The organism is Pedobacter sp. B4419 (genome assembly GCF_059693725.1).
This window is the reverse complement of record NZ_JCASSL010000001.1, coordinates 346,030-403,700: the sequence shown is the minus strand read 5'-3', so window position 1 is coordinate 403,700 and position 57,671 is coordinate 346,030. Positions and strand designations below refer to the sequence as shown.

Annotated in this window: 47 protein-coding genes (2 of these 47 only partly in view); 18 read left to right on the top strand and 29 right to left on the bottom strand. The window is 41.5% G+C overall.

Going from position 1 to position 57,671, the window contains the following annotated elements:
* The 6 genes from AC570H_RS01570 to AC570H_RS01545 all read right to left on the bottom strand — a co-directional run.
* Positions 1–1,291: the 5' portion of an MFS transporter gene (locus AC570H_RS01570; RefSeq protein WP_497351007.1), read on the bottom strand. It extends 83 nt beyond the left edge of the window; the window shows 1,291 of its 1,374 coding nt (coding positions 1–1,291); the start codon lies at positions 1,289–1,291; the stop codon falls past the left edge of the window.
* Positions 1,292–1,419: 128 nt separating this feature from the next.
* Complete coding sequence (locus AC570H_RS01565; protein ID WP_497351005.1) at positions 1,420–3,165, bottom strand: alpha-amylase family glycosyl hydrolase; 1,746 nt, start codon at positions 3,163–3,165, stop codon at positions 1,420–1,422.
* A gap of 91 nt (positions 3,166–3,256) precedes the next feature.
* Positions 3,257–5,566 (bottom strand): glycoside hydrolase family 65 protein, encoded by a 2,310-nt coding sequence (locus AC570H_RS01560; protein WP_497351003.1) that lies wholly within the window; start codon positions 5,564–5,566, stop codon positions 3,257–3,259.
* Between the two features lie 3 nt (positions 5,567–5,569).
* Positions 5,570–6,220 (bottom strand): beta-phosphoglucomutase, encoded by a 651-nt coding sequence (gene pgmB, locus AC570H_RS01555; protein ID WP_497351001.1) that lies wholly within the window; start codon positions 6,218–6,220, stop codon positions 5,570–5,572.
* A 45-nt stretch (positions 6,221–6,265) separates the two neighbouring features.
* Positions 6,266–8,110, bottom strand: a complete 1,845-nt coding sequence (locus tag AC570H_RS01550) for a glycoside hydrolase family 13 protein (RefSeq protein ID WP_497350999.1) — start codon at positions 8,108–8,110, stop codon at positions 6,266–6,268.
* A gap of 132 nt (positions 8,111–8,242) precedes the next feature.
* Positions 8,243–11,161: a TonB-dependent receptor gene (locus AC570H_RS01545; RefSeq protein ID WP_497350997.1), complete on the bottom strand. Its 2,919-nt coding sequence runs from the start codon at positions 11,159–11,161 to the stop codon at positions 8,243–8,245.
* Positions 11,162–11,353: 192 nt separating this feature from the next.
* Between AC570H_RS01545 and AC570H_RS01540 the strand changes: the two genes are divergently transcribed.
* Genes AC570H_RS01540 through AC570H_RS01530 form a run of 3 tightly spaced genes read left to right on the top strand, consistent with a single transcriptional unit; the run spans position 11,354 to position 15,153 of the window.
* Positions 11,354–13,786 carry a penicillin acylase family protein gene (locus AC570H_RS01540; RefSeq protein WP_497350995.1) on the top strand — a complete coding sequence of 811 codons (2,433 nt, stop codon included), beginning with the start codon at positions 11,354–11,356 and terminating at the stop codon, positions 13,784–13,786.
* Positions 13,787–13,789: 3 nt separating this feature from the next.
* Positions 13,790–14,140 (top strand): hypothetical protein, encoded by a 351-nt coding sequence (locus tag AC570H_RS01535; RefSeq protein WP_497350993.1) that lies wholly within the window; start codon positions 13,790–13,792, stop codon positions 14,138–14,140.
* A gap of 11 nt (positions 14,141–14,151) precedes the next feature.
* A complete protein-coding gene (locus tag AC570H_RS01530) occupies positions 14,152–15,153 on the top strand; it encodes a LuxE/PaaK family acyltransferase (protein ID WP_497350991.1) in 1,002 nt (333 codons plus the stop codon).
* Positions 15,154–15,201: 48 nt separating this feature from the next.
* On the opposite strand, the gene tyrS is transcribed toward AC570H_RS01530, so the two are convergent.
* Entirely contained in the window at positions 15,202–16,488 is a 1,287-nt protein-coding gene (gene tyrS / locus AC570H_RS01525; RefSeq protein WP_497354889.1) for a tyrosine--tRNA ligase, read from the bottom strand.
* Between the two features lie 58 nt (positions 16,489–16,546).
* Between tyrS and AC570H_RS01520 the strand changes: the two genes are divergently transcribed.
* The 3 genes from AC570H_RS01520 to dapA all read left to right on the top strand — a co-directional run bounded on the left by AC570H_RS01520 (position 16,547) and on the right by dapA (position 20,321).
* Positions 16,547–17,284 carry an ACP phosphodiesterase gene (locus tag AC570H_RS01520; RefSeq protein ID WP_497350989.1) on the top strand — a complete coding sequence of 246 codons (738 nt, stop codon included), beginning with the start codon at positions 16,547–16,549 and terminating at the stop codon, positions 17,282–17,284.
* A gap of 80 nt (positions 17,285–17,364) precedes the next feature.
* Positions 17,365–19,371, top strand: coding sequence for an NAD-dependent DNA ligase LigA (ligA, locus tag AC570H_RS01515; RefSeq protein WP_497350987.1), 2,007 nt, complete (start codon positions 17,365–17,367; stop codon positions 19,369–19,371).
* Positions 19,372–19,433: 62 nt separating this feature from the next.
* Positions 19,434–20,321, top strand: coding sequence for a 4-hydroxy-tetrahydrodipicolinate synthase (gene dapA / locus AC570H_RS01510; RefSeq protein WP_497350985.1), 888 nt, complete (start codon positions 19,434–19,436; stop codon positions 20,319–20,321).
* Positions 20,322–20,634: 313 nt separating this feature from the next.
* Here the strand turns inward: dapA and AC570H_RS01505 are convergent, their stop codons facing one another.
* The 22 genes from AC570H_RS01505 to AC570H_RS01400 all read right to left on the bottom strand — a co-directional run bounded on the left by AC570H_RS01505 (position 20,635) and on the right by AC570H_RS01400 (position 44,641).
* The gene (locus tag AC570H_RS01505; RefSeq protein WP_497350983.1) at positions 20,635–20,811 is read right to left on the bottom strand and encodes a BF3379 family histone-like protein; all 177 of its coding nucleotides are present in this window, start codon (positions 20,809–20,811) and stop codon (positions 20,635–20,637) included.
* A 250-nt stretch (positions 20,812–21,061) separates the two neighbouring features.
* Complete coding sequence (locus AC570H_RS01500) at positions 21,062–22,306, bottom strand: aminotransferase class I/II-fold pyridoxal phosphate-dependent enzyme (protein ID WP_497350981.1); 1,245 nt, start codon at positions 22,304–22,306, stop codon at positions 21,062–21,064.
* Between the two features lie 152 nt (positions 22,307–22,458).
* The gene (ftsZ, locus tag AC570H_RS01495; protein WP_497350979.1) at positions 22,459–24,108 is read right to left on the bottom strand and encodes a cell division protein FtsZ; all 1,650 of its coding nucleotides are present in this window, start codon (positions 24,106–24,108) and stop codon (positions 22,459–22,461) included.
* Positions 24,109–24,236: 128 nt separating this feature from the next.
* A complete protein-coding gene (ftsA, locus tag AC570H_RS01490) occupies positions 24,237–25,592 on the bottom strand; it encodes a cell division protein FtsA (protein ID WP_497350977.1) in 1,356 nt (451 codons plus the stop codon).
* 29 nt (positions 25,593–25,621) lie between these two features.
* The gene (locus AC570H_RS01485; RefSeq protein ID WP_497350975.1) at positions 25,622–26,743 is read right to left on the bottom strand and encodes a cell division protein FtsQ/DivIB; all 1,122 of its coding nucleotides are present in this window, start codon (positions 26,741–26,743) and stop codon (positions 25,622–25,624) included.
* Entirely contained in the window at positions 26,736–28,088 is a 1,353-nt protein-coding gene (gene murC / locus AC570H_RS01480; RefSeq protein ID WP_497350973.1) for a UDP-N-acetylmuramate--L-alanine ligase, read from the bottom strand. The genes AC570H_RS01485 and murC overlap by 8 nt, the downstream gene beginning before the upstream one ends.
* A gap of 85 nt (positions 28,089–28,173) precedes the next feature.
* Complete coding sequence (gene murG, locus AC570H_RS01475) at positions 28,174–29,280, bottom strand: undecaprenyldiphospho-muramoylpentapeptide beta-N-acetylglucosaminyltransferase (RefSeq protein WP_497350971.1); 1,107 nt, start codon at positions 29,278–29,280, stop codon at positions 28,174–28,176.
* Positions 29,281–29,392: 112 nt separating this feature from the next.
* Positions 29,393–30,568: an FtsW/RodA/SpoVE family cell cycle protein gene (locus tag AC570H_RS01470; RefSeq protein ID WP_497350969.1), complete on the bottom strand. Its 1,176-nt coding sequence runs from the start codon at positions 30,566–30,568 to the stop codon at positions 29,393–29,395.
* A gap of 2 nt (positions 30,569–30,570) precedes the next feature.
* Positions 30,571–31,914 (bottom strand): UDP-N-acetylmuramoyl-L-alanine--D-glutamate ligase, encoded by a 1,344-nt coding sequence (gene murD / locus AC570H_RS01465; protein ID WP_497350967.1) that lies wholly within the window; start codon positions 31,912–31,914, stop codon positions 30,571–30,573.
* A complete protein-coding gene (gene mraY, locus AC570H_RS01460; RefSeq protein WP_497350965.1) occupies positions 31,914–33,161 on the bottom strand; it encodes a phospho-N-acetylmuramoyl-pentapeptide-transferase in 1,248 nt (415 codons plus the stop codon). Before mraY ends, murD begins: the two co-directional genes overlap by 1 nt.
* Positions 33,161–34,618 (bottom strand): UDP-N-acetylmuramoyl-L-alanyl-D-glutamate--2,6-diaminopimelate ligase, encoded by a 1,458-nt coding sequence (locus tag AC570H_RS01455; RefSeq protein ID WP_497350963.1) that lies wholly within the window; start codon positions 34,616–34,618, stop codon positions 33,161–33,163. The genes mraY and AC570H_RS01455 overlap by 1 nt, the downstream gene beginning before the upstream one ends.
* Before the next feature lie 100 nt (positions 34,619–34,718).
* The gene (locus AC570H_RS01450) at positions 34,719–36,821 is read right to left on the bottom strand and encodes a penicillin-binding protein (RefSeq protein ID WP_497350961.1); all 2,103 of its coding nucleotides are present in this window, start codon (positions 36,819–36,821) and stop codon (positions 34,719–34,721) included.
* Positions 36,811–37,230 (bottom strand): FtsL-like putative cell division protein, encoded by a 420-nt coding sequence (locus tag AC570H_RS01445; RefSeq protein WP_497350959.1) that lies wholly within the window; start codon positions 37,228–37,230, stop codon positions 36,811–36,813. Before AC570H_RS01445 ends, AC570H_RS01450 begins: the two co-directional genes overlap by 11 nt.
* Entirely contained in the window at positions 37,227–38,132 is a 906-nt protein-coding gene (gene rsmH / locus AC570H_RS01440; RefSeq protein WP_497354887.1) for a 16S rRNA (cytosine(1402)-N(4))-methyltransferase RsmH, read from the bottom strand. Before rsmH ends, AC570H_RS01445 begins: the two co-directional genes overlap by 4 nt.
* Positions 38,122–38,589 (bottom strand): division/cell wall cluster transcriptional repressor MraZ, encoded by a 468-nt coding sequence (gene mraZ / locus AC570H_RS01435; RefSeq protein WP_497350957.1) that lies wholly within the window; start codon positions 38,587–38,589, stop codon positions 38,122–38,124. The genes rsmH and mraZ overlap by 11 nt, the downstream gene beginning before the upstream one ends.
* A 230-nt stretch (positions 38,590–38,819) precedes the next feature.
* Positions 38,820–40,010 carry a phosphoglycerate kinase gene (locus AC570H_RS01430; RefSeq protein WP_497350955.1) on the bottom strand — a complete coding sequence of 397 codons (1,191 nt, stop codon included), beginning with the start codon at positions 40,008–40,010 and terminating at the stop codon, positions 38,820–38,822.
* 5 nt (positions 40,011–40,015) lie between these two features.
* Positions 40,016–40,447: a GNAT family N-acetyltransferase gene (locus tag AC570H_RS01425; protein WP_497350953.1), complete on the bottom strand. Its 432-nt coding sequence runs from the start codon at positions 40,445–40,447 to the stop codon at positions 40,016–40,018.
* Between the two features lie 85 nt (positions 40,448–40,532).
* Positions 40,533–41,546 carry a type I glyceraldehyde-3-phosphate dehydrogenase gene (gene gap / locus AC570H_RS01420; protein WP_497350951.1) on the bottom strand — a complete coding sequence of 338 codons (1,014 nt, stop codon included), beginning with the start codon at positions 41,544–41,546 and terminating at the stop codon, positions 40,533–40,535.
* Between the two features lie 121 nt (positions 41,547–41,667).
* Positions 41,668–42,795: an MraY family glycosyltransferase gene (locus AC570H_RS01415; RefSeq protein WP_497350949.1), complete on the bottom strand. Its 1,128-nt coding sequence runs from the start codon at positions 42,793–42,795 to the stop codon at positions 41,668–41,670.
* Positions 42,796–42,856: 61 nt separating this feature from the next.
* Positions 42,857–43,603, bottom strand: a complete 747-nt coding sequence (locus tag AC570H_RS01410; RefSeq protein WP_497350947.1) for a glycosyltransferase family 2 protein — start codon at positions 43,601–43,603, stop codon at positions 42,857–42,859.
* An 87-nt stretch (positions 43,604–43,690) separates the two neighbouring features.
* Complete coding sequence (locus AC570H_RS01405; protein ID WP_497350945.1) at positions 43,691–44,074, bottom strand: hypothetical protein; 384 nt, start codon at positions 44,072–44,074, stop codon at positions 43,691–43,693.
* Positions 44,075–44,260: 186 nt separating this feature from the next.
* Entirely contained in the window at positions 44,261–44,641 is a 381-nt protein-coding gene (locus tag AC570H_RS01400; RefSeq protein WP_497350943.1) for a hypothetical protein, read from the bottom strand.
* A 405-nt stretch (positions 44,642–45,046) separates the two neighbouring features.
* Between AC570H_RS01400 and AC570H_RS01395 the strand changes: the two genes are divergently transcribed.
* The 12 genes from AC570H_RS01395 to AC570H_RS01340 all read left to right on the top strand — a co-directional run.
* A complete protein-coding gene (locus AC570H_RS01395) occupies positions 45,047–45,865 on the top strand; it encodes a polysaccharide biosynthesis/export family protein (RefSeq protein ID WP_497350941.1) in 819 nt (272 codons plus the stop codon).
* On the top strand, positions 45,865–48,267 hold the full coding sequence (locus AC570H_RS01390; protein ID WP_497350939.1) for a GumC family protein: 2,403 nt from the start codon (positions 45,865–45,867) through the stop codon (positions 48,265–48,267). The genes AC570H_RS01395 and AC570H_RS01390 overlap by 1 nt, the downstream gene beginning before the upstream one ends.
* Before the next feature lie 27 nt (positions 48,268–48,294).
* A complete protein-coding gene (locus AC570H_RS01385; RefSeq protein ID WP_497350937.1) occupies positions 48,295–48,801 on the top strand; it encodes a UpxY family transcription antiterminator in 507 nt (168 codons plus the stop codon).
* 123 nt (positions 48,802–48,924) lie between these two features.
* Positions 48,925–50,715 (top strand): asparagine synthase (glutamine-hydrolyzing), encoded by a 1,791-nt coding sequence (asnB, locus tag AC570H_RS01380; protein WP_497350935.1) that lies wholly within the window; start codon positions 48,925–48,927, stop codon positions 50,713–50,715.
* Positions 50,705–51,847, top strand: coding sequence for a glycosyltransferase family 4 protein (locus AC570H_RS01375; RefSeq protein ID WP_497350933.1), 1,143 nt, complete (start codon positions 50,705–50,707; stop codon positions 51,845–51,847). Before asnB ends, AC570H_RS01375 begins: the two co-directional genes overlap by 11 nt.
* Positions 51,847–52,701, top strand: a complete 855-nt coding sequence (locus tag AC570H_RS01370; protein WP_497350931.1) for an ABC transporter permease — start codon at positions 51,847–51,849, stop codon at positions 52,699–52,701. The genes AC570H_RS01375 and AC570H_RS01370 overlap by 1 nt, the downstream gene beginning before the upstream one ends.
* 6 nt (positions 52,702–52,707) lie before the next feature.
* On the top strand, positions 52,708–53,949 hold the full coding sequence (locus AC570H_RS01365; RefSeq protein ID WP_497350929.1) for an ABC transporter ATP-binding protein: 1,242 nt from the start codon (positions 52,708–52,710) through the stop codon (positions 53,947–53,949).
* A gap of 9 nt (positions 53,950–53,958) precedes the next feature.
* The gene (locus tag AC570H_RS01360; RefSeq protein WP_497350927.1) at positions 53,959–54,759 is read left to right on the top strand and encodes a methyltransferase, TIGR04325 family; all 801 of its coding nucleotides are present in this window, start codon (positions 53,959–53,961) and stop codon (positions 54,757–54,759) included.
* Complete coding sequence (locus AC570H_RS01355; protein ID WP_497350925.1) at positions 54,756–55,583, top strand: class I SAM-dependent methyltransferase; 828 nt, start codon at positions 54,756–54,758, stop codon at positions 55,581–55,583. Before AC570H_RS01360 ends, AC570H_RS01355 begins: the two co-directional genes overlap by 4 nt.
* Positions 55,583–56,617 carry a hypothetical protein gene (locus tag AC570H_RS01350; protein WP_497350923.1) on the top strand — a complete coding sequence of 345 codons (1,035 nt, stop codon included), beginning with the start codon at positions 55,583–55,585 and terminating at the stop codon, positions 56,615–56,617. The genes AC570H_RS01355 and AC570H_RS01350 overlap by 1 nt, the downstream gene beginning before the upstream one ends.
* Positions 56,610–56,975 (top strand): sugar 3,4-ketoisomerase, encoded by a 366-nt coding sequence (locus AC570H_RS01345; protein ID WP_497350921.1) that lies wholly within the window; start codon positions 56,610–56,612, stop codon positions 56,973–56,975. The genes AC570H_RS01350 and AC570H_RS01345 overlap by 8 nt, the downstream gene beginning before the upstream one ends.
* Positions 56,972–57,671 carry the 5' portion of a DegT/DnrJ/EryC1/StrS family aminotransferase gene (locus AC570H_RS01340; protein ID WP_497350919.1) on the top strand. 389 nt of this gene lie beyond the right edge of the window, so only the first 700 of its 1,089 coding nucleotides appear in the window; the start codon lies at positions 56,972–56,974; its stop codon lies beyond the right edge, outside the window. Before AC570H_RS01345 ends, AC570H_RS01340 begins: the two co-directional genes overlap by 4 nt.

Here is a 57,671-nt window from a genome sequence, read left to right as displayed (position 1 = left end):
AGATTACAGCTGCGATAATCATCAAAGCTCCTCCTAATTGAACAGCCAATAACCTATCATTGTTGAGCACGTTTTTCATCAGCCAGCCGAAGCCCAAAGAAGCTATAATCTCGGGCAACACAATAAAGAAATTGAAGATGCCCATGTAAATACCCACTTTACCTTTAGGCAAAGAACCGCTTAGCATGGCATAAGGCATAGATAAAATACTAGCCCAGGCAATGCCAACGCCGGTCATACAGAGGTAAAGCATATTTTTATCGTGTACCCAAGCTACGCTGATCAAACCCAGGGCACCACAAATCAGGCACAGGGCGTGGGTGGTTTTACGTCCCAGCAAATCAGCAATTTTTGGCAATACCAGTGCGAATAAAAAGGTGATCACACTGTAATAGGCTAAGGTTAAGCTGCCAAAATCGGCACCTTGGGCATAAACAGGATCGCTGGCATCTTTGCCGCCAAATACATTTACCGCAACAGCCGTGGTGTAGTAAAACCACATCAAAAACAAGCCCGGCCAAGTAAAAAACTGCACCAGGGATACAATGCGCATTCTTTTAGGCATATTGCTTAAGGCATGGAATATTTCTCTAACGCCTGAGCCAAAGCCCTTGCCTTCCGATTCTTTTTCTTTAGCAGCAAGGTCTGATGGTGGATACTCCTTCGTGGTTAACACTGTATACAAAACCGCAGCGAAGAAGAAAAATGCCCCTAAATAGAAAGAGAATTTTACGTTTTCTGGAATGTTGCCTTGTGTTGCCGTATTGGTCAAATGAAAAACATTGTTCATTACCCATGGCAATGACGAAGCCACGCTCCCGCCCAAACCGATCATTAAGCTCTGCATGATAAAACCACGATTGACCTGGCTGTCTGGCAGTTTATCGGTCACAAATGCACGGAATGGTTCCATCGCGATATTGCCGAATACATCTAAAACCCACAACAAACCCGCAGCCATCCATAAGGCGCTGCTGTGTGGCATAAAAATGAGGGCAATGCTACTGATCAAAGCCCCAATAAAAAAGTATGGCCTTCTTCTGCCCCATTGCGGATGCCAGGTTCGATCACTCAAATAACCAATAACTGGCTGTACAAGCAATCCGGTTAAAGGCGCCGCCAAAAACAACAAGGGCACCTGATCGGCATTAGCCCCCAAGTTTTCGTAAATACGACCCATATTGGCCCGTTGCAGGTCCCAGCCGAACTGGATCCCAAAAAAGCCAACGCTCATATTGATGATCTGCGTGAGGGACAATTTGGGGTTTTCAGGTAAAATTTTGTGGTTCATTTGGTTGGTTTATTTGGTTAGGTTGGTTTTGTCATTCAGAACGACTTATCTGTCATTCCGAGCAACGTGAGGAATCTATCTTAGGAATAATACTCATAGATTCTTCACTTCGCTCAGAATGACAAAAATCAAAATTCTAAAATCGCAGCACTTGTTGCCGGCATTTTAAGCTGCAGGCCATTGTCTATATTGGCAGTTTTAAATTCAGTATCGGATAGCAAGTCTTTAAAACTAACCGATTTTCCATTGAGGTGAAATGCATCCGATACATCTTTCGGTAATTTAAGCAATAATTGGCTTTCGCTTCTGTTAAAGTTAGCCACAATCAACACCTGCTTGCTTTCGGTATAGCGCAAATAGGCATAAACCTTATTATTAAATCCGGGAGCGTTTTTATTAGCTTCCAATAATTCGTAGAAACTGCCCTTGTTAATCGCTTCGTTTTGTTGCGCCAGGTTAAGGAGCTTGTTATAAAACTGACGCAGATTCTTTTCGTCTTCATTTAATTTTCCACCATCAAACAATCCATTGTTCATCCATTTTTGGTGTTGTGGCAAACCCCAATAATCGAATATGGTTGAGCGGCCATCATCGCCACCAAAACCCTCTGCACCATTGGCTGGTTCTCCAACTTCTTGTCCGTTGTAAATCATTACTGGTCCAGACGACAAAGTAGCGGTCACCACCATGCCCGGCACGGCGTACCAAGGATTTGTAGCAAAAGCCTTTGAAGCAATACGTGTTTCATCATGGTTTTCTAAAAAACGAAGCATGTGCTGACTAAAGCCATTGCTTTCTTGTTGCCAAACAAAGCTGATGTCTTTTACCGAAGCTTTATCATCGTTCATGATCAATCGCTTTAAACCATCGTACAAACCAACCTTATCATACAGGTAATCGAATTTACCGTTGACCAAAAAGTTTTTGTACTCGTTTCTATCATAAGCTTCGCCGATGAACAACAAATCAGGATATTTCTTTTTCAAATCTGAAATTGCCCAGTTCCAAAACTCAACCGGTACCATTTCAGCTACATCGCACCTGAAACCATCCACACCTTTTGAAGCCCAGAAAGCCAAAATATCGCGCATTTTTTTCCAAACTGGCGGATGTGGCATGAAGTGTTTTGTATTGTGCTGCTGTACATCAACGCCATAGTTAAGTTTGATGGTTTCGAACCAATCGTCGAGCTTAGGATTCGCACTGAACACGTTATTTCCTGTAGCTTTTGCCGGAAACTCGTCGAACTGACCATCTTTCAACGGGTTTTCATAACCACCTCCACCCGGCTGATAGCCAGAAGGTACCACAAAACGCTGATTGGGGATATAATAGAAGTCGTTGTTGATGTCGAAACTTTTGCTTTTGTTGTCGTTGGCCCCTAAATCTACCACATTGGCAGGTTTGGCATCCGAATGATAGGTTCTGGCTACATGGTTAGGGATAAAATCCATCAAGACTTTTAAGCCCTGATCGTGAGTACGTTTGATCAAGCTTTCATACTCGGCCATCCTGTTGCCCACCTCAACGGCCAAATCTGGATCTACATCATAATAATCCTTGATGGCGTAGGGCGAACCAGCCTTCCCTTTCACGATATCTGGATCATCATTCTTAATCCCATCTTTCGAGTAATCCGACATCGTAGCGTGTTCGATTACGCCTGTGTACCAAACATAGTTTACACCTAGCTTTTTTAGTTCTTTTAATGCCCGTTCGTTGATGTCATTAAATTTTCCAGTTCCGTTTTCAGCCAATGAACCATAAAATTTATTGGTGGTATTTTGGTTGCCGAAATAGCGAACCAAGGTTTGGTAAATGACTATTTTTCTGTTTTCGATCTTCTCTGAAGTGCTTTGGCTGGAATCTAACATCTGCAAATTATTTTTACGTACACAGGCAAACAATGTCCCCATAAGGACAAATGATGCGACTATTTTGACAACGTTTTTCAAGTGACTTGGTTTAAGTATTCAATTCTAAATTGCCGTTGGCCTCCAATTGATAAGCTTGGCCAAAAACATGAATGTTCAAGCCTGTATTGCTCTCATTTAGAAGCGTTATTTTTTTAGCGGCTACTTTTACGGTAACTACAGCCTGTCTGAAACCTATTTTAAAAGCATAGAAAGTCCATTTGTGGGGTAAAATCGGGTGCAGGTGCAATTGTCCTTCTCTAATGCGCATGCCACCGAAACCTTCTACCACACTTAGCCAGGTACCGGCCATAGAGGTAATGTGCAGGCCATCTTCGGTATCGTTGTTGTAGTCGTCTAAATCTAGGCGCGAGGTACGGAGGTAAAACTCATACGCGCGATCTAAATCACCTAGTTTAGCTGCAATAATGGCGTGTACGCAGGGCGACAAAGAACTCTCATGCACGGTACGGGGCTCGTAGAAATCATAGTTTCTTTTGATGGTTTCCAGGTCATAGTCTTCTTCAAAAAAGTAAATGCCTTGCAAAACATCGGCCTGCTTAATGAAACAAGACCTCAAAATCCTGTCCCAGCTCCATTTCTGGTTCAGTGGCCTATCGCTTGCCGGCAAGTCTTTTACCAGCACTTGTTCTTTATCTAAATATCCATCTTGTTGCAGGAAAATTCCCAGCTGCTCATCTACCGGATAAAACATTTGGTCGATGATTTCTTGCCAATGACTGGTTTCTTCCTGCTCCTTGAAATTGGTACTGGCAAATATTTCGGTTAGCCTAACAGGTTCAGTATTTTTTACCTCTTGGATGGCCTCAATGGTATATTTTAGGCACCATGTAGCAATCGTGCTGGTATACCAATTGTTGTTCACATTGTTTTCGTACTCGTTTGGTCCGGTTACGCCCAACATTACGTAGCGCTCTTTTTCAATGCTCCAGTTTACACGTTGGGCCCAGAAACGGGCAATGCCGATTAATACCTCCAAGCCATATTTGGCCAAGTATTTTTGCGCTCCGGTATAACGGATGTAATTAAAAATGGCGAAAGCAATGGCTCCGTTCCGGTGGATTTCTTCGAAGGTAATTTCCCATTCGTTATGGCATTCTTCCCCGTTCATGGTCACCATTGGATATAAGGCCGCACCATTTTTAAAGCCAAGCTTTGCTGCATTTTCAATGGCCTTGCCCAATTGCTTATGACGATAGATCAATAAATTTTCGGCCACCTGTTGTGGCGCAGTAGCCAAATAGAAAGGCAAACAATAGGCTTCGGTATCCCAATAAGTTGAACCGCCGTATTTTTCTCCGGTAAATCCTTTCGGACCAATATTCAAACGGGCATCTTCACCGGTATAGGTTTGGTGCAACTGAAAAATATTGAACCTGATGGCTTGTTGTGCAGCCACATCACCTTCAATTACCACGTCGCCATTTTGCCATTTAGTGGCCCAAGCTTCGGCTTGTTCCGTCTGCATCTGATCGAAGCCTTTAGCTGTTACTCTTTTCAACGTGGCAATAGCCGATTGTTCCAATTCGTCTTTGGCATAATTCTCTGAAGAAAGGTTAACCGCATACTTGTAAATCGTTGTGGTTTCACCCTTCTTAACCTCAACTATAAACTGTTGGGCTATGTGTTTTTCTTTGCTGATCAATTTTGGCTTTATGGCCAAAGCCTTCCCATTTTGATGGATTTCGGTATAAACTCCTGAACTTACCCAAAATTCGGTTTTCTTGGTTTCGAGGGTAAGCAGGGCAAAATCGCCAGCTTCGGTCTTGCTGATTTCGTTCCAGAACTTTTCATCATAGTTCGAATCCTGGTTCTTTACATCGCCATCCAAACTAGAGTCGATGGTAATTTTCCCATCAAAATTCTGTGGCGTGATGCTGTACCTGATGGCGCCTGCCTCGTCGTCAACAAGGCTACAGAAACGAACGGATTCAACTCCGAGAACGTTCCCGCTCTTGAGTTCGACAATAAATTTTCGGGTTAATGTACCCAATTGCATATCGAGTACGCGACTGAATTCCAGCACTTTTGCGGTATTCAAATCCAACTCTTCACCATTAACATTAATGCGGATGCCTATCCAATTGGTTGCATTCAAAACTTTGGCAAAATATTCTGGATAACCGTTTTTCCACCAGCCCACGCGGGTTTTATCGGGATAATAAACACCAGCAACATAATTGCCCTGCAGCGTTTCTCCGGTGTAGGTTTCTTCAAAATTGGCGCGTTGGCCCATGCGGCCGTTTCCTATGCTAAAAATACTTTCAGAAATCTTATTCAAATGAGGGTCAAACCCCTCCTCAATGATCTGCCATTCCTGATGTTTGATATAATTCTTCATAGATTATAAATTCTCTAATTTTTCTAAAGTCATCTCAAATAAACCTGCCACTACTACATCCGCTTCTTTTAGTACATCGGCCTGGCCAATGCCCACAGCCTTCATTCCTCCAGCTTTTGCGGCTTGCACACCTGCAATGGCATCTTCAAAAACCACACATTCGTTAGGTAGCACCTTTAGCTCTTCGGCACCCATCAGAAAAACTTCCGGATCTGGTTTCGATTTGCTTACCTTATTGCCATCAACCAAAACATCAAAAAGATCGGTAATGCCAACCTGACGCAAAATGGTTTCAGAGTTTTTGCTAGCCGATCCCAGCGCCGTTAAATACTGATTGGCTTTCACCAGTTCTAAAAACTCTTTAGCACCGGGCAGAATCTCTTGAGGCGTCATTTTGGTGATCATCTCCACATACCATTCATTTTTTAGCGTGGCCAGTTCCTGCATTTCTGCATCGCTTTTGCTTATGCCACCCCAATTTAGTATTATTTTTAAAGAGTCTATCCTACTAATTCCTTTTAGCTCTTCATTTTGTGTTTCTGTAAAATCGAAGCCCAACTGATTAGCCAATCGGCGCCAAGCTTTATAATGGTACACGGCGGTATCAACAATTACCCCATCGAGGTCGAAAATACAGGCTTTTAGTTTAGGCATATTTTTCAGTATATGATTGTTTTTAGCGGTTATAAAGCGATGGTTTTATTGGAGTTCAAATATATAAGTTGTTTTGGCAGGTAGCTGTATTTTATCAATCGGATTTTTTTGTCCGGTAATAATGTTCAACAAATTTTGATGCGTGCCTATGCGTTCGGCGAAACGTGCAGTCGCTAGGGTTTCTGCCTGTTCGTTGCTATTCATGACCACCATTACCGTTTTTTGGCTATCATACCTGAAATAAACATAAATGCCTTTTTCAGGCACAAATTGCATCAATTTACCTGTTTGCAACACCGAATTGTTCTTCCGGTAATTGGCCAGTTTCTTTACAAAATCAAAAGCTTCGTTTTCTTTTTCGTTCCTGCCCGAAGCCACAAACTTATTCACTTTATCTGTTGGCCAGCCTCCCGGGAAATCTTCGCGTACCAAGCCATCGGGATTTGAAAAATTCTTCATCAGAATTTCTGTTCCATAATACATTTGGGGGATTCCGCGGAGTGACAGCAACAAAATAATACCCGATTTAAACTTGTCAAAATCTTCACCTATTACAGAATAAAACCTGCTGATGTCATGGTTGTCTAAAAACAAAACATTTCGCGTAGGGTCCTTGTACTGATAATCACTCGCCAATGCTGTGTATAGCCTATTCACGCCGTCAGTCCACCCAAATTTACCGTTTAAAGCTTCATTGATGGCGAAATACACCTGAAAATCGGTTACGCCCTGCAAGCCCGTATCAAAATGCTGATTAACCGTACTGCCTTCGGTAAAAAACACCTGATTAGGGATTCCGTTTACCCAAGTCTCCCCGAAGAAAGTAAATTTTGGAAATTCTCTGGTAATGGCTTTTGCCCATTCGGCCATAAAAACCTTATCGTTATAGGCATAAGTATCGAGCCTAAAACCATCAAGCCCTGCATATTCGATCCACCAGATATGGCTTTGGGTAATGTAGGTCTTAACCAAGGGGTTTTGCTGATCTACGTCAGGCATATGGCGATCAAACCAGCCATCGGTCATTAATTTGCGATCGGCCTTTGAGGCATAGGGATCGAACAAGGTTTGGTCTTTGTAGGTCGTTCCGGTATATTTTGGCCATTGGTGAAACCAGTTTTTGGCCGGTGGATCTAAAAATAGGAAATGCTGGTCGCCAATATGGTTGTGCACCAAATCTTTGATCATTTTCATTCCCCTTTGGTGGCACTCATCTGCCAGTTTTTTATAAAGCTGATTGGTACCGAACCTGCGGTCTACCCTATAGTTTTCGGTAGCGGCATAACCATGATACGAGGTTCTGTATTCATCGTTTTCCAATACGGGATTAAGCCAAAGCGCAGTTACACCTAAATCCTGCAGGTAAGGCAAGCGATTTATAATACCCTGTAAATCGCCACCATGCCTGTAATATATCGAATCGCGACTAAAGCGTTGATCTTTCATCCCCTTGATCTCATCGTTGTTGGCATCGCCATTGGCAAAGCGATCTGGCATAATGAGGTAGATGAAATCCTTGCTGCTAACGCCTGAAGTCTGATTAGTCCTTGCTTGCAGTTCATAGCTATATTTCAGCGCAGTTTTTCCTTTTTCGTTAAAGCTGATTTCGAATTTTCCAGGTTTTGTATTGGGGGCAATAGACAGGTTAACAAAGAGATAGTTTGGGTTGTCTACCTTTTGTATCCCAACCAGTTTAACGCCAGCATAAGCACTCAGGCTAACCGTCTTTTTGCCAATTTGCTCTCCTCTTACCAGTAATTGCAAGGACGGATTTTTAAATCCTACCCACCAGTTGGCAGGTTCTATGCGCTCCAGGGCCGGAAGCTGTGCGAATACCGATACAGCCGGTACGAGCAACAAAAGCAAAAAGAAGACAGACTTTTTAATCATTAGTACAAGCTATGGTTAACGCAACTAAAGTGTTAATTTTTATATTAAAACCAAAGTATTTTACAAAATAATATATGGCAAACAAAAAAGCCTCCCGAAAATCGGAAGGCTTTTCTAATCAAATATAATCTACTATGGATTAAACGTAAATGATAAATAGTACAAAGCTCCAACTTCTGGATTACCAAAAGAAGTGGTGTAATATTTATTCAAGATGTTTGAACCGCCTAGTTTAACCATAGATTTTACCGAAGGTATTTTCAGGTTAACCTGTGCATCGAAAGTAGAATAGGCTGGCACTTCTCCTGTGGCAAAAGTAGAATTCCACAAGAACTTATCTTGCCAACGATATTGTACGTTGAAACCAAAGTTTTTAACGATTTCCCTGCTGCCTAAGCCCAAGTTAAATCTCCACTCTGGCGTATTGAAGTTGTTATCAAAATTAGCTGGCAAATCGCTCAGTTTGTTATACGAAGTATTACCGTTGAAATTGAATTTACCTACTTGGTAATCTAAACCAATAGCAGCGCCCCAAGCTTTCACTTCTTCAGCTACGTTTACAGGAACACTGAATTTCACAGCGGTTGTAGTTGGGTTTTGATAAAGGTTAACACCACTGATAAAATCTTTATAGATGTTATAGTAAACGTAAGTATCAATCAACAAGCTCTTGGTAGCCAATCCTTTATAACCTATCTCGAAAGATTTAACACTCTCTGGGCGTAAGCCTTCGGCATCGAAAGTATAAGCTTGCAGCAATGCAGGATTTGGTGTACCACCGGCTACTGAGGCCAAGAAAGCTCTATAGCTGGCTTCGGTTACTCCTTTATTGGTATTCAAACCGTATTTGTTGATTGACTCTGGCAAACCACCGATTAAACGGGTTGAGCCACCACCTACTGCCAAGTCAATGTATTGATCTTGAGTAGTTGGATTACGGTAACCAGTTTGGAACGAAGCCCTGATGTTATTGTTAGGCGCTACAGTCCACACTCCAGTTACACGAGGGGTTAACCTGCCTTCAAAGTTTTTGCTCTTGTCATAACGACCGGCAACGGTTACTTTAAATTTTTCGCCGAATTTCTTGCCTAACTGAGCAAATGCACCATACTCATCGATGGTAATATCGCGGGTAGCATCATCGAAAATGGTACCGTCAGAATGCAAGAAGTAATCACGGTAAGAAGCGCCAACCTGCAATTCTACCACGTTGTTGAACAAGCTAGAGAAGTTGTACATACCTTCATAGTGATACAAATTGGTTTTATCGTTAAACTTGGCGCCGTTAGCTGGGCCAATGGTTTTAGAGGTGATGGCTGCTTTAGCAGTTTCGTAACCTGGGGTACCTGGCACCAAACGGCCAATATCTGCCTGCGATCTAGCAAAAGCTTGAGCTGCAGCATCAGGCTGGCCAGCTTGGCGAGCTGCAGAATAATTGCCAATGTATTGTGCGTACCAGCCAGAAAGGCCTCCAGAAGGCTTCCAAGCTTCGTTGATGAAAGTACCTAGAATAGTAGCATTGTAGGCATCTCCAGAGCGCTCTTGTGTAGTATAAGCTCTCACAAAGAAATCTTGGCCTTTCAATTCTAATTTATACTGACCAATTTTGAAATTCCTTAAAGAATAACGGTCTGTACCGGTATAAACCGAAGTACCTGTTCCCCAATTGGCTTGCGCAATGGCTTCGATGGTATTGGTAAATTTGTAATGCAACGAAGTTGATGTTTTTAAAGATTTAGTATCATAATCCACCAAATCGCTCTCGGCATAACCCGTTCTCGACACAAATTGGTTAGGCAATAAGCCTGGTACCCTTAAACCTACATAAAATGGCAAATAGCTTTGTATGGTTGGCCTCAAAGCTGCTGGGAAGAAACCTAAAACGGCAGCTTGTTGGGCTGCAGACGGAGCTGTACCTGGCGCAACGCCCATTAAACCAAATGCACCATTCAATGAAGTCTGGATATTCGGAATAGCGCCACCGCTTGCCGCATTCACTCCGGCAATAATTCCGGCATTTAATGATTGTGTAACGTTGATCATGTTTTGGCTGATCTCATCGCCATAAACGTTTACGCCGTCATAGTTAGGATCAGTACTTCTATTGCCACCTTTTAACTGGCGAGCAACGCGATCAAAGTTTCTGGTATCTGTCGCAGCCCAATCTTTAGCCTGCAAGAACGAGAATGAGGTTTTGAAACCAAATTTATTGTTCCATGATTTGGCCATGCGTACATCTAATTGTTTAAATTCTTGAACGCCTTGAGAAGTTTGGTCATCATTCACATGGTTGATCCCTGTTTTATACTGGAAACTGGCACCTTGATACTGATAAGGATTTTTAGAAGTCATTAACAAAGTACCATTGGTACCACCGGCACCATATAAGGCCGAAGCTGCACCTGGCAAAAGTTCTACATTGTCTACGTCCAGTTCAGAAAGCCCCACGATATTACCTACCGAGAAGTTAAGGCCTGGCGCCTGGTTGTCCATTCCATCAATATATTGATTGAAACGCACGTTGCCATTGGCATTGAAACCACGTGTATTAACCGATTTGAAGGTTAAACTCTGTGTGCTCATCTCTACGCCTTTGAGGTTATTGATGGCATCATAAAATGAAGGAGCAGGAATCTCTTTTAAAGCAGCCGAACTGATACGCTCTACCGATACCGGAGATTCTAAAATTCTTTCTGGCGTTCTAGATGCAGAAATAACTACCTCTTGGCCCAATATTACGCCACTTTCCAATTCGAAAGAAAGGTTGGCAGTATTACCGGCCACTTCTCTTTCAACAGAAGCAAAGCCTACATAAGAAACTAAAAGCGTAAAAGGAGGCTTTTCAGTGGTGGTAAAAGAAAATTGGCCTTTTGCATCGGTAGAAGAACCAACTGTTTTTCCCTTAATCGTAACACTAACACCAGGGATCGGCTCTTTGGTGGCCTTGTCTGTAACTGTGCCACTGACCACTATGCTTTGTGCATATGCTCCAACTCCAGTTGCCAGCAATATGAAAAGCATCAAAATGATTTTTGTAGAGAGTTTATTCATACTTAAGTAGTTTATATTTGTTTATCACATAAACTTAATACAAATTTTCTTACTAACAAATTCTATTCTGTAGAAAATTTACTTCGCAAAATCTAATTTGATTGCAATCGAATTTATTTTTATATGTAAATTGCAGGCTAAGTTTCTACCGATGAAACACAAACAAACCAAATAACCCCTTAGCCCACAGCAATGAAGAAAGTAAAAGCCCTTATCTGTGTCATTATACCCATTTTATTAGCCTACGTTTTTAATACCAAATTTGGCGATACCCCTCCAGTTCTTAAATTTTTAAATCCATTTACAGGTTTTTGGCAAAATGCCGAAAGCAATATCGTAACGGCCAATAAAAAAATTGCACTCAAGGGCGCTAAGGATAAGATAGACATCCTTTTCGACGACCGCATGATCCCCCACGTATTTGCGCAAAACGACCATGACTTATATTATGCACAAGGCTATGTAACCGCTATGCATCGCCTGTGGCAAATGGATTTCCAAACCAGGTTTGCTGCCGGACGCATCTCTGAAGTAGTGGGCAAAAAAGCCATAGAGGTTGACCGCTACCAGCGCCGGATGGGGATGGTATATGGCGCCGAAAACTCTTTAAAAGGAATGATGGCCGATCCGAAAGCCAAAGAAATGATCTTGGCTTATACCGAAGGTATTAATGCCTATATCCACTCTTTATCTAGAGCAAACCTGCCACTCGAATATAAACTGCTTGATTTTAAGCCCGAAGATTGGACACCGATCAAATGCGCCCTGTTGCTCAAACAAATGTCGGCCGTATTGGCCATGGGCTCAGACGAATTTTACATGACCAATATCCTTAAAAAGTTTGGTCCCGAAGTAACCAAGGATTTGTTTCCAGATTATCCGTTCAAAGAAGACCCTATCATTCCGGTAGGCACCAAATGGGATTTTACGCCATTGCCAATCCCAAAAACGCCCAACGCCTTTACCGAAATGATGAGCAGCAATATCAAAACCAAGCAAAAGGAAGAAGGCATTGGCAGCAATAACTGGGCAGTTTCTGGCGCTAAAACAGCATCGGGCTATCCTATTTTAGCTAACGATCCACACTTAGACCTTACTTTGCCTTCTATCTGGTACCAAATTCAATTGCATGCCCCTGGCGTAAATGCCTATGGTGTTTCCTTGCCGGGAGCTCCTGGAATTATCATTGGCTTTAATAAGAACATTGCTTGGGGAGTAACCAATGTGGCGGCAGATGTGCTCGATTTCTATCAAGTTAAATTTCAAGACAACACCCACAAAAACTATTGGTACAACAATGCCTGGAAAGCAACCAAGCCAAGATACGAACAAATAAAAATCAAAGGTTCGCCCACCGAAATAGACACGGTTTACTATACCCACCATGGTCCTGTAGTTTATTTCAGCAAACCTAACTATAGCAAGGCCGCTAACGTTCCTGTAGGAAGTGCGCTTCGCTGGATAGCACATGAAGAATCAAACGAGCTCATGACTTTCTATTACCTCAACCGAGGCAAAAATTATGCTGATTATAGAAAAGCACTTACTTTTTATACTGCGCCGGCACAAAATTTTGTATTTGCCAGTGCAGACAACGATATCGCAATTACGCCAAATGGCAAATTTCCATTGAAATGGAAAGACCAGGGCAAGTTTATCTTAGATGGATCCGATCCCTCAAACGATTGGCAGGGCTGGATACCTGCAAATCAAAACCCTACAGTTAAAAATCCACCAAGAAATTTTGTAAGCTCGGCTAACCAGTCTTCTACAGATCCGTCTTATCCTTATTACATCAATTGGGAATTTTCGCCCTATGAACGTGGCAAGCGCATCAACGATAGGCTGACCGTAATGACCAAAGCTACGGTTGACAGCATGCGCAACCTGCAAAGCGATTCCTACAGCATTACTGCACAAAACCTATTGCCATCGGTACTGCCGTTGATCAATGTGGGCCAGCTCAATGCTACACAAAAAGAAGCTTTCAACTACATTGGCAAATGGAACAAGTTTTTCGAAGCCAAATCGGTCGCGGCCAGCGTGTTTGATCTTTGGCTAAAGCGATTGGATTACGACATCTGGGATGATGAATTTACCATTGCCGATATGCCAATGCGCCATCCATCGAGAGACCGCACCATTGAACTGATCCAAAAAGATCCTAATTCTAAATGGTTCGACAATATCAAAACCAGTCAAAAGGAAACCTTGGCCGATTTAGTGAACGAATCGTTCAAATTTGCCTGCGACAGCTTGGAAAGAAAATACGGTCCGATTGGCAAGAACTGGGCCTGGGCCAACGTTAAAGGCTCTAACGTGCCTCATTTGGCTAAAATTCCGGGCTTTGGTTCTAAAAAACTATTGATCGGTGGTGCCAAAAGTACAGTGAATGCCTTAAGTGAAACCAATGGCCCGTCATGGCGCATGGTGATCGAATTGGGCAAAATGCCTAAAGGCCATGGTGTTTATCCTGGCGGACAATCGGGCAATCCTGGCAGTCCGTTCTACGATAACATGATCGATACTTGGGCACAAGGCAAACTCTATGATCTTTTCTTTATGCAAAGTACCGATGATCGTTCTGGCAAAATAATTTCACACTACAAAATCTCTAAAAAATAAGACATGGTTTTTATCGTCATCATTATAGTTTCTTTCCTATTGCAAATGGTAATGCCTTGGTGGGTGATTATCGTTATTTCGTTCGCTACCTGTGGCTTGATCGGCAAAACAGGAAGAATATCCTTCTGGCAGCCTTTTTTGGCCATTTTAGTATTATGGACAGGCATGGCCTTGCTCAAAAGCTTCCCTAACCACCATGTATTGGCCACACGCGTTGCCGAAATGATTGGGGTAAAGCTTTGGCCCATTGTATTAGCCGTAACGGCTCTGTTGGGTGGTTTAGTGGCTGGAATTAGTGGCTATTGCGGCCACCATTTCAGAAAAACGCTCATCAGCATGAAAACCAAGGCATAGATTTAAATTCTTTGTACTTTTGCGAAGTGAATACTCCTCATCCTGCGCAAATATTTGCTATTGATAACGAAACAGCATTTGAGCAAAATGCTTTGGCCGTTTTCAGGCACCAAGCTGAGCATTGTGCCGTGTATCGTGATTATATCCGTTACCTAAACATTGTTCCTACGGCCATCAACAGTTACCTGCAAATTCCGTTTTTGCCCATCAGCTTTTTTAAGAGCCATGAGGTGTTGAGCACAAACGCTACGCCTGAAATTGTATTTAGCAGCTCTGGCACCACTGGACAAACTACAAGCAAGCATTTGGTAAGCGATGTAAAGATTTACGAACAAAGCTTTAACCTGGCTTTTCAGCAGTTTTATGGCAAGCCGAAAGACATTTGTATTTTGGCATTGCTTCCATCCTACCTAGAGCGGGAAGGTTCATCACTGATCTACATGGTTGATGACCTGTTGCAACAAAGCCAACATCCTAAAAGTGGCTATTTCTTGCATGACCTGGAAACGCTTTACAACACTTTATTAGCAGTTAAAGCCAGCAGGCAAAAAACCATTTTGATTGGTGTTACCTATGCCCTACTCGATTTTGTAGAAAGTTTTCAATTGGATTTTCCTGAACTCATCGTGATGGAAACCGGAGGCATGAAGGGCAAGCGAAAAGAGATGGTGAGGGAAGAACTTCACCAGATTTTAACTGCAGGCTTTGGAGTAAGTCATATCCACAGCGAATATGGCATGACCGAATTGCTATCTCAAGGCTACTCTTATGGTAACGGTATTTTTAACTGTCCGCCTTGGATGAAGATTTTGCTGAGAGATACCCTAGATCCCTTAAGCCTGTTGGTCAACAAGCAAAGCGGTGGTATAAATGTAATCGATTTGGCCAATATCAATTCCTGTTCTTTTATTGCTACGCAAGATTTAGGCAGGATCTATCCAGATGGAAGCTTTGAGGTATTAGGCCGTTTTGACAATGCTGATATCCGAGGATGCAATTTGTTGGTACAATAAAAATCCCATGTTTTTTCAAACACGGGATCGCTCAATATATTTTAAAAACTAGCCTGCAATAATCAAGAAGTAGTTTCTTTTGCCTTTTTGAACAATGATAAATTGATCGTTGATTAAATCTGCAGTGGTATATTGTGTCGATGGCTCAGCTATTTTAACCTTGTTGATGCTCAATCCGCCACCCTGAACCGTTTTTTTCACTTCGCCTTTCGATGGGAAAATAGTGGTTTTCTCGGCCAATAAACTTGCGGCGTCAATACCTTCGGCCAGTTCGGCTTTCGAAATATTAAATTGGGGAACACCTTCGAACATTTCCAATACGCTTTTTGCATCCAAGGTTTGCAGGAAAGCCAAATCGCCATTGCCAAACAAGAATTCAGAAGTTTTGATAGCTGCTTCTAAGGCTTCAACAGAATGGGCCCTCACGGTAATATCTTCGGCCAAAGCTTTTTGCAAAATGCGCAAATGTGGCGCAGCATCATGTTCCTGTTCTAGCTTTTCAATTTCTTCTTGATTTTTCAGCGTAAAGATCCTGATCCAAGATTTCACATCGCTATCAGAAGAATTTAACCAGAATTGGTAGAATTTATAAGGTGATGTTTTCTCTGCATCCAACCATACCGCACCACTTTCGGTCTTGCCAAATTTGGTTCCATCTGCTTTTTTGATCAGTTGGGTAGTAATGGCATAAGCTGTACCGCCATCTTTCCTTCTGATCAGTTCGGTGCCGGTAACAATATTGCCCCATTGGTCTGAACCGCCCATTTGTAGCGTACAGTTATGGTTTTTCCATAAATAGTAAAAATCATAGCCTTGCACCAACTGGTAGCTAAATTCGGTGAATGACATTCCTGTATCGCCTTCTAACCTCTTTTTCACGCTGTCTTTGGCCATCATGTAGTTGACGGTGATGTGCTTGCCTACATCGCGAATAAAATCGAGGAAGCTGATGTTTTGGAACCAATCTCCGTTGTTTACCATTTGGGCAGCATTTGAGCCTTCACCAAATTCCAAAAAGCGACCCAATTGTATTTTCAGTTGGGTAAGGTTGTGGTTTAAAACTTCAGGGGTCAACAAATTTCGCTCTGCCGATTTGCCAGAAGGATCGCCCACCATGCCTGTAGCGCCACCAACCAATGCAAAAGGCTTATGGCCTGCGCGCTGAAAGTGGATCAGGGTCATGATTTGGGTCAAGTGCCCTACATGCAATGAATCTGCAGTTGGATCAAAGCCAATATATCCGGCACACATGCCTTCGTTTAACTTTTCCTCGGTATTGGGCATGATATCATGCAACATTCCTCTCCAGCGTAATTCATCAACAAAATTTGTCATCATCTACTATTTTAGCCTGCAAAGATAATTTTTTAAGCCTAATTTTCTTTGGCAAAAAATGACATTTGTTCAGTTAGATGCGATTTCGCTTTCTGCCCAGAAAAACTATCTTTACGAGATGAACTTTCTTTCGCATTACTATTTCGACCGAAACAGCTCCAGCGAAAACCTGGTGCTAGGCACGGTATTGCCCGATTTGGTAAAGAATGCGCATAAAGATTGGAACTTCTATCCCCAGAAAAAAGAAGAGCTATTCATTAGCGACGAACAATTGAACGAACTACTGAAAGGCTGGAAAAAACACCTGGCCGTCGACGCCATTTTTCATTCTTCCGAGTTTTTCCAAACAGAAACCGCTAAGCTCAAACAGCTGCTGCTGCCCATACTTGATGACAGCCCAGTACGTCCTTCTTTTTTGGCACACATCGGCCTGGAACTTTTGCTCGATCACCTGCTGGTCGACAATCGAACCATCGATATCAACTCGTTTTACGATCATTTGGAAAAGGTAAAAGATGAGGTACTGCTCCATTTCCTCCAACAATGTGGCTGTACAGATACCGACAGATTTTTTAGCTTTTTCAACAGCTTTAAATCGAGCAGATATTTGTTGAGCTATCAGAAATTGGAAAACATCAGCTATGCCCTGCAAAGGATCTGCATGCGCTTATGGGCCCATCCATTTACTGAGGAGACTGTTGCCTTGCTCACCAAGCAATTGGAAATTTACAAGGTGATGCTCGAAAAAAACTACCTTTCTATATTTGAGGATATTGAAAAGAGGCTGAAAGTGTAAAGCGACTTGCACTTAGCGTTTTGCAAGATGCCCACAAATCTCATTTCTTACATCTCAATACTAATAATTATATTTGTTTCATGTCGATTTTTGCGGTAAAAGAACAAATGGATGCCTTGGCAGCAGAGCTGAACCAGCATACCTACAATTATTATGTACTGGCCATGCCTACCATAGCCGATTACGAGTTTGACAAGAAACTAGAAGAATTGGCCAAGCTGGAGAAAGAATACCCTGAATATGCCGACCCCAACTCTCCTACGCAGAAAGTGGGTGGCGATATTACCAAGAACTTCGTTACCGTACAGCATCGCTGGCCGATGCTCTCTTTGGGCAATACCTATAATGAGCAAGACCTGCGCGATTTTGATGAGCGCGTAAGAAAAGCCATTGGCGATAACTTTCAATATGTTTGCGAGCTCAAATTTGATGGACTTTCGATGAGCCTCACTTATGAAAATGGCGTTTTGGCCAGAGCCGTTACCCGTGGCGACGGTACGCAGGGCGACGATGTAACCACCAATATCAAAACCATCCATACCATTCCACACCGTTTAAGCGGAGCAGATGTTCCTGCGGTTTTTGAGATCAGAGGCGAAGTTTTTATGCACCGCGCCGCTTTTGAGCGCTTGAATAGAGAACGTGAAGAACTGGGCGAAGTAACTTATGCCAATCCGCGGAACTTTGCAGCCGGCACCGTAAAAATGCAGGATTCGAAAGAAGTACGCAAACGTCCGCTAGACTGTTTCCTTTATGCTTTTTATAGCGATAAACAATTATTCAAAACGCACTGGGAAAGTTTGGAAACCGTAAAGAAATGGGGCTTCCATGTTTCGGAGCACAGCCGTTTGGTATCGAATATTGATGACGTGCTTGCTTTTATCTCCCATTGGGAAAACGAGCGCTTTAAACTCAGCTATGATATCGATGGCATTGTAATCAAGGTAAACAGCTATGCCCAGCAACAGGAATTAGGTTTCACTTCTAAATCACCCCGTTGGGCCATTTCTTATAAATACAAAGCAGCCGAAGTACAAACCGTCCTCGAGAAAGTAACCTATCAGGTAGGCCGAACCGGAGCGGTAACCCCTGTAGCCAACCTTAAGCCGGTTGTGTTGGCGGGCACTACGGTAAAAAGGGCAACCCTGCACAATGCAGATGAAATCAAGAGGCTTGACCTGCACGAACAAGATACCGTATATGTTGAAAAAGGTGGCGAGATCATTCCGAAAATCATTAAGGTTAACCTAGAAAAAAGAGTTTCAGCAGTTCCAATCGAATATACTACTACTTGCCCAGAATGCGGAACCGAATTGATCAGAAAAGAAGGCGAAGTGGCTTTCTACTGTCCGAATGATGAGGGCTGTCCGCCACAAATTGTAGGCAAGATCCAGCATTTTATTGGCCGCAAGGCGATGAATATTGATGGTTTGGGCGACGAGACCATCGAAACCTTTTATCAAAGAGGATTAGTTTCCCACATCAGTGATCTGTATACTTTGCACGAAAAAGCAACCGAACTAAAAGCCATTGAACGCTTTGGTGAAAAATCTATAGACAACATGCTTAAAGGTATTGAAGCTTCTAAACAGATGCCCTTCGAAAAGCTGTTGTTTGGTTTGGGCATTCGCTATGTAGGCGAAACGGTAGCTAGGAAATTGGCACGTGGCGTAAAGAATATAGATACCTTGGCCCAGGCTTCTGTAGAAGAACTAACTGCAATTGACGAAATTGGCCAGCGTATTGCCGAAAGCATTCAGGAATACTTCAGCAATGCCGAACATTTACAGCAAATAGCGCTTTTAAAAGCCGCTGGACTACAGTTTGAGGTGCAAGAAATTACAATAACACTCCAAAGTGACAAATTAAATGGAAAAACATTCGTAATTTCGGGTGTTTTTGAAAAACATAGTCGAGAAGAGCTCAAAGCGATCATAGAAGAGAACGGAGGAAAGATCTTGAGTGGCATTTCTGCCAAATTAGATTACCTGGTTGCCGGCGATAACATGGGACCGTCAAAACTCGAAAAGGCCAAAAAATTAAATGTGCCATTGATCAGCGATGATGAATTGTTGGCTATGCTTTAAAATTAAGCTATTAACGTGTCAGGTTCAATCTTGATACTAAATACTTTTATACTAATTAAATAATGAACAAATTTCACGGAACTGGTGTGGCCTTGGTTACACCTTTTAACACAGACGGAACGGTTGATTATCAGGGTTTAAAAAAACTGATCAATCACTTGGTTGATGGAGGTATAGACTACCTTGTATCATTAGGTACAACAGGCGAAACAGCCACATTGAGCAAGGACGAGAAGAAGAAGGTGTGGGATTTTACCGCTGAAATTAACGATGGCCGTTTGCCACTGGTCGCAGGCATTGGTGGCAACGATACGCAGACCATAGCCGAAGCCATTAAATCTTTTGAAAACAACCAATACAGTGCCGTACTTTCGGTAAGTCCTTACTATAACAAACCGACACAAGAAGGCATTTATCAGCACTACAAATATTTGAGCGAGCTCAGCGCATTGCCAATCATGCTCTACAATGTACCTGGCCGTACGGGAAGCAATATGAGTCCTGAAACCACTTGTAGGCTGGCTCACGATTTTAAAAACATCATAGCAACCAAAGAGGCATCAGGCAGTTTTGACCAGTTCAACCAGATCATGCGCGATAAGCCTGCAGATTTTCTTTTGATTTCTGGAGACGACCCTATCGCCTTACCTATGATTTCGATCGGAGCAGTAGGCGTAATCTCTGTAGTGGGAAATGCCTTGCCTCAACAATTGTCGAGCATGACCAGACTAGCCTTGCAGGGCGATTACAAAGCAGCTTTGCCCATCCACTTGAGCTTGTTGGAAATCACCAGACTAATGTTTGCAGAAGGCAATCCTGCTGGTGTTAAAGCAGTTTTAAAACAGTTAAACATCTGTGGCGACGATGTGCGCCTGCCATTGGTTAGAGCTACAGATGGGCTAAATAAAAGCCTTGCACAACAGGTAGAAAACTTACTTAGTTTAGCCTAAATTGTTGACGTCTCGGCCAACAATCGAACCATGAAAAAAGAGAAGTTTCTTCATAAGGAGCTTCTCTTTTTTTTATGATAGGACCTTACAGTATGGTCCTGGTTGGTGTATCACCAAGCAGTAGATAATAACTACAACTATTTTCGCAGATTGCAAATCCGCAGCTGCCAAGGTCGAGATGGCACATCCCGACCAACAGAGGTTAAAACCGGTCCCGCTATCGCACCTGGGTCATTGCTGCTATTTGAAAAGTTATTGCACAAAAAAAGCGCCTTGGTTATGGGCGCTTTTCCTTTTCGACAAATGCTTAAAATTAAGCTTTGTTTTTAGTGTCTTGGATCTCTAAACGAATGCTTTGAGCTAAGTTTTTAAGATCTTGCATACCTTTACGTACACGAGTACCAGCAGCACTGTTAGATTTGTTGTAGAATTTGTCAGCATCAGCTTCTAAAGCTGCAACTAGTGCTTTTACTTCGTTAAATTTTTTCATTTTTAAATTACTCCTTTTAGTTTTTTTTAAGGTTTTGATTAATACTCTCTTACTAAAGTAAGATGTTTATTCTAATAAAAAAACTTTTGCAACAATAAAAAAAGGCTTTCAGAGCGGTTTTTTTCCACATTTCGAAGGGTTATGAACAAAGCCACAGTCCTTAAAAATAGCTATCGCATTGATTCACAGATAATTAAATAAATATGTAAAAAAAATGCCCTCTAATGTGCATTGAGGGCATTTTTTGTTTTTATTCAGTTGCCGAGAACTTATTTTCTTTATAGTAGCCTTTTTTCAGCTTTTCAGCTACCTCGCTAAAGGCATCCAAGGTTCTTTGTACATCTTCCATCGTATGTACGGCTGTTGGGATCAGCCTCAGCTCGATCATCCCTTTGGGTATTACCGGATAAACCACGATTGAACAGAAAATTCCGTAGTTTTCGCGCAAATCCATAGTTAAAGCAGTGGCTTCTAATAGCTCACCTTTTAAAAACACCGGAGTAACTACCGTATTGGTCACGCCAATATCGAAACCACGATCCTTCAAGCCTTGCTGCAAGGTTGTAGCTACCTTCCATAGCTTCTCTCTCAGCTCCGGGTTGTTTTTTAACAGCTCTAAACGTTTCAACAAACCAATTACCATTGGCATTGGCAATGCTTTGGCAAATGTTTGAGAACGCATGTTATACCTGAAATAGTTGGTCAATTCTTCTGTAGAAGCCACAAATGCACCGATACCCGCCATAGATTTGGCGAAGGTTGCAAAGTAAACATCTACTCCATCAATACAATTTTGGGCTTCGTGTGTACCTGCGCCGGTCTCTCCCATGGTGCCAAAACCATGCGCATCGTCGATGAGCAAACGGAAATTGAACTCTTTTTTCAAATCGATCAATTCTTTTAGTTTGCCTTGTGCGCCCGACATGCCGAAAACGCCTTCGGTAATTACCAAAATACCGCCACCAGTTTGTTCAACCAATTTGCTCGCTCTTTCTAATTGTTTGCGGGCATCTTCAATATTATTGTGTTTGTAAACAAAACGCTTACCCATGTGCAGCCTCAAGCCATCTACGATACAAGCATGAGATTCGCCATCATAAACTACAACATCGTTTCTATCTAATAAGGCATCGATAATTGATACCATGCCTTGGTAACCAAAGTTCAACAAAAAAGCATCGGGCTTGCCCACAAACGCGGCTAACTCCTGCTCTAATTGTTCGTGGTATTTAGAGTTTCCCGACATCATACGGGCTCCCATTGGGTAGGCCATACCAAAATCAGTTGCACCTTGCTCGTCAGCTTTCCTTACTTCTGGGTGGTTAGCCAAGCCTAAATAATTGTTTAAGCTCCAAACCAAATGTTCTTTTCCCCTGAAATTCATATGTGGTGCAATTTCTCCTTCTAGTTTTGGGAAAGAGAAATATCCGTGAGACCATTTCTGGTGTTGCCCGATTGGGCCCATCCGCTTCGCTACTTTTTCAAAAATATCCAATGTAATATATTTTAATGTGATAGAGTTTTTAATAATTCGGCAAATTTACGCTTAAAATACCTATTTAACAACGGGTTAAGCCTAATTAAAAGGCAAAAAAAAGCCTTAGCAATAATTATTTGCTAAGGCCGATCTATTATGATTTTGGTCTATTAGTCAACGTTATCGTGTAGAAAAGAGTTGTTAGGCCTAATTTCAGTCGTTCCATCTTCGTCATTGCTCAAGGTAAACCTCGATACTTGCGATTCTGACGAATGTTGGATTTGTTGCAATTGCATCTGTTTGCGTTTGTAGGCAGGTTCGTTTTCCAGTTCCTGCAAACCATTAGTGGTACGCAATTTCATGCTCAAATCTTTTAGCCTTAAGATTCTCTCTTTCGATTTTCTTAACTGCTCTTCGATAGAGTCATCATTTTTATCGTCGTCTGCTCCTACTACCGGTTCTGGTGCAATAGGCTCAGGTGCAACAATTTCTTCTTGCTCTAATTGAGCCACCGGCGTTTCGAAAACAAAATCAGTCTCCGCCAATTTTACTTCAAATTCAAAGCCTGGCTCTTGTGGCTGGGCTTCGGCCACTGGCGCTTTTTCTTCTTCTACCAATTGGTGGATGATGGTTACATCTTCAACTTCATTGGTAACGGTTGGTCTGTTCATGTTAAACAAATCGCCAAACAGATCAGATTGCTTAGGCTCGTCCTGAACTTTCAATACTGGCTCATCGCTTACTGGAGCAGGTTTCGCCTCAATAAAAGAGTTCACAGGCTCAACTGGTCTTACCAAAGGCGCTTCTTCAGGCGTTAATAAAGAAATCTTTTTAACGTTCTGTCTGTCTTTAGCCCTTTGCTCTGTAGTTTGGAAACCAGTAGCAATAATAGTTACGGAAAGCTTGTCTTCCAGGTTTTCGTCGATACAGTTACCCCAGATCAAATCGGCAGATAAACCTGCTTTATCCTGAATGTAATCCGTAATGATCGTTACTTCGTCCATGGTTACTTCACGCACACCAGAACTGATATTCAATAAGATGTATCTTGCACCTTCAATTTCGTTGTCTTTTAACAATGGTGAGGCCAAAGCACCTTCTACAGCTGCCAAAGCGCGATTTTCGCCCTCGGCTGCATGGCTACCCATGATAGATACGCCACTGTCTTTCATCACCGTGCGCACATCTTTAAAATCCACGTTGATATAGCCTGGTACCGTAATGATCTCTGCAATTCCTTTGGCCGCGGTAGTTAAAATGTCATCTGCCTGCGCAAAAGCCGAGCCTAAGGTTAAGTTGCCGAATATTTCGCGCAACCTGTCATTAGAGATCACCAAATATGAATCTACATACTTTTTCAATTCGTCCAAACCATCGTCTGCCTGCATTTTACGTCTCTTGCCTTCGAAGGCGAAAGGCGTAGTAATGATAGCTACAGTAAGGATATCGAGTTCTTTAGCTGCTTGGGCAATAATCGGACTGGCACCTGTTCCGGTACCACCGCCCATACCCGCAGTAATGAAAAGCATTTTAGTGGTGCTGCCCAACATGGCCTTGATGTCGTCTATGTTTTCGATAGCCGAATTTTTGCCTACTTCTGGAATAGAGCCAGCTCCCATACCTTCTGTCAGGCTAGAGCCTAACTGTACTTTATTGGGGATTGGACTAAATTCTAAAGCTTGTGCATCGGTGTTACAGATAATAAAGTCTACACCCGTAATTCCTTGACGGTACATATGGTTTACCGCATTACCTCCACCGCCACCAACACCAATAACTTTGATAATTGATGACTTATCTTTTAACATTTCGAACTTCATATCGTTATGAATCAGTTGTTTAAAAAATTATATTCTCTGTTCATCTCTTTTGTAATATTAACACTTTTTTAACAGTCGTTTTCCACAACTGTTAACTATGTGGAAAAATCCCGAATTGTGGAAAAATATTACGGCTTAATGTAATCTTCGTCGCTCACGTTCATGTCGTCTTTGATAAATTCTGTCGTTTTCCTCAACAATTTATCAAATAAGCCGCCACTGCGCTTCGCTTTTTCTTTAGTTACCGGCTGTTCTACATAAACGCCTGGCTGCTTCATTTCTTCTAATAATTCTTCTGCTTTTTGAATTCCTTTGATCAGCAAGCCCACACTGGTTGCATACATTGGGCTCTTCAAATCATCGTAAATGGTTTTTGGCATTTCTTCATATTTAGACAAGTGCTCGTTAGGATAACCCACACGGCAATCTAAACCAGTCACATACTCAACCAATTGGTTCAAGTGCTTTAACAAGGCGCCACCACCGGTAATTACTACGCCACCGATCAGTTTTTTCTCGTAGCCAGAAGATTTGATTTCATAGTAAACGTGCTCAACGATTTCTTCCATACGGGCCTGGATTACATACGCCAAGTTTTTTACCGAAATTTCTTTAGGCTCCCTGCCACGTAGGCCAGGTACACAAATGATTTCGTTCTCTTTATTTTCTTCTGCCAATGCCGAGCCAAAGCGGGTTTTTAACAACTCTGCCTGGTTGCGCATTACAGAACAGCCTTCTCTGATGTCTTCGGTAACGCTGTTGCCCCCAAATGGGATTACAGCCGTGTGGCGAATAATGCCTTCGTGGAAAATAGCGATATCTGTAGTACCGCCACCAATATCTACCAAGCAAACGCCTGCTTCTTTCTCTTCGTCGCTCAACACCGACTCTGAGGAAGCCAAAGGCTCTAAAATAAGCTCTTGGGTTTGCAAACCTGCATTGGTTACGCAACGCATGATATTTTTAACGGCAGTCACCTGACCTGAAATGATATGGAAATTGGCTTCTAGGCGTACGCCGGCCATACCAATCGGATCTTTAATACCCGGTTCGTTATCAATAGTAAACTCTTGAGGCAATACATGGATAATCTCTTCGCCAGGGGGCATTACCAGCTTGAACATATCATCTATTAACTTATCAATATCTTTTTTGCTGATTTCGCTGTTCAGTTCCCTGCGGGTTAAAATACCGCGATGCTGCAAACTCTTGATGTGCTGCCCCGCAATACCCACGTTAACCACCCTGATTTCGACATTCGATTGGCTGCTGGCCAACTCTGTAGCCGCGGCAATGCCCTGTACCGTTTTTTGGATGTTGGAAACCACACCACGGGTAACTCCCGCCGATTCGGCTTTGCCAATGCCCAAAACCTCAATTTTATCGTGCTGCGTCCTGCGTCCTACAATAGCACAAATTTTCGTTGTACCAATATCTAATCCTACTACGATTGGAGATTGAATGGTAGATTTATCTTTGCCCATAACTATATGATTTTGTTGAGTTTACTTACTTATTTATTCTTCTTGGTATCCGTCTTCTCTTTTGTTGTTGTGCCCTGCTTTGGCTTTTCTTTGGCTGTTGTTGCCGTATTTATTTTGGCAGGCACAGTACTTGTTTTTGCTTTCTCTGTTGTCGGCTTCTCTTTTTCTTTAGTTGCCGTTGCAGGTTTGTTTGCTGCAGCTGCAACTGGTTTTGGCACAGTCGGCTTTGGCGTAACCGGTTTTGCCGTTTGTTCTTCCGCCGTGGCTTTTTTAATTTCTTCCTGTATAGAATTTCTCAACAGGGAATCGCTGGCTTTGCTAGTTGCAGTTACTGTACTGTCTGCTACTACAGGTTTTGCCTTTTTGATCGCCAGCGAATCATATTTTTCACATACGATCTGATTGGTATATTTAAGGTTGATCGTTTTATACACGTTCCATCCTACGGTAGGCATAGCCTGTTTGTAAAATGCCAACAGGTTATTCATTTTGGTTTCTAGCGAATCGGCATTGCCCAAAATAATCCGCTGGTTGCCTACCCGAGGCACTAATTCGATGTCGCTCTTATCGTTTACGAATATTTGTTCAACTTGTGCATCCCACAGCGTATCTTTTTTCATGTACAATGCGGTTTTGTACAGATCTTTACCCATTGGAGTGAGCAAAGTATCTACCTTGCCGCTAAATCCTTCTAAAATATTACCAGAAGCCACCAAAACGTTGGCCGTAAAATTTGGCGACATTGGCATTTTCAAGCCGTTGCTGTCAATATAATAATCCTGGCCACCGGCATTCAGCACTCTCAATACAGGCTGGCGTTGTTTAATGGCTACCTGCAACACCCCATCCATATCTACAAAAACCTTGGCAAATGCGATATAGGGATTGGCTTTTAGGGCTTCTTCTATATCGTGGATATTGATCTGCTCGAGGTTACGTCCTACCAGCTGGCCTTGTCCTAGTTTTAAAATGGCGTCTATCTCTTCTCGCTCGATGAAATTATCAGCGCCAGGGATCAATATTTCGACTTTGGAGCATTTTACCTCGCGTTTTTTGATCGTAATAAAACTCATGAGCACCACCACGCCTGCCAGGCAAACTAGCCAGGCAAACCCCTTAAATATCGCTTTCCAATTTATATTGCTAAGCATGGCTCAAGGCATTTTTTAATGGTTCTACCAAAGTATCAATGTCGCCTGCACCTACTGTCAAAAGTAGTTCAGGTTTTTTATTCTTTATCTGTTGCACCGCCAAATCTTTTCCACAGATCTCTTTTACCGGAGCGGTGATTTTATCTAGCAATAACTGCGAATTCACTCCAGCAATTGGCAATTCCCGTGCCGGATAAATTTCAAGGAGCATTACTTCATCGGCAGTGCTTAAAACTTTTGCAAATTCATCGGCAAAATCGCGTGTGCGACTAAACAGATGGGGTTGAAACATTACCGTTAGCTTCTTGTTGGGATGCAATTGCCTTACGGCATCAAAGCAAGCCCTTAACTCTTCAGGGTGATGCGCATAATCATCTATATAAATATGCGCCGGTGTATTTACAATGGTTTCGAACCTGCGTTTTACGCCTTTAAATGTTCCAACTGCTTTTTTTACCGATTTTGGACTAATACCCAAGCTCAATGCCACACCGATTGCCACCGTTGCGTTTTCTACGTTATGTTTACCCGGCATAGCCAAACTGATGTCTATAATGGTATTATAGCCATCCTCGAAATCGAACACAAAGTTTCCGTTTTCTACACGGATATTTGTTGCCCTGATTGCCGAATCTGTTGTTGCGCTATAGGTAATGCCTTCTAAAGGCAAACCGTCTTTAACAAAAAGCTTACCGTTTTCTTTCAATTGCTGCGCAAACAGGCGAAAAGATTCCTGCAGGTGGCTTTCATCACCGTAAATATCCAAATGGTCGGCATCCATCGAAGTAATTACAGATATGTCTGGATGCAAGGTGAGGAAAGAACGATCGTATTCGTCTGCCTCTACCACTACCACATTGTTTTTGCCAAAAAGCACGTTGCTGTTGTAGTTGGTGGTAATTCCACCCAAAAATGCAGTACAGCCAAAGCCTGTATCAGTTAAGATATGCGCCACCATAGACGAGGTAGTGGTTTTGCCATGCGTACCTGCCACGGCTACACAGAACATGCCTTCGCTGATGATACCTAGTACTTCTGAGCGTTTCTTCAAGCTAAACCCTTTGGCTTTAAAGTACTGGAGGATATTCGAATCTTTTGGTATGGCTGGCGTATACACGATTAGCGTATCGTCATGCTTGTCGTGAAAACAAACCGATACCGACGATTCTTCGTCGAGATAAGAAATCAGGATACCCTCGTGTTCTAGGGCAATGGTGAGATTGGTACGGGTTTTATCATAGCCACAAACCACCACGCCACGTTTGGCAAAATAACGTGCAAGTGCACTCATACCGATCCCGCCGATACCCACAAAATACACCCTATTTATATTTGCCAATTCCATTTTCTTTGTTGGTTAGTTATGAGTTGGTTAGTTATTTCGTTTTTCGCGCAACCAACTCTACTTTTTACTTTCTACTTTTCACTTTCTACTTCCCCGCTAATCTCAATACCTCTTCAGCTATCACCGTGTCTGCTTCGGGCAATCCCATTTTTCCAATATTTTCGCTCAACGTTTCGCAACGTACGCTGTCTTTCAATAGCTTCAATGCTTCGGCCACTAACGTATCCTCAGCCGAGCGATCGTTTACCATAATCGCGGCGTCTTTCTTTACCAAAGCCAATGCATTTTTGGTTTGGTGATCTTCGGCCACATTAGGCGATGGCACCAAAATAACCGGTTTCTCAATCAGGCAAAGTTCTGCGATCGTTCCCGCACCCGCCCTTGAGATAATGACATCAGCTGCCGCATAAGCCAAATCCATTTTATTCAAAAATTCCAAAATGCACACATTTGGATGATAGGCTGCAGTTAAGCGCTCTATAATTCCATTGTAATAGAATTTACCAGTTTGCCACACCACCTGCACATCTGCTGCAATGATTTCGGGCAAATGCTTTTCTATGCTTTTGTTCAATGTTCCGGCACCCAAACTTCCGCCAGTTACCAAAATGGTTTTCTTTAGGGGATCGAGTTTTAACAATTCTGCACCTGCATGATGTTTGCCTTCTATATCAACAATATTTTTCCTTACCGGATTTCCTGTTTTCAGGATTTTATCGGCCGGAAAAAACTCTTCCATCCCATCAAAAGCCACACAGATTTTTGCTGCGCCTTTGCCTAACAATTTATTGGTTATACCCGCATAAGAATTTTGTTCTTGAATGAGGTATGGTATTTTCTTCAGTTTCGCAACATACAACAAGGGACCAGATGCATAACCGCCAACGCCAACTACGGCATCGGGTTTAAAATCTGCAATGAGGTTCATTGCCTTGCGCACGCTAGAAAGTACTTTAAATGGCAGGGCAAGGTTTTTTAAAATCGACCCCCGCTTGATGCCACTAATATTTAAACCCACAATTTTATATCCGGCAGCAGGAACTTTCTCCATCTCCATCCTGCCCTCTGCCCCCACAAAAAGGATCTCGCAATTGGGCGAAATGCTTTTGAGCGCATTGGCAATGGCAATGGCGGGGAATATATGCCCGCCTGTGCCACCTCCAGATATGATAATTTTTGGGAAATTATTCATGTTATATTCTTTATTTAACTGCAAAGTGCACAAAGGGCACTCAGCGTATTACTTATATTTCAGGCTCAGTCATTAACATTACAACCTTAAACCTTCCAACTTTTAACTTTTTTTAGGCCATCGCCGGTATTTCTCCAATGATGACTTTCTTTTCTTTTTGTGTACTGTTTTCTTCTACATCTTTGCTCACGCTCAGGATGATTCCAAAGGCAATACTGGTAAATATCATCGACGTACCCCCCATACTTACCAATGGCAAAGGCACACCCGTTACCGGCCCCAGACCAACGGCTACGGCCATGTTGGCAAAAGCCTGAATAGTGAGGCTGAAACTCAGCCCCGCCGCCAGCAAGGCCCCAAAGGCCTTCGGACTTCGCGTCACAATCCGCACACATCGATAAAGCAGCACTAGGTAAAGTACTGCGATAGCTAATCCGCCCACAGTTCCATATTCCTCAATAATAATGGCGAAAATAAAATCGGAATATGGATGTGGCAGAAAATTACGTTCGGTGCTGTTTCCTGGTCCTTTACCAAAAAAGCCACCCGTAGCCAAAGCAATTTTAGAGTGATTGGCCTGAAAATTCTTATCTGAGGTCTGTTGTTCAGGGTGCATAAACGCATCTATACGCGAATGCCATGTTTTAGCCCTTTCTGTTGTAAAAAACAATATAACCATCATTACTATGCCAGCCCCACAGGTTATCGCAATCTGTTTAATACTTACCCTTCCTACAATCAGCAATAAAATACTTACTCCAAACAACATTAATCCAGTAGATAGATTTGCTTTGGCAATTAAACCAAAAACAATCACTACAGAACCCATGATTGGAAGAAAGGATTCTTTTACATTCTTAATATTTTCCTGCTTTTTAGTCAGCATTCGAGCCAAAAAGGTGATCAATGAAAGTTTGGCCAAATCGGAGGTCTGAAACGTTAATCCGATTACTGGCACCTGCACCCAACGGGCCGCACCGTTGATCTGTCCAGCAAAAATCAAAGTGTACAATAACAACGGGATAGTGATGATCATCAATATTTTAGAGATTCCCGCGTAATATTTATAATCCAATAAATGCGAGACATAAATCATTACAATCCCCAAAAGCACAAAAATAACGTGTTTAAAAAGCAAATACCTTTCTACACTAACCCCTTTGTTGTAAGCAATTGTACCCGTAGCACTATACACTACCATAATAGAGATCATAGACAACATGATGATGATCAACCAGATCCACCTGTCGCCTTTCGTTCTTGCCAGAAGTGCTTTAATGTCAAACATCTTTATAATTCTTTTACGGCAGCCTTAAACTGGTTGCCCCTGTCTTCGTAATTTTTAAATAAATCAAAGCTTGCACAGGCTGGCGACAACAACACGGTATCGCCTTTTTTAGCCAAATGGTAAGCCACCTGAACTGCTTCATCAGCTGAGAAAGTGTTAACGATCACGTCAACATCGTCTTCAAAAGCTTCGTGAATGCGCTTGTTATCCTTGCCCATACATACGATCGCCTTTACCTTGCTGCGTACCAAATCTTTAAGCATGCTGTAGTCGTTGCCCTTATCAACACCACCCATAATGAGCACTACCTGTGTTCCTACACTTTCTAAAGCATACCAGGTAGAATTTACGTTGGTCGCCTTCGAATCGTTGATGTAGGTAACATCAGAAATTTTGGCCACGAACTCCAAGCGATGCTCGATGTTCTTGAAATTGCCCATGCTTTCGCGAATGGTCTCATTACGCAGCTCTAAAACCTTGGCCACAATGCCAGATGCCATAGAGTTGTAAATGTTGTGCTTTCCTTGTAAGGCTAAATCTGAAATTGACATGGCTAGTTCTTGGTTTAAGTGTGTGTTGATATGTATGGTATTATTTTCGAGGTAAGCGCCGTTTTCTACTTTCTTTCTGATAGAAAAAGGATATTGCCGTGCCTTGATTTTGGTTCTTTTTAATATTTTTTGAGTTTCCTCGTCGTCTTCACAATAGATGAATACATCTTTGTCGCTCTGGTTCTGTACAATCCGCATCTTTGAAGCGGCATAATTATCTAGCTTGTAATCGTAGCGATCTAAATGGTCTGGCGTAATGTTCAGCAAAACCGCGATATCGGCCTTAAACTCGAACATATCATCCAGCATAAAGCTCGAAATCTCCAACACATACCAGTCAACATCTTCGGTAGCTACCTGTGCGGCAAAGCTCTGTCCGATGTTACCACCCAAGCCTACGTTTAGCCCTGCATTTTTCAGGATATGGTAAGTCAACATGGTAGTAGTCGATTTGCCATTGGAGCCCGTAATGCATACGGTTTTAGCTTTTGTATATCTTTTGGCAAACTCGATTTCCGAAACTACCGGAATGCCTTTTTGCCTTAATGCTTTTACAATAGGAGCAGTAGCCGGTATACCAGGGCTTTTCACTACTTCTGTTGCGTTTAAAATCAATTCGTTGGTATGCTGGTTCTCTTCGAAAGAAACATTCAGTTCTTTTAAGGCAGTTTTATAGCGATCGGCAATGCCACCAAAATCCGATACAAAAACATCAAAACCATGCTTCTGTGCCAGCATTGCTGCACCTACTCCGCTTTCTCCTGCGCCTAAAACAACTAATCTCTTTCCTTCCATTAGCGTAGTTTTAAGGTTACAAATGTGATTACCGCCAGTATAATGCCCACAATCCAAAAACGGGTTACGATTTTAGCTTCGTGGTATCCTTTTTTCTGATAGTGGTGATGCAAAGGCGACATCAGGAAAATCCTTCTGCCCTCGCCAAAGCGTTTTTTGGTGTATTTGAAATAGCTTACCTGTAGCGTAACGGATAAAACTTCAACCAAGAACACTCCACATAAAATTGGGATCAACAATTCCTTGCGGATCATGATGGCAAATACAGCGATGATGCCCCCAATGGTCAAACTGCCTGTATCGCCCATAAAAATCTGGGCTGGATAAGAATTGTACCATAGGAAACCAATACACGCCCCTACAAAAGCGCCCGCAAAAATGATGAGCTCTCCAGAGTTAGGGATATACATGATATTGAGGTAATCGGCAATCACTGTGTTACCTGATACATAGGCCAAAATACCCAAGGTAATCCCGATTATGGCCGAAGTACCTGTTGCCAGTCCATCAATGCCATCAGTCAGGTTGGCACCGTTTGATACAGCTGTTACAATGGTAATCACAAAGAACAAAAACACGATCAATGCGTATTTCTCGTAATCCTTGCCCAAGAACTTCAATACTTTAGCGTAATCAAACTCGTTATTTTTGTAGAAAGGCACATTGGTTTTGGTGGATTTTACATCTTGCGTATAGTAAAAGCTTTCCCCTTTTTGCCTTAATACCATTGGCGCCGCATTTGTGGTTTTGTTGGCCTCGTCAACAGTTTGTCTGACCAAAATATTTGGACTGAAGTACATGGTAAGACCTACAATTGTTGCCAAACCTATTTGGCCAACCACTTTGAACTTGCCCGCCAAGCCTTCTTTGTTCTTTTTAAATACTTTGATATAATCGTCGAGGAAACCAATGGCACCCATCCAAATGGTAGTAACCACCATTAAGATTACATATACGTTGGTAATATTGGCGAATAACAAGGTTGGGATCAAAATACCTAGCAAAATCATGATTCCACCCATGGTTGGCGTACCTTGTTTTTGCATCTGGCCTTCTAAACCTAAATTTCTTACGGTTTCACCAACTTGTTTACGGTGTAAAAAATCAATAATCCTACGGCCATAAACCGTGGTAATAATCAACGACAAAATAATAGATAGCGAAGCCCTGAACGTAAGGTACTGGAACAACCTCAACCCTGGAAAGTCATAATGCTTATGCAGATATTCGAATAATAAATATAACATTAGTTAATGAGGTTTAGTTGTTCGGTTAATACTTCTTTATCGTCAAAATGATGTCTTACACCATTAATTTCTTGGTATTTCTCATGTCCTTTTCCAGCTACCAGTATGATATCGCCAGGCTTGGCCAAATGGCAAGCGGTTTTAATGGCTTCTTTTCTGTCGGTAATGCTCATGGTTTTGCGCTGGTTGGTTGGCGAAATGCCTTTTTCCATCTCCGCAATAATGACCTGAGGATCTTCTGTGCGAGGATTATCCGAGGTTAAAATCACTTTATTGCTCCAATCGCAAGCCACTTGCGCCATAATTGGGCGCTTGGTACGGTCTCTATCGCCACCACAACCAATTACGGTGATGACCTGCTCTGTTCCTTTTCTGATATTGGCAATAGTGCTCAATACGTTCTGCACTGCATCTGGTGTATGGGCGTAATCTACAATTCCGATAATTCCCTGTTGAGATACGATGTAATCAAAACGGCCTTCAGCTCCTTGCAAACTGCTCAATACGGTTAATACTTTAAGCTTATCCTGCTCTAACAAGATCGCCGTGGCATAAGCGGCCAATAGGTTATAGGCATTGAAAGAACCTACCATCTTGAAATAAACATCCATGTCATCTACGTTCAAATTCAGTCCGCTGAATTTGTTTTCGATGATTTTGGCTTTAAAATCAGCCATTTGTTTCAAGGCATAGGTTTTCTTGTGCGCCTTGGTATTTTGCAACATCACCATTCCGTTTTTATCATCGGCATTGGTTAGGGCAAAGGCCGATTTTGGCAAGCCATCAAAAAACTCTTTCTTCGCTTTGAGGTAATTATCAAAAGTTTGGTGAAAATCTAAATGATCATGCGTAATATTTGAGAAAATGCCACCGGCAAAGGTTAATCCCGCAATGCGATGCTGTACTACAGCATGCGAACTCACTTCCATGAAACAGTATTCGCAATCGGCTTCTACCATGTCTTGCAACAGCTTGTTTAAGGCAATTGGATTAGGCGTGGTATGTGTTGCCGGAATAATAGTTTCGTTAATGTGGTTCTGAACGGTAGAAATCAATCCTACTTTATAGCCTAATGAACGAAATAACTGATAAAGCAAGGTAGCGATGGTGGTTTTACCATTGGTGCCTGTAACGCCTACCAGTTTTAATTGGGCAGATGGATTGCCATAAAAATTGCTAGCAATAATCCCTAAAGCAACCGATGAGCTTTCTACTTCTACATAAGTAACCTGCTGATTCAATGTTTCAGGAATAGTTTCGCATACAATCACAGTGGCGCCTGCCTCCACAGTTTGCGCAATGTATTGGTGCCCATCAACCACAGTTCCCTTCACGGCAAAGAACAAGGTATTGGCTTTTACCGCCCTCGAATCAAAAGCTAAAGCTTCTACTTCTTGATTGGGTTTGCCTACCAAGCTTTTAATTGCTACACCATATAATAAATCTTGCAACTGCATCTTTTCTAATTTTGAAGGAGAGAATTTTGAATGATTGAATGGCTGACTATCTCTTTATTACCATTCTTTCATTTTACCACTCTATCATTCATTCATTTTATTACTGTAATTCTATTTCTACCATTAACCCCTTGCCTATTCTGCTGCCCGCCGCTAAAGACTGGCCAGTTACTTTGCCACTTCCCTTTACTTTGGTTTTCAGGCCTGCATTGCCCAAAAGGTACATGGCATCTTTAAGCCCCATTCCTTTTACATTAGGCATAATACCTTTTACCGGTTCAGCCTCTTGATAGGTAATTCCATTGCTGGTATCTACCGTATTGAAATAATCTGATTTCGCGGCATAAAGCGTTTTAATGCCAAATGCATTGTATACTTTTTTAGTGGCCTTGCTTTGTCCGGCTTTCGCTTCTGGAGGAGTGGTATTGCCTACCATACGCTCTTTTACGCTACTGAACATTTGTACATCTCCCGCATAAATACGATCGGCTACTTCTCTGAAAACCGGCCCCGAAACCAAGGCACCGTAATAGGTTCCTTTGGGATCGTTAATCACCACAATCATCGAGTATTTTGGCTTTTCGGCTGGGAAATAACCTACAAACGACGCCTGATATTGCTTATTGGCCTTATATCCTAAATTAGCATCGGCTACTTGAGCGGTACCGGTTTTGCCCGCAATCTTATACAATGGATTGTAAACGATCTGCTTGCCGCTGCCTTCGGTCACTACGCCCTCCAGCATGGCTTTGATCTTGCTCAAAGTCACATCTGAGCAGATTTTTTCGTTGATTACCCTTGCCTTGAATTGCTCTATCGGATTGCCCAATCTCCTGATTTCTTTTACAAAAATCGGAGCCACATATTTTCCATCATTGGCAATGGCATTATAAAACGAAAGCATTTTTAAAGGCGTCAACTGCATTTCATAGCCATAAGCCATTTGAGGCAGAGTAAGGTTTTTGTTCCAGCTTTTGTTTTTAGGGCTTTTAACCACTGGTTGTGCCTCTCCCGGAATTTGAAGCTGCATTTTCTCGTTCAAATGCCAACTGTACAAATGATCCGTAAATTTCGACTGGTTGTCTTTATAATTCGTATTTACCAATTGTGCAATTGCCGCATTTGAGGATTGTTCGAAAGCTTTCTTCACCGTTACTACACCAATACTACCATGCGAATCCACAATTACCTTCTTGTTGCCCGGAACCGGATATGAACCCGTTCCCACCATGGTATTGGTATCCACATACTTATCTTCAAGCAAAGCCATATAAGAAGCCAACTTGAACGTAGAACCCGGATCCTGGTTACCAGCAATAGCATAATTAAACACTTCTTTGTAATCGCCTTCGGCCACTCTAGTATAATTGGCTACTGCCCTTACTTCGCCTGTAGCCACCTCCATCACAATTACCGCCCCATGGTGCGCATTGCTCTTGATCAATTGTTTTTTCAGGGCATTTTGTGCCAGATCCTGCATATTGATGTCTAGTGTAGAAATAATATCCGCACCATCTTTTGGCGCCACTTCGGCATCTGGATTTACCGGCCTGTAAGTACCGCCACTAATGCGTTGCATCAATTGCTTGCCGCTCTCGCCGTTAATGTAATTACCAAATGCACCCTCGAGACCTACCCCATTTTTAACGTTTTCGTTTTTATAGCCGATTGTTCTTTGGGCCAAATCCTGAAAAGGCAAAATCCTTTTGTTTTTTTGGGTAACTACCAAGCAGCTCAATCCTTTTGCCGAAATCAACGGAAAAGTCTTGATGGTTTTTAAATCCTGAAAAGAAACCTTCCTCTTCAGCAACAAGCTGCGCGCACTGTCTTGCCTGGCTTTGCGCAAAAAGCGCGAATAATCCTTGGCGCTCTTATCACGAAACAAACCAGATAACTTCATGGCAAGCGAGTCGACCTTGCTATCAAAAAACTCCTTATCCTGGATGCTACCAGCCACCATATCCATCCGCAATTCGTATTCTGGCACCGAAGTAGCCAGCAAACTGCCATCATTTGAATAAATATTGCCACGAGCGGCCTCAATCGTAAATTCCCTCACCGATAAACTATCGGCCATGGCGCGCCATTTATGACCTTGCACAAATTGAACATCGCCTAGCCTCAACAATACAGCAAAGGCGAACAGCACCACCAACCCGAAGGCTAGGTACACGCGCAATAATATGTTTGCTCTAATGTTCATTACCGTTGATTATAATTTTTTTAGGTGGTTCTATTAATTCCTTAATGCCTAACGTATCTACTTTTTTAGCCACTTCGGTCAATTTGCTTTTAAACATCAAATCGGCCTTTAGCGACTTATATTCCGAGCTCAGCTCTTTTACTTCTTTATTTAGTTTGTCTATATCTCTAATATTCTTAATCGCCATGTGGCTATTGGCGATATAAATCATACCCAGCACACAGAGGAAAATCAAAAACGGCAACAAATCGGTAGCCGCCTCCTTACTTACCACGCCCTCGGTAAAAAACTTCCTAAAAAAAACCAGCGTACTGCTTTCTTTAGCGGGCGCTTCGGGAACTTCCTGTTCCTCCTTCTCCAAAAGCTCTTCTTCCTGCTCTTCTAGCCTCTTTTTGAATTGGTTATTCATAGCTTTTCTCCAATCCTCAATTTGGCGCTTCTGGCCCTGCTGTTTACCGCCACTTCTTTTTCATCAGCCATAACCGCTTTACGCGTAATGACCTGAAACGGCTTTTGCTCATTGCCAAAAAAATCCTTTTCTACTTCGCCCTGAAACTTACCTTTAGCCAAAAAGTTTTTTACCGGCCTGTCTTCCAAAGAATGGTAAGACATTACCACCAAGCGACCGCCTTTTTTCAGCACCAAGGCACTTTGCTCCAAAAAATTCTCCAACATGCTGATCTCGGCATTCACCTCGATACGTAGCGCCTGGAAAACCTGGGCCATATATTTATTTTCTTTTCCTTTCGGGATATGGGATGCGATTACCGATTTAAAATCGGCCAAGGTCACCACCGGCTTATCCATACGGGCCGTTACAATGGTTCGGGCCAAGGATTTTGCGTTTTTTACTTCGCCGTAGATCCCAAAAATCTTATGCAGCTTGTCTTCCGCATAGGTATTGAGCACCTCCGCAGCCGTTAGCGCACGCTGTTTATCCATGCGCATGTCCAAATCGGCATCAAAGCGCGTAGAAAAACCACGGCTAGGCTCATTGAATTGGTGCGACGAAACGCCCAAATCAGCCAAAATGCCATCTACTTCTTTATAACCCAACAAACGCAGGTTGTTTTTGAGGAAACCGAAGTTCTGATCCACAAACACAAAGCGCTTATCGTCTATTTTATTTCTTTGCGCATCAGGATCCTGATCAAAAGCGATCAACACGCCATCCTTATTCAGGTGTTTTAAAATCTCTCTCGAGTGGCCTCCGCCGCCAAAAGTCACATCAACATATACGCCCGACGGATTGATAGCCAAACCTTCGATGCATTCTTTCAGCATTACAGGTACGTGGTAATTAGTTTCCATCATCCCTCCTTTCTCTTCCGCCCATTACTTCTTCAGCCAGATTGGCAAAGTTTTCAGGCTCGTTATCCAAGAGCTCATCGTAAGTGGCTTTAGACCACACCTCAATCTTATCAAACTGACAGGCTAACACTACATCACCTTCAATACCCGCAAACTCGAGCAATGATTTTGGCAAAAGCACCCTACCCGAAGCATCCAAGCTCAGCTCGCTGGCACCACGGGTAAAGAAGCGGATAAATTCTCTTGTTTTTTTCTCGTAAGGGTTGAGTTTGCTCAACTCGGCCACGATACCTTCCCACACTTTTTTAGGATAAATGACCAAATGCTTTTCAAAACCGCGGTTAATTACGAGGCCTTCTTGCTCCACATTAGGCAATTGTTTTTTCAGACTAGAAGGCACCATCAATCGGCCCTTCTGGTCTAATTTACAATCGAATTCTCCTAACAGTTGAATCATTTTACCACCTACACATTTTATGTAGTGTAAAAATAAATACTTCTACCACAATTTACCACTTCCTACCACAAAAAGTTTTCAACATGTTTTAAATTCCCATTTTGTCCCATTTTTATTGGTTTTTGACCGATTTTAGGCCATAAAAAAGGTGGGAGCCCAGACCAAATCTGAACTCCCACCTCAAAAAATCTAGAATCTCGAGGTTCGAAAACCTCTAAACTCTGATCAAATTATTCCTGAATTGCCTTAACTCCTGGTAATTCTTTGCCTTCCATATACTCTAAAAGCGCACCGCCTCCGGTAGAAACGTAACTTACTTCATCTTCTAAATTGAACTTGGCAATAGCAGCCGCAGAATCGCCTCCGCCTATTAAAGAAAAAGCTCCATTTTTGGTAGCCTCTACCACTGCTAAAGCGATGGCTTTTGTGCCTTGCTCAAAATTTTCCATTTCGAAAACACCCATCGGACCGTTCCACAATAAAGTCTTCGAATCTTTGATGGTTTTGCTAAACAATTCAATTGTTTTTGGACCGATATCCAAGCCCATCCAGTTTGCCGGAATTTCTCCTGTATCTACCTGACTTTTAGCCGCATCATTATCAAATTTATCTGCGATCACTGTATCTAAAGGCAAGATCAGGTTTACCCCTTTTGCCTTTGCTTTTTCCAGCAATTCAAGACACAATTGCATCCTGTCTTCTTCCAATAATGAAGTACCGATTTCGCCACCCTGAGCTTTGGCAAAAGTATAGGCCATGCCGCCACCTATGATGAGGTTATCTACTTTTTCTAATAGGCTTTCGATCAATAAAATCTTATCCGAAACCTTGGCTCCGCCCATAATTGCGGTAAATGGTTTAGCTGCACCATGGTTAACTTTTTCGGCATTTTCCAGTTCTTGCGCCATCAAATAGCCAAAGTATTTATCATTTGGAAAAAACTGCGCCACAATGGTTGTCGAAGCATGCGCACGGTGTGCCGTTCCAAAAGCATCATTTACATATACATTACCCAGTTTGGCCAATTTTTCGGCAAAGGCTACATCGCCTTTTTCTTCTTCTGGATGAAAACGAAGATTTTCTAGCAACAATACCTCACCTGGAAACAAATTCTTGGCTTTTGCCTCTGCTTCCTCACCAATACAATCGGTAGCGAATTTTACTGTAAGGTCTAACATCCTCGACAAATCGCCCAAAATGTGCTTTAAAGAATATTTATCCTCCGGACCACCTTTTGGTCTGCCCAAATGCGACATAAGGATTACCGAACCGCCATCATTTAATATCTTATTGATGGTTGGCAAAGCTGCGCGCATTCTTTTATCGTCGGTAATGTTAAAGTCCTTATCTAAGGGAACATTAAAATCAACCCTGATTAAGGCCTTTTTATCTTTAAAATTACATTGGTCAATTGTCTTCATTTCTTTTAGTATAAATTTAAATTCATTTCGTAATGTGGCCCCACTCCTGCGATTTCAAATTCATCAGAAACGAGTTCAAAACCTAGTTTTTGATAAAATGGCACTGCAGTAGTACGGGCGTTGCACCAAATATACTGTGCATTTGTGTTTTTAATGTAAGCAATTGCAAATTTAATCAGCTCGCTGCCATAACCCTTGCCACCAAAACCCGTGTCTGTTGCCATGCCACGAAGTTGATACCCCTGCTCTTTGCTTTCCTTATAGTTTTTTGGAAAAAAGGATGCAATGGTTGCCAATTCATCACCTACATAATAAGCCAGATGAAAAGCCCCTTCTACATGATCTGTTGGAAAAACGCACTCCTCGGGCGCCATACCATTTCTCAATATTTTGCTTCTCAGCCCTAAAGTAAGCGCTGCCGGAATAAACTTAACCATATATTTAATTTTGAATGGGTGAATTTTGAATAATCAAATAGACAAATCATCCATTTCTCATTCAATAACATTGCCATTCTATCTTTTATCCTGCTATCATTTTAACAGGTTGCAATTCTCTAATTTTCAAAACCAGGTCTACCAACCTGTTCGAATAGCCAGATTCGTTGTCATACCAGCCCACCACCTTCACCAAATCGCCCACTATTGAAGTCAATTTCGAGTCAAATACGCAAGAATAGCTGTTATCTATAATATCGACCGAAACAATTGGATCTTCAGTATATTGAACAATTTCCTTAAGCTTTCCAGCCGAGGCCTGCTTAAAGGCTTCATTGATTTCGGAGATCGTAGTTTTGCGTTTAAGGATGCAGGTAAAATCGGTTAACGAGCCATTTAAAACCGGCACACGGATACCCGCCCCTCCAAGCTTTCCATCCAGGTGTGGGAAGATGTGGGTAATGGCTTTGGCTGCTCCTGTGCTGGTGGGAATAATTGACGAAGAGGCTGCTCTTGCCCTGCGCAAATCGTTATGAGGCGCATCATGCAGGTTCTGGTCGCCGGTCATGGAGTGCACCGTAGTGATATAGCCATCTTCAATGCCCCAATTGTCATCAAGGATTTTCACCATTGGCGCTACATTATTTGTGGTACAAGAAGCATTCGACAAAATTGGGGAACTCAGGTCGATTTGATCGTCATTCACACCGATCACCACCATGGGAATTACCGCATCGCTAGCTGGAGCCGAAATAATTACCTGCTTGGCACCTGCCGTCAAATGCAGGGAGGCATTGGCATGGTTGGTAAATTTACCTGTAGATTCTATCACCAAGTCGATTTCAAGCAAAGCCCAAGGCAATTGGCTCGGATTGGCAATAGCAAACACCTTGATCTTACGCCCGTTGATGATCAATCCTTCTTCATCATGGCCAACTTCGCCCTTAAAAACGCCATGAACCGAATCGTATTTAAAAAGGTGGGCCAAGGTAGCTGGCGAGCCGAGGTCGTTGATAGCCTCTACTTCCAACTGGCGCGCTAATGCGGTACGTAAAAAAGTTCGTCCAATTCTCCCAAAACCATTGATAGCTATTTTCATCGTCATATATGTTATAAAGATCATGAACCAATAATGAACTTGCCCATCTTTGGTTTCACGGCGCAAAATTACCTATATTCTTTGATAGGAATTGTCTTTTCTATGTTTTTTAATTAGCCATTTAATGGCTAGGAGATACGAACGTATCTTTAAAGATTACATCGGCAAGCTTATAATTGCCATTGTTCTTTTTGCCGATCGCATAAGTAATAATAGTGTTCATGACTACGCAGATGCTAATCAATATACTGATCACCACGAAATTGCCAAAGTGTTGCATAGCCACTGCAAAAAAGACCATGGCTACACTAAAAGCGCCTAAAGTCCACACAATTTGGCTGGCGCTAAAGCCTAAGCGCTGCAGGCGGTGGTGCACGTGGTTGCGGTCGCCCTTAAATGGCGATTTTTTATGGAGCATCCGAATAAAGAAAATACGGAGCGAATCGAAAATAGGAACAAGCAACACAGCTACCGCAATGGCTGGCGCCGAATAGAAATAGGGCTTTGGCGTACTTCCAATTTTATTCAGCTCAATAAATTTGATAGCCAGCACCACCGATACCAGCCCGACGATTAATGCGCCGGTATCCCCCATAAAGATTTTAGCAGGCGAATAGTTAAAAACCAGGAAACCGCAAACCGCCCCCATCATGGCAAAGGCGATAAAGGCATAAGGCAAGGCATTGGCTACGGCAAAGAAAATTCCGAAGCTCAATGTCGCCAGCACACCAAGCGTTCCCGCCAAGCCATCAACCCCATCGATTAAGTTAAAAGCATTATTCACAAAGATGATTACCACTATGGAAAACAGGCTACCCCAGAAAACATTCACTTCCCATACCAGAAACACACCATAAAGGCTTGTTAACCTAAATTCGCCCAGAACCACTAAAATAACGGCAACCACGAGCTGCAATAAGAACTTGATCTTGGCACTTACTCCATACAAGTCATCTTTTAAGCCTAAAGCAAATAGCACTATACTTGAGGTTAACAAAAAATTAGCTTGCTTATAGTTAACCATGGCGGCAAAAAGCAAGGTAGTAATGGCAAAGCTACAGAAGATGGCAACGCCTCCCAGCCTAGAGATATGCAACTTATGGGATTTCCTATGGCTATCTGAACGATCGAAGAGGCGATATTTAATGGCGGTAAAAATAATAGATGGAATGCCCGCAACAGAAAGAGCAAATGACAACCCAACGACGGCGATGTAATAGATGATATGTGTTTGTAGCGTTGCTGTCATTTAGGATCGGGATAATCTTTGTAAATAAAAGATAAAAATATTAATTGATGGTTAAACTTAGCTAAATCAGTAAAAATTGGGAAATTTTACTCAATTTTTTAAAGAGCAGCGTCACTAATGAAAAAGGCACCTTATTGGATTTGATGGCTCTATAATCATTAACCAAAGCATGAAAACGCTGTTTCATTGACGAATTGCTCATTCCTCCAATTCTCATATTCACCATGAGCTGATCAAGAAAAACAGCTTTTACCTGATGCTTATATAAAAACCTCAGCATCAGTTCATAGTCGGCGGCCGTACCAAAATTTAACGAATAGTTACCATAACGCTCAAATAGTTCTTTTTTTAGGTAGAGCGTTGGGTGTGCAGGCATCCAGCCTAGCGCAATATCTTTTCTGGCAAAGGGCTTGGAGATCCATTTTCTAATTATTTTCTGGCTTTCGGGATGGATATAATTCAAGTTACCATATACACCATCGGCACCGGAAGCCGAAACAAGCTCAACCACTTTCGAAATCACTTGAGGATGGGCTAACATATCGTCGGCATTAAGGATACCCACCAATTCGCCAGTAGCCAAGGCAATGCCTTTATTCAAAGCGTCGTACATCCCTTTGTCCTTTTCAGATACAAATTGTGCAATATTGCTTTTGTATTTATCAATAATCGTTAAAGTCCCGTCGGTAGAACCACCATCAATTACAACATACTCGATATTGTCATAATCTTGCGAAACTACAGATGCCATACAATCATCGATATATTTTTCTCCGTTATAAACTACCGTGATGATGGAAACCTTCATTAATACATTGGGGGTTGGAATCTTGGTAAAGATAATTAATGATAAAGAAATATTTTTTCTTTATTCAATAGCCACAATAATGTTAAGCTAGGAAAGCAAAAACTGTTTTTTGGAAAGAAAAAATCCACCAGACACGCTTACAACCAGTAACAGCAACCAAATGCCATCATCCAAGGGACAATTGACATAATAAAAATTCACCATTACTCCATTGGGATTGCTACTTGTACCGCTCACATAGCTATTGATCTGACAGGTAGTGCTCGGATTAGTCGTATTTGTTCGACAATAAACCCCGGCGCCAGGAGTGCGATCGGCCTCGCTCCTATACTGATAATTGGGAACGCCATTAACAACTCCTTCGGGTGTAATGTAAATATAACCAGAGGCATTAGACAAACAACCTTGCTCGGCTGAACACAGTGTAGCGGTGGCCAAGCAAAAAGCAACGGCAAGTAAAATAAACTTCATAAGTCAAGGGATTTTTAGCAGAAAATCACGACTTACTATTTGTGAAACGGTGTTGTTTTAACTTCCGTATATAAAACATGCTACTAAAGCACAACTACATGTTTTAACATGCAATTAAACGCTCATTCACAACCGCTTAGATCAGCATACACACAAAAGCAACAATATTGTGGCTAATAGGGCGAATCAAGAATTAACAGGAATATTAACTTGCGAAAAGCTAAACTGGCTTTTGTTCCTCCTGAGCAGATAAAAAGAGGTGGCTCCAGCAATGCCCAGCAGCGCCCAAACACCATCATCAACGGGACAATTATTCACATTGGAATAAGTAACAATATTGCCCCAAACGGTCTCGTCTATGCGACACCATGAAGAACTGATTTCGACACAATACACAGAGCTACTTAATACCCTAGGCATATAGGCATAGTTAGGATAACCTTCATCATTTCCATCACGAGAATAATAGATATATCCTGAAGAATAAATACATCCTGTTGCCGAATAGGCTTGGTTACCAACCAATAAAATAAAGGCAATAACCAAAAGTTTGAGAGAGTTGAGCATAATTTAGATTGATACTTAGTCAAATCCAAGAAATATGCCCTAAAAACTGTTATACAAACCTAAAGCCACCCAAACATCATCAAAAGCTTTAATCACTAAACAAGCAAATTCACCAAAAACATTTCTAGTTGACAACAAGAGAGAATTTTACCCATAATTACTCAAATTGTAGAAATAAATACACACATCTTTCAAAATTTTCAAGAAAACTCAATAAATAATTCTTTATAATTACTTTTTTACACTAATGGTTAAATAATTATATTTCAATGCCTATTGGAAGGCATGTATAACACAAAACAGCAATGAGCTTTTTTATTCTCAGTTTTTTCAGCATCTTTAAGGTCTTATTTAGTCAAAATATGGCTTTAAACCCAGCTAAGTTGTTTAGATCATCCCTCAGTCATGCAAAAAGTTAAGTTATTTAAACCTTTACTTCTTCTATTCGCCTTTATTCTATTATTATCTTCCTGTGCTGCACGCAAGGAGAAAACGCTTTTTAATGCGCCCTCAGACATTATAACCGACACCATTAAACAAGTTTACGTAGTAAATGACCAGGGCCTTGGAGACCAATATTACCGCATTAAAGTAAACGATCTTTTAGCGGTAAGAAACGTACAGAACAAAGAATTCGGCGCTACTACGTCAAGCGCAGGCTCGCAATCTATTACTACCGGGGCTGTAGCGGCTTCGGGTGGCAATGTAACTTCTTATCAGGTAGACACAGATGGTTTCGTGAACCTGCCAGCTATAGGAAAAGTTAATGTTGTAGGCCTCACCAGAAGAGAAGCAACAGCCAAACTGCAACAGATTTATGCAGAAAAACTATTAGTAGATCCCATTATTGAATTAACTGTAGTTAATGTTAAAGTAACTTTGCTGGGGGAATTTAACAAACAAGGGAATTTTTTGTTAGAAAGGGATAACACCACCTTAATCGATATACTAGGAGAGGCCGGAGGAATTTCGAAAATTGCAGATCCCAAAACCTGCAAAATCATTCGCGGAGACCGTAGCAAACCCGAAATTATTTATGTCAACCTGAACGATATTAACAGCTTGGCTAGTAAAAAACTGATCTTACAGAACAACGATATTATTCTAATCCAGCCTACTAAAAACGCCGCTTTAAGCGAAAAACTGCAAAGCTTTAACAACATTGTCCAACCCCTGCTTGTTGTAATTAACGTAGCTGTATTGATATTTACATTCACAAGATAATGAATAGTTCTGAAACTGCTCCTAATCCAAAATCTGTAAGACAGGATATTGATTTTTATAAAATATTCAAGGTATTTCTAAGCCGTTGGTATTGGATTGCCGGTTGTGTAGTGATAGCTTTGATTGCCGCTAGGATCAATCTTTTATACACCCCTCCTATTTACCAAACGAGTGGCTCGCTAAAGTTACAGGAAAGCAATCCGACCATGAATACGATGGCCAATATGCCATCTACGCAGGTTTATAACTATACAGATAAGATACAGGCTGAGGGTTTTGTAATCAGAAGCAACGATGTAATCTTAAATGCCATTTCGAATATTGATTATAAAGTATCTTATTATTTGAAAGGCAGGATCAGAACAACCGAACTTTATCCAAACAAGCCATTCAAAATAGAGATACTTGAACAGGACTCGGTTAATTTTGACCGTTCCAAATATTATGTTGAGGCCATCAATTCCGGCTCCTTTTCTCTGGCGCTTGGAGAAAAAGGCGCGAAAAGCACTTTTAAGTACGGCCAACCTATCAAATTGGGCAACATGATGTTTAAAATTACCAGTCCTATTCCAACTGGTTCTTACAGCTTTAAATTTAACTCTAAAGATGAATTTGTAGGCCGTGCAAGCAATATCAATACAGGCGAGGCGGCTCGATTCACCAACATTATGTACATCAGCCTAACTGACGCCAACCCAGTTTTCGCCGCGGATATGCTTAATGCCATCATGAAAGAATATGTAGCTTATGACGCCGCCCAAAAGAGAAGATCTGCACGACAAACCATTGAATTCATTGAAAATCAGTTAAAATTGGTTAACAGAAAGGCAGATACTGCTGGCGACAAGTTAACCGATTACAAGGTTAAAAATAAGATAATGGACCTTGGCAGCAGCACACAAATGGATGTGGGCAAACTAACTGATTTCGAAAAACAAAAGTCGGTATTGAATATTGAAATGGTTGGCGTGAACCAGCTCGAAAACCAAATTAACAGCAATCGTGGCAAAATAGACATCAATCTCGATTTAGAGGGCAATGTAACTGGACTGTTGGGTGGCTTGATCGGCCAACTCAATACACTTATTTTAGCACGAGAGAACAAACTAACCCAGTTCAGGCCCAATTCACAGCCTATACAAGAGCTAAACGAACAAATTGCATCAATTAAAAGCTCCATACAAGGCAACATCAATTCACTCAAAGCAAGAAATTTAAAAACAATCAGGTACATCGATTCTCAAATTGCACAGGCAAATCAAAACATCGGTAAAATGCCAAGCAAGGAAAAGGATTTTGTGCAATACCAAACCAATTTCGATGTAAACAATAAGGTGCTTACCTATCTTTCTGAAAAGAAATTGGAATCAGAAATGAATGCGGCCTCTATTGTTCCAGGGGCAGCCATTGTAAACATGGCTTATCCATCATACTTTGCCATTTCCCCGCAGCCTAAACGTGTTTATTCATTTGCTGCCATGATGGGCTTAGCATGTGGTTTTGGACTGATTTTATTGGTTCGTTTCTTAAATCCTTATATCTACGACAAAGAAACCGTAGAAGCTTTAACGAATACGCCAATTATTGGTGTAATCAGGAAATTCCCAGAATATATAGACAAAGACAATAGGCAAGCGCTTTCTTTGTCAAAACCCAAATCGGTATTCGCTGAATCGGTCCGTTCTGTGAGGACCAATTTGAGTTTCTTAGCGAGCCATAAGAAAAGCAAGACCATCTGTATCACCTCAGAAATTTCAGGTGAGGGAAAATCTTTTGTGACGGTAAACTTAGCGGGTACACTTGCCCTCATTGATAAGAAGATCGTATTGATTGCGGCAGATTTGCGCAGGTCCAAATTGCACAAGGTATTTGGCAGCAACAATAAAATTGGATTGAGCTCTTACCTATCAGGTCAAAAAACATTAGAGGAGGTAATTATTCATGATGACGTACATAACATTGACTTCATCCCTTCTGGCCCTGTTCCTCCAAATCCTTCAGAGTTACTGCATACCGATGCGATGAAGAGGCTTTTGGAGATTTTGGCACCGCAGTACGATTATGTACTGGTAGATACGGCTCCCGTAGGACTCGTTTCAGATGCCATTCCATTGATTAGGCAATCAGACGTTAACCTATTTGTCATTCGGTCTGGAAAATCGCAATACAGGGCGGCTGCCATTCCTGAAAGACTTTCTAGAGAATATGGTTTAAGCAATATGGCTATTGTGCTCAATGCATTTGGTGATGATGCCTTACACTCCAACTACTACACAACGGACTATGCAAGAGGTGGTGGCAATAGCACTTACTATTACTCTGACTACTCTGGTTATGCTGGATCGGGCTATTATGATGATCCTAAAAAATGGTGGCAATTTTGGAAAAAGAAAGACGAATAATTTCTAATTACCCATGCTAGCGCATCCATGATAGACAACAACTATAGATGGTATCCTATTTACACCAGGTCCAGGGCAGAAAAGAAAACATTTGACGAATTAACTAGAAAGAAAATAATTGCTTATTTGCCTTTAAAAAAGGTAATGAAACAATGGAGTGATAGAAAAAAATTGGTCGAAGAGCCCCTTCTAAATTCCTATATTTTCGTATTTATTTCTGCAAAAGAATATGCAGAAGTACTCATGACCTATGGTGTAAGTCGTTTTATTTATTTTTCTGGCGAAATTGCCACAATTGCTGAAAAACAAATTGAAGACCTTAAGTTGTTGTTAGCCAATGCCAATGACTTGGAAGTGATCGAGCACAATATTTCTCCAGGAGAAAAAGTTTTAATTAAAGCGGGGCCTTTCAAGGGAATTATTGCGGAATTAGTATCTTTAAGGAACAAAAGAAGCATAGTTTTAAGGTTGCAAAACCTGGGTTATTCTATACATATTAATACTTCAATGGCTTTTATAGAGCCCTTGAAATAAATTACAGCTAAACAATAGGTTACGAAAAAACGCCTGTAACCGAGGGGGCGAAGCTGTGTCTGGCCTACAACGAAAAACAATATAGGCACACCTTTTGCCTACACTTGTGAAACCACCCCCTATATGTGTAGAATTGCCGGTATCGTTGCCAAAAATCTTTCTGTTTATCAATTACAAAACCAGGTCGGTTCAATGTGCGAAAGCATGAAGCACGGAGGACCAGATGATTTTGGGGTTGTGGTAGATGAAGTATCAAAGGTTTCTTTAGGAAACAGAAGACTTTCTATACTGGACCTTAGCGAGGCTGGGCACCAGCCAATGTTTAGCGACAATGGGCAAATTGTAATTGCTTATAATGGTGAAATCTACAATTTCAAAGTGTTAAGAGCTGAGTTGCTGAAGCAAGGCCTCCAATTCAAAACAGAATCAGACACGGAGGTTATTATCAAGGCTTATGAATTTTGGGGCGAAAGTGCCTTTGAAAAATTCAACGGGATTTTTGCCTTTTGCCTGCACGATAAAACAAAAAACTGTGTTTACCTGGTAAGAGACCACAGCGGTGTAAAACCTCTTTACTACAATGCAAATATTAACCAATTGGTATTTGCCTCTGAAGTAAAAGCTTTTGCCCATTCTGGATTTAACTTTAACGAAAACGAAAACTGGAAGATCTATTACTTGGCTTTCGGACATATTCCAGAACCGTTTACGACCCTTAAAAATATATATACTCTGCCAAAGGGAAGTTTCTTAAAATACGAGCTTAGTGATGGGTCTTTTAAAATCCATTCTTATTTTGAACTAAACGCTGCAATAGCTATCATCGATGAAAATGAAGCCATTTCCAAAATTAGAGAAGAACTCACTAAGGCGATCAAGTTGCAGCTCATTTCGGACACCAGCATTGGCGTATTATTTAGCGGGGGGCTAGATTCTTCTATTATTACGGTGCTGGCGGATGCTTATACCAAAGGGAATTTGACTTCGATATCAGCTAATTTCAACGAAATAGATTTTTCTGAAAGTAGCCATCGAAAAACAATTTCAGAACGTGTTTCGGCAAATAGCCACGAACACATCATCACCTATCGCGATTTTGTGTACAACTTTGAAACGGTATTGGCACATATGGATCAACCGACAAATGATGGCATCAACACCTGGTTTATCTGCAAATGTGCCAAAGAAAACGGAATAAAATCAGTGCTATCTGGTTTGGGCGCCGATGAACTGTTTGGGGGCTATCCCTCTTTTGATCGGATCAGAAAAATTCAGAACCTAGGTTCTTTGAGCAAAGAATTGATCAAATCGGCCAGATTTTTAAAAAACACCAAGCTTAAGCGTTTATATTATTTAAGCTTTCAATCGCCTGTTGGCGAATATTTATGCCTCCGCGGGCTTTATACGCCCGATGTAATCGCCGAATTACTTGAGTTAGATGTACAAACGGTAATCAATTGTCTCCAAAACATCCCATTGAACGATAGCATCCGTTATTTAAATGACGAAGAAAGGGCAAGTTGGTTTGAGATGAACATGTACATGCAGAACCAGTTGCTCAAAGACACCGATTTCATGAGTATGAGCCATGGTGTTGAAGTTAGGGTGCCATTTTTGGATGTAAACTTTATTAAACTGGTAAGTTCTATCCATCCATCTATTCGTTTTGGCGAAACCCAAAAGAAAAGACTGTTGATAGAGGCCTATAAAGACAAACTCCCGACACAAATCTGGAACAGGTCTAAAATGGGTTTTACCTTTCCCTTTCAAGAATGGATTAGGAAAAACAAGGAAATATCTTCTCCTGATCATTACCAAAACAAAAAGGCCAAAAATTTGATGCAGGCCTTTAATCAAAATAAATTGCATTGGTCATCGGCCTTTGCACTTTACAAAGTATTTAATGCCTCCTAAAAAAATACTTTTTTTAACCTTAAAAGTTTTTGGATTTACTGGTGGAATTGAAAAGGTATGTCGCATTATCTGCAGGTCGCTTTATGACCTGGGCGAAGAAGAACTGATTGAACCGATTACCTACTGCATGTATGACCTCAGCTATGATAGAGATTCGAGGTATCTGAAAAAGCAACAGTATAGAGGTTTTGGTGGCAATCGAAAACTATTTGTCATCAAGTCTATTCTCAAAGGCCTCAAATCAGATGTGGTGATATTAAGCCATATCAACCTGCTTTCTGTAGCCTATCTCATTAAAAGATTCAGTCCATCAACCAAGGTTTACCTGATTGCACATGGCATTGAAATTTGGAGAAAACTACCCGAAGCCAAAATAAAAGCACTTAATCGATTAGATAAAATCATAGCAGTTAGTCATTTTACAGCAGCGCAGATCAAAAGTGTAAATCATATAAGTGCTGAAAAAATTGAAGTGCTAAACAATTGTTTAGATCCTTTTTACCATTTTCCCTCAAGTTTTTCAAAACCAGAATCCTTATTGCACAGGTATGGCCTTCACAAGGATCAAGTAATCTTGATGAGCCTTTCGAGGTTAGTTTCAACCGAGAAATACAAAGGCTACGACAACACCATCGCCATTTTGCCTCGCTTGGTGAAGGAAAATCCAAATTTGGTCTATTTGCTTGCCGGGAAATCGGATGAAGAAGAACACCAAAGACTGGAAAAATTGATGGACGAGCATCAGATTAGAGATCATATCAAACTGATTGGCTTCGTTGATGAAGCAGAAATTACGGATCATTTCCTGCTGTCCGACATTTTTGTAATGCCCAGCAAAAAGGAAGGCTTCGGTATCGTTTTTATAGAGGCAATAGCCAGTGGCCTCAGTGTAGTAGCTGGCAACAAAGATGGTAGTGTAGACGCACTTCAAAATGGCAAGTTGGGTTCTTTAGTAGATCCTGACAATCTAGACGAAATAGAAACTACATTGAATAAAATTTTGGTGGCTTTGCCTAACCAGGAACAAAAAATGAAATTACAGCAAAAGGTATTTGAAACTTTCAATTACGAGAATTATCGAAACAGCATCAAGAACCTCATACTAAATGGGGCAACCAAGACCATCAACTGATGAACAAAACACAGGAAACCTGGGAAATTGCCCCCTCTAATAATCTGTTAGACCTGAAGCTACGCGAAGTTTGGGCCTATCGAGATTTACTAGTGCTTTTGGTAAGAAGAGACTTTGTTTCTTTCTATAAACAAACTATACTGGGGCCACTTTGGTTTTTCATTCAGCCCTTATTTACCACCATCATTTTCACGTTTATATTTGGCAACTTGGCAGGAATATCAACAGATGGATTGCCAAAGCCTTTATTTTATATGGCTGGTATTACTGCCTGGAATTATTTTGCAGATTGCTTGACCAAAACATCTTCGGTATTCAAAGACAATGCAGGCATCTTTGGCAAAGTATATTTCCCAAGGCTGATCATGCCGTTGAGCATTGTGGTGAGCAATCTGGTTCGTTTTGGCGTACAATTGATTTTGTTCTTTCTATTTATGGCTTATTATGCCTTCAATGGAGCACATTTCGAACCGAATTGGGCCATATTGTTGTTCCCCTTGATATTAGTTTTGATGGCTTTACTGGGATTGGGATTGGGCATGATCATTTCGGCCCTGACCACCAAATACCGCGACCTTTCCTTTTTGATCGGTTTTGGTGTGCAGTTACTGATGTATGCAACCACTGTGATCTATCCCCTATCTACTGCTATTGAAAAATATCCAAAATATAGTTGGTTAATAGAATTTAACCCTATGACGAGTCTCATCGAAACATTCAGGTATGGATTTTTGGGGAGTGGCTCTTTTAGCTGGGCTTACCTCGGTTATACCTCCGCCCTAACCCTTGTAATTCTTATCATTGGAATAATCATTTTTAACAAGGTAGAAAAGAATTTTGTAGACACTGTATAATCATCCATGTCGAACATAGCTATTAAAGTAGAAAACCTCAGCAAGGCTTATCAATTGGGCCAAATAGGCACTGGAACCATTAGTCGCGATTTGGAACGCTGGTATGCCCGTATTAGAGGCAAAGAAGATCCTTTCTTAAAAATAGGCGAAACCAACGACCAAAACACCAAGAGCAAAAGTGACATAGTCTGGAGTTTAAAAGACATCAACTTTGAAATTGAGCAAGGTGATGCAGTAGGAATTATTGGCAGAAACGGCGCCGGCAAGAGCACTTTGCTAAAAATACTGAGCAGGGTTACAGCACCTACTACTGGAAAAATTTCCGGACGGGGACGTATTGCCAGCTTGTTAGAAGTTGGTACCGGCTTTCATCCCGAACTCAGTGGCCGTGAAAACATTTTTTTAAATGGCGCCATTTTGGGCATGCGCAAAAAAGAAATTGCCCGTAAGCTGGATGAAATTGTTGCTTTTGCTGGTATCGAGCGCTATTTGGATACACCCGTGAAACGTTACAGCAGCGGCATGTATGTACGCTTGGCCTTTGCCGTAGCGGCGCATTTAGAAAGTGAAATTCTAATTGTGGACGAAGTACTTGCCGTTGGCGATGCTGAGTTTCAAAAGAAGTGCTTAGGCAAAATGGGCGAAGTGAGCAAGGGCGAAGGCAGGACAGTGCTGTTTGTGAGCCATAATATGCATGCTATTTTAGAGCTTTGTACCAAAGGCATAGTGCTGGAGCACGGCAAAATGTCTATGACGGGCGATGTAAACAAAGCTATCAACTATTACCAAAATAAGCAGGCCCAATACCTCACGGCTCATTGGGAACGCAATGAACCATTAGCCAAACCTGGGTTTGTTTCTATCAAAATAGCACTCGAAGGAAGCCAACCTTCACACAAGCTATCTGTTCATTTTAGGGTAAACCAAGTTGAAAATACAGCTCCGGCATTTGTTGGGTTTGGCATAAGAAACAGCCTAGGCATCATTATTATGGAAGCCTATCCTGTGCTAAAGCAATTTGTCACTTTTGACGATACCTCTAAAGCGTACCAATGCGAAGTTGAGCTCAACTACCTTATACCAGACCAATATGTATTTTATGCATGGATGGGCGCCAGTGAATCTGAACCATATGACTGGATAGACAACCAGATGGGTTTTGAGATATTCGATTCGCCAATGCCGGAAAGAACATTTCCTTATTCGCCTAGGTTAGGATCGATCATTGCCCCTTCTTTCTTAAAATAAATGTCGACCATGGCAAATTTAGCTAAAAGGGCTTTACGCAAAATCAAACGAATACTTTTTAAGCCAAAGGAATTTGTTTGGTTCAAATCTTATCCAAGCTGGCAGACGGCTAAGGCAGATGCATTGGGTTATGATGATCAGCATATATTAGAAAAATGCAAAGCTGCCTTGCTCAAAGTAAGGGATGGCCATGCCGCTTATGAACGTGACTCGGTATTATTTGACGAGATACAATATAGTTGGGGATTATTGGCAGGCCTGCAAAAGGCAGCCCTAGAACACAACAGTGAACTTTGCGTAATTGATTTTGGAGGTTCGTTGGGAAGCTCTTATTTTCAGAACAGAGATTTTTTAAGCAATTTAAAATCGTTAAAATGGTGTATTATAGAACAGTCTCATTTTGTAAAATGCGGGCAGGAAAATTTTGAGAACGATCAACTAAAATTCTATTATACGATAGAAGATTGCTTAAAAGAAAACACACCCCATGTACTTTTGCTGAGTAGCGTAATCCAATACCTGGAGCGTCCTTATGATTGGATAGAAAAGTTTATCGCCTACGATATACCATATATCATTATAGATAGAACTGCTTTTATAGAGGCAGATCAAGATGTGGTTTGTCTGCAGTCGGTGCCGGCATACATCTATCAGGCAAGCTACCCATGTTGGTTCTTTGAGCCGAAACACCTGATTGCACAGTTTACCAAAGAATATCGGCTTTTAGGCAAGTTTGACAGTGGCTACACCGAAACTATGATCCTAGATAGAACAAAGATTTACTGGGACGGATTAATTCTAAAAAAATGAAATACCTCAACCTAGGCTGTGGCCATTATTTTTCTAGTGACACCCGGTGGACCAACATCGATTTTGTAAGTACTGGTGAGGGTGTTATTGCCCATAATCTGCTACAAGGCATTCCTGCAAATGATGGTTCTTTCGATGTAGTATATCATTCTCATGTATTAGAGCATTTTACAAAAGCCGATGGTTTTAACTTTATAAAGGAATGCTATAGGGTATTAAAATCTGGTGGTATCATCAGAATTGCAATTCCTGATCTAGAGCAGATTGCCAGACTCTACCTCAGTTTTTTGGAACAGGGTATGGCCAATGAAACCGACGAACATCTACGTGCCAATTACAATTGGATGCTAATTGAAATGTACGACCAAACGGTAAGAAACCATGGCGGAGGCGAAATGGCTAATTATCTTTTTCAGGATCAAATTATTAACGAACAGTTTGTTTTTGAACGAATTGGTGAAGAAGGCCGGGCCATAAGGAAGTATTTTGTCAATCAGCCTAAAGGAGCTGCTCCAAAAAAGAAAAAAAGAACACCCGTTCAGCTGGTTAAAGCAATTATAAGAAGACTGAATCCTTTCAAGAAAACAAACGAACAGCTCAAGATTGAAAATATTGGAAGGTTTAGGCTACAAGGAGAAATTCATCAATGGATGTATGATAGGTATTCGCTAAGTCACCTTTTGAGATCTATCGGCTTTGAAGACTTTAAGATAACAACTGCGTTTGAAAGTGGCATTACCGATTGGAACGAATTCCATTTGGACGACAAGAATGGCGAACCCAGAAAGCCAGATTCTCTATTTGTAGAGGCGGTTAAAAGCTAATGTTGCATTTTGCCACACTTTTTGATTACAATTACCTTAGCAGAGGTTTATGTTTGCTTGATTCGCTGTGCAAAACGGTTTCGGGCAATTTTAAGCTGTATGTATTAGCATTGGATGAGGACACTATTTCCTATTTTAAGGAATTGGACCACAGCAATGTTCAAATTATCACATTAAGTGAGGTAGAAAGTCATTTCACCGATTTGGCCGAGGCAAAAGCCAACAGAAGCAAAATAGAATATTATTTTACCTTAAGCCCAATTTTGCCACTCTATATCCTCGAAAATCATGAATGCGATAGGATTACCTCCCTAGATGCCGACATCTACTTTTATGCAGATCCAACAACCATTTTCAACCATTACCAGCCAGAAGACATACTGATTACCCCTCACGATTTTTCTTCTAACCTAAAGCACCTTGAAGAATATGGGTTGTACAATGTAAGCTTTCAGTCTTTCCCACGCACGGCAAATGCATTCGATGTACTAAACGATTGGAAAACAAAATGCATTACCTGGTGCAACGATGTGTTAGATCCCAATAATGGCTATTTTGCTGATCAAAAATACCTTGATTTTTGGAAAGGCAACTTTGATCATATCCAAGATATAGCACTTAAAACTTGTGGTAGGGCCCCTTGGAATATAAAAGACACCAAATTTAGTTCTAAAAAAGGCAAGGTGTTGGCAAATGGCCATCCTTTAATCTATTATCATTTTCATCACCTGCGTATCTATGGCAACATTATAGAACATGGTATTGCTTTATATGGGCTTTCAGAAATTTCGGACGAGATAAAGACCATTTACAAAAGATACCTTCGAAACCTAATTGGTCATAATAAGGCCCTTTATTCGGTAAACGACAAAAGTATAGGCAGATATAACAATTCGAAAGAGACAAGAACATGGTTTAATCATATTTGGGAAATTGAGTTAGGAGCCGTGGCGTTAGGCCACTCGGCCCATTTCTTCAATATTAAGCTGATAAAAAGAGCCTATTATTACATCAAAAGAAAACTAAATGCCTGAACTTATCAATCTTAAGACCTTTACCGATAACAGAGGAAATTTAACGGTTATTGAGAAGGTTATTCCATTTGACATCAAAAGAATATTTTACATTTATGGCGTCGACAAATCGGTAAGAGGTGGGCACAGACATCACCAGACCATACAAGCCGCTATATGCATCCAAGGCACCTGCAGAATCTATAGCAATAATAGGTTCCAACATGAATATTTTGTACTAGACGAACCACACAAATGCCTGATACTTAAACCAGAAGATTGGCATACGATGGACCAGTTTAGCGAAGATGCGATTTTAATGGTACTTGCTTCGGCTTATTTCGATCCTGAAGATTACATCTACGAACCTTATCCATGATAGAATACGAGAATTTAAGGCTTGTAAACAAGCCCTACGAGGAGGCTTATAGAGCAGCATTAGATACATTTTTAGAAAGTGGCTGGTACATTTTAGGCCAACAGGTAAAGCAGTTTGAAGAAGAGTTTGCGCAATACTGTGGTTCAAAACACTGTGTAGGCTTAGCTTCGGGCCTCGATGCTCTTTACCTCTCACTAGTAGCTCTAGACTTGCCGAAGGGAGCAGAGGTACTGGTGCCTTCAAATACTTACATTGCAACTATCCTTAGCATCATCAATGCAGGCCTAAAGCCTGTTTTGGTCGAGCCAAAAATCGATACCTATAACATCGACCCCAAATTAATCACAAAAGCGATAAATGGTAACACCAAGGCTATTATGGTGGTGCATTTATATGGCAAACCCTGCGAAATGGAAGCCATCACCGAAATTGCAACAGCTTACAAATTGCCTATTATCGAAGACTGTGCACAGGCACATGGCGCACATGTTAAAGGTAAAAAGGTTGGCACTTGGGGACTATTTGGGGCCTATAGCTTCTATCCCACCAAAAATCTTGGCGCACTAGGCGACGCAGGTGCCATTATTACAGACAGCGACGAGATGGCCAACAAGCTCAGAGCGCTAAGAAACTATGGTTCTCATCAAAAATATCATAACGATTACCTTGGCAACAATAGCCGTCTTGATGAATTGC

What these genes read in the sequence shown, in the direction of transcription:
- AC570H_RS01565 (WP_497351005.1), bottom strand. Translation starts at nt 3,165, where the DNA reads ATGTTAGATTCCAGCCAAAGCACTTCAGAGAAGATCGAAAACAGAAAA.
- AC570H_RS01560 (WP_497351003.1), bottom strand. Translation starts at nt 5,566, where the DNA reads ATGAAGAATTATATCAAACATCAGGAATGGCAGATCATTGAGGAGGGG.
- pgmB (WP_497351001.1), bottom strand. Translation starts at nt 6,220, where the DNA reads ATGCCTAAACTAAAAGCCTGTATTTTCGACCTCGATGGGGTAATTGTT.
- AC570H_RS01550 (WP_497350999.1), bottom strand. Translation starts at nt 8,110, where the DNA reads ATGATTAAAAAGTCTGTCTTCTTTTTGCTTTTGTTGCTCGTACCGGCT.
- AC570H_RS01545 (WP_497350997.1), bottom strand. Translation starts at nt 11,161, where the DNA reads ATGAATAAACTCTCTACAAAAATCATTTTGATGCTTTTCATATTGCTG.
- AC570H_RS01540 (WP_497350995.1), top strand. Translation starts at nt 11,354, where the DNA reads ATGAAGAAAGTAAAAGCCCTTATCTGTGTCATTATACCCATTTTATTA.
- AC570H_RS01535 (WP_497350993.1), top strand. Translation starts at nt 13,790, where the DNA reads ATGGTTTTTATCGTCATCATTATAGTTTCTTTCCTATTGCAAATGGTA.
- tyrS (WP_497354889.1), bottom strand. Translation starts at nt 16,488, where the DNA reads ATGACAAATTTTGTTGATGAATTACGCTGGAGAGGAATGTTGCATGAT.
- AC570H_RS01520 (WP_497350989.1), top strand. Translation starts at nt 16,547, where the DNA reads ATGACATTTGTTCAGTTAGATGCGATTTCGCTTTCTGCCCAGAAAAAC.
- ligA (WP_497350987.1), top strand. Translation starts at nt 17,365, where the DNA reads ATGTCGATTTTTGCGGTAAAAGAACAAATGGATGCCTTGGCAGCAGAG.
- dapA (WP_497350985.1), top strand. Translation starts at nt 19,434, where the DNA reads ATGAACAAATTTCACGGAACTGGTGTGGCCTTGGTTACACCTTTTAAC.
- AC570H_RS01505 (WP_497350983.1), bottom strand. Translation starts at nt 20,811, where the DNA reads ATGAAAAAATTTAACGAAGTAAAAGCACTAGTTGCAGCTTTAGAAGCT.
- ftsZ (WP_497350979.1), bottom strand. Translation starts at nt 24,108, where the DNA reads ATGAAGTTCGAAATGTTAAAAGATAAGTCATCAATTATCAAAGTTATT.
- ftsA (WP_497350977.1), bottom strand. Translation starts at nt 25,592, where the DNA reads ATGGGCAAAGATAAATCTACCATTCAATCTCCAATCGTAGTAGGATTA.
- AC570H_RS01485 (WP_497350975.1), bottom strand. Translation starts at nt 26,743, where the DNA reads ATGCTTAGCAATATAAATTGGAAAGCGATATTTAAGGGGTTTGCCTGG.
- murC (WP_497350973.1), bottom strand. Translation starts at nt 28,088, where the DNA reads ATGGAATTGGCAAATATAAATAGGGTGTATTTTGTGGGTATCGGCGGG.
- murG (WP_497350971.1), bottom strand. Translation starts at nt 29,280, where the DNA reads ATGAATAATTTCCCAAAAATTATCATATCTGGAGGTGGCACAGGCGGG.
- AC570H_RS01470 (WP_497350969.1), bottom strand. Translation starts at nt 30,568, where the DNA reads ATGTTTGACATTAAAGCACTTCTGGCAAGAACGAAAGGCGACAGGTGG.
- murD (WP_497350967.1), bottom strand. Translation starts at nt 31,914, where the DNA reads ATGGAAGGAAAGAGATTAGTTGTTTTAGGCGCAGGAGAAAGCGGAGTA.
- mraY (WP_497350965.1), bottom strand. Translation starts at nt 33,161, where the DNA reads ATGTTATATTTATTATTCGAATATCTGCATAAGCATTATGACTTTCCA.
- AC570H_RS01455 (WP_497350963.1), bottom strand. Translation starts at nt 34,618, where the DNA reads ATGCAGTTGCAAGATTTATTATATGGTGTAGCAATTAAAAGCTTGGTA.
- AC570H_RS01450 (WP_497350961.1), bottom strand. Translation starts at nt 36,821, where the DNA reads ATGAACATTAGAGCAAACATATTATTGCGCGTGTACCTAGCCTTCGGG.
- AC570H_RS01445 (WP_497350959.1), bottom strand. Translation starts at nt 37,230, where the DNA reads ATGAATAACCAATTCAAAAAGAGGCTAGAAGAGCAGGAAGAAGAGCTT.
- rsmH (WP_497354887.1), bottom strand. Translation starts at nt 38,132, where the DNA reads ATGGAAACTAATTACCACGTACCTGTAATGCTGAAAGAATGCATCGAA.
- mraZ (WP_497350957.1), bottom strand. Translation starts at nt 38,589, where the DNA reads ATGATTCAACTGTTAGGAGAATTCGATTGTAAATTAGACCAGAAGGGC.
- AC570H_RS01430 (WP_497350955.1), bottom strand. Translation starts at nt 40,010, where the DNA reads ATGAAGACAATTGACCAATGTAATTTTAAAGATAAAAAGGCCTTAATC.
- AC570H_RS01425 (WP_497350953.1), bottom strand. Translation starts at nt 40,447, where the DNA reads ATGGTTAAGTTTATTCCGGCAGCGCTTACTTTAGGGCTGAGAAGCAAA.
- gap (WP_497350951.1), bottom strand. Translation starts at nt 41,546, where the DNA reads ATGAAAATAGCTATCAATGGTTTTGGGAGAATTGGACGAACTTTTTTA.
- AC570H_RS01415 (WP_497350949.1), bottom strand. Translation starts at nt 42,795, where the DNA reads ATGACAGCAACGCTACAAACACATATCATCTATTACATCGCCGTCGTT.
- AC570H_RS01410 (WP_497350947.1), bottom strand. Translation starts at nt 43,603, where the DNA reads ATGAAGGTTTCCATCATCACGGTAGTTTATAACGGAGAAAAATATATC.
- AC570H_RS01405 (WP_497350945.1), bottom strand. Translation starts at nt 44,074, where the DNA reads ATGAAGTTTATTTTACTTGCCGTTGCTTTTTGCTTGGCCACCGCTACA.
- AC570H_RS01400 (WP_497350943.1), bottom strand. Translation starts at nt 44,641, where the DNA reads ATGCTCAACTCTCTCAAACTTTTGGTTATTGCCTTTATTTTATTGGTT.
- AC570H_RS01395 (WP_497350941.1), top strand. Translation starts at nt 45,047, where the DNA reads ATGCAAAAAGTTAAGTTATTTAAACCTTTACTTCTTCTATTCGCCTTT.
- AC570H_RS01390 (WP_497350939.1), top strand. Translation starts at nt 45,865, where the DNA reads ATGAATAGTTCTGAAACTGCTCCTAATCCAAAATCTGTAAGACAGGAT.
- AC570H_RS01385 (WP_497350937.1), top strand. Translation starts at nt 48,295, where the DNA reads ATGATAGACAACAACTATAGATGGTATCCTATTTACACCAGGTCCAGG.
- asnB (WP_497350935.1), top strand. Translation starts at nt 48,925, where the DNA reads ATGTGTAGAATTGCCGGTATCGTTGCCAAAAATCTTTCTGTTTATCAA.
- AC570H_RS01375 (WP_497350933.1), top strand. Translation starts at nt 50,705, where the DNA reads ATGCCTCCTAAAAAAATACTTTTTTTAACCTTAAAAGTTTTTGGATTT.
- AC570H_RS01370 (WP_497350931.1), top strand. Translation starts at nt 51,847, where the DNA reads ATGAACAAAACACAGGAAACCTGGGAAATTGCCCCCTCTAATAATCTG.
- AC570H_RS01365 (WP_497350929.1), top strand. Translation starts at nt 52,708, where the DNA reads ATGTCGAACATAGCTATTAAAGTAGAAAACCTCAGCAAGGCTTATCAA.
- AC570H_RS01360 (WP_497350927.1), top strand. Translation starts at nt 53,959, where the DNA reads ATGGCAAATTTAGCTAAAAGGGCTTTACGCAAAATCAAACGAATACTT.
- AC570H_RS01355 (WP_497350925.1), top strand. Translation starts at nt 54,756, where the DNA reads ATGAAATACCTCAACCTAGGCTGTGGCCATTATTTTTCTAGTGACACC.
- AC570H_RS01350 (WP_497350923.1), top strand. Translation starts at nt 55,583, where the DNA reads ATGTTGCATTTTGCCACACTTTTTGATTACAATTACCTTAGCAGAGGT.
- AC570H_RS01345 (WP_497350921.1), top strand. Translation starts at nt 56,610, where the DNA reads ATGCCTGAACTTATCAATCTTAAGACCTTTACCGATAACAGAGGAAAT.